Origin of the sequence: Pseudonocardia sediminis (assembly GCF_004217185.1) — a bacterium.
In the GTDB taxonomy this organism is placed as follows: domain Bacteria; phylum Actinomycetota; class Actinomycetes; order Mycobacteriales; family Pseudonocardiaceae; genus Pseudonocardia; species Pseudonocardia sediminis.
Genome location: NZ_SHKL01000001.1, coordinates 2424536 through 2482206, shown reverse-complemented (window position 1 = coordinate 2482206; position 57671 = coordinate 2424536). Strand labels below are relative to the sequence as shown.

51 protein-coding genes and 1 tRNA gene (2 of these 52 running past the window's edge) are annotated in these 57671 nt (G+C 73.4%); 24 read left to right on the top strand and 28 right to left on the bottom strand.

The genetic code is table 11. From position 1 onward, the window contains the following. Nucleotides 1-182: the 3' end of an FKBP-type peptidyl-prolyl cis-trans isomerase gene (locus EV383_RS11560; RefSeq protein ID WP_130289919.1), read on the top strand. Its footprint begins 193 nt before the window's first position; 182 of the gene's 375 nt are visible here — the last part of the coding sequence; its start codon lies beyond the left edge, outside the window; its stop codon occupies nt 180-182. 8 nt (nt 183-190) lie between these two features. After that, entirely contained in the window at nt 191-703 is a 513-nt protein-coding gene (locus EV383_RS11555; RefSeq protein ID WP_130289918.1) for a metallophosphoesterase family protein, read from the top strand. Between the two features lie 95 nt (nt 704-798). Here the strand turns inward: EV383_RS11555 and EV383_RS11550 are convergent, their stop codons facing one another. After that, on the bottom strand, nt 799-1923 hold the full coding sequence (locus EV383_RS11550) for a TerC family protein (RefSeq protein WP_130289917.1): 1125 nt from the start codon (nt 1921-1923) through the stop codon (nt 799-801). Nucleotides 1924-2176: 253 nt separating this feature from the next. Beyond that, on the bottom strand, nt 2177-3967 hold the full coding sequence (locus EV383_RS11545; protein ID WP_130289916.1) for a metallophosphoesterase: 1791 nt from the start codon (nt 3965-3967) through the stop codon (nt 2177-2179). 249 nt (nt 3968-4216) lie between these two features. Between EV383_RS11545 and EV383_RS11540 the strand changes: the two genes are divergently transcribed. From EV383_RS11540 to EV383_RS11530, 3 genes are all read left to right on the top strand, one after another. Further along, nucleotides 4217-4606 (top strand): hypothetical protein, encoded by a 390-nt coding sequence (locus tag EV383_RS11540; RefSeq protein WP_130289915.1) that lies wholly within the window; start codon nt 4217-4219, stop codon nt 4604-4606. 153 nt (nt 4607-4759) lie between these two features. Further along, complete coding sequence (locus tag EV383_RS11535) at nt 4760-7534, top strand: ATP-binding cassette domain-containing protein (protein WP_130289914.1); 2775 nt, start codon at nt 4760-4762, stop codon at nt 7532-7534. After that, complete coding sequence (locus tag EV383_RS11530; RefSeq protein WP_130289913.1) at nt 7531-8715, top strand: ABC transporter permease; 1185 nt, start codon at nt 7531-7533, stop codon at nt 8713-8715. Before EV383_RS11535 ends, EV383_RS11530 begins: the two co-directional genes overlap by 4 nt. Nucleotides 8716-8929: 214 nt before the next feature. Here the strand turns inward: EV383_RS11530 and EV383_RS11525 are convergent, their stop codons facing one another. The 3 genes from EV383_RS11525 to uvrB all read right to left on the bottom strand — a co-directional run bounded on the left by EV383_RS11525 (nt 8930) and on the right by uvrB (nt 13848). Continuing rightward, nucleotides 8930-10126, bottom strand: coding sequence for a GAF domain-containing protein (locus EV383_RS11525; RefSeq protein ID WP_130294267.1), 1197 nt, complete (start codon nt 10124-10126; stop codon nt 8930-8932). Between the two features lie 163 nt (nt 10127-10289). Further along, nucleotides 10290-11543, bottom strand: a complete 1254-nt coding sequence (locus EV383_RS11520) for a glycosyltransferase 87 family protein (RefSeq protein WP_130289912.1) — start codon at nt 11541-11543, stop codon at nt 10290-10292. Nucleotides 11544-11715: 172 nt separating this feature from the next. Continuing rightward, the gene (gene uvrB / locus EV383_RS11515) at nt 11716-13848 is read right to left on the bottom strand and encodes an excinuclease ABC subunit UvrB (RefSeq protein WP_130294264.1); all 2133 of its coding nucleotides are present in this window, start codon (nt 13846-13848) and stop codon (nt 11716-11718) included. A gap of 185 nt (nt 13849-14033) precedes the next feature. Between uvrB and EV383_RS11510 the strand changes: the two genes are divergently transcribed. Next, nucleotides 14034-14564, top strand: coding sequence for a ribonuclease FAU-1 family protein (locus EV383_RS11510; RefSeq protein WP_242623033.1), 531 nt, complete (start codon nt 14034-14036; stop codon nt 14562-14564). Nucleotides 14565-14577: 13 nt separating this feature from the next. On the opposite strand, the gene EV383_RS11505 is transcribed toward EV383_RS11510, so the two are convergent. From EV383_RS11505 to rpsA, 5 genes are all read right to left on the bottom strand, one after another. Next, entirely contained in the window at nt 14578-15348 is a 771-nt protein-coding gene (locus tag EV383_RS11505) for a hypothetical protein (protein ID WP_130289911.1), read from the bottom strand. Next, nucleotides 15345-16127, bottom strand: coding sequence for an RNA polymerase sigma factor (locus EV383_RS11500; protein ID WP_242623447.1), 783 nt, complete (start codon nt 16125-16127; stop codon nt 15345-15347). The genes EV383_RS11505 and EV383_RS11500 overlap by 4 nt, the downstream gene beginning before the upstream one ends. A 143-nt stretch (nt 16128-16270) precedes the next feature. Further along, nucleotides 16271-17467 carry a dephospho-CoA kinase gene (gene coaE, locus EV383_RS11495; RefSeq protein ID WP_130289909.1) on the bottom strand — a complete coding sequence of 399 codons (1197 nt, stop codon included), beginning with the start codon at nt 17465-17467 and terminating at the stop codon, nt 16271-16273. Between the two features lie 63 nt (nt 17468-17530). Beyond that, nucleotides 17531-18253 (bottom strand): hypothetical protein, encoded by a 723-nt coding sequence (locus EV383_RS11490; protein ID WP_130289908.1) that lies wholly within the window; start codon nt 18251-18253, stop codon nt 17531-17533. Nucleotides 18254-18516: 263 nt separating this feature from the next. Then, entirely contained in the window at nt 18517-20019 is a 1503-nt protein-coding gene (gene rpsA / locus EV383_RS11485; RefSeq protein ID WP_130289907.1) for a 30S ribosomal protein S1, read from the bottom strand. Between the two features lie 290 nt (nt 20020-20309). On the opposite strand from rpsA, the gene EV383_RS11480 reads away from it, so the two are divergent. After that, nucleotides 20310-21128, top strand: coding sequence for a class I SAM-dependent methyltransferase (locus EV383_RS11480; RefSeq protein ID WP_242623032.1), 819 nt, complete (start codon nt 20310-20312; stop codon nt 21126-21128). A gap of 13 nt (nt 21129-21141) precedes the next feature. On the opposite strand, the gene EV383_RS32620 is transcribed toward EV383_RS11480, so the two are convergent. Beyond that, nucleotides 21142-21900, bottom strand: a complete 759-nt coding sequence (locus tag EV383_RS32620) for a carbonic anhydrase (protein WP_130289905.1) — start codon at nt 21898-21900, stop codon at nt 21142-21144. 130 nt (nt 21901-22030) lie between these two features. Between EV383_RS32620 and EV383_RS11470 the strand changes: the two genes are divergently transcribed. From EV383_RS11470 to EV383_RS11440, 7 genes are all read left to right on the top strand, one after another. Further along, complete coding sequence (locus EV383_RS11470; protein WP_165438309.1) at nt 22031-23128, top strand: DNA glycosylase AlkZ-like family protein; 1098 nt, start codon at nt 22031-22033, stop codon at nt 23126-23128. Between the two features lie 69 nt (nt 23129-23197). After that, nucleotides 23198-23596, top strand: a complete 399-nt coding sequence (locus EV383_RS11465; protein WP_130294260.1) for a hotdog fold thioesterase — start codon at nt 23198-23200, stop codon at nt 23594-23596. Nucleotides 23597-23851: 255 nt separating this feature from the next. Beyond that, nucleotides 23852-25081, top strand: coding sequence for a branched-chain amino acid ABC transporter substrate-binding protein (locus tag EV383_RS11460; RefSeq protein WP_242623031.1), 1230 nt, complete (start codon nt 23852-23854; stop codon nt 25079-25081). 93 nt (nt 25082-25174) lie between these two features. After that, nucleotides 25175-26188 (top strand): branched-chain amino acid ABC transporter permease, encoded by a 1014-nt coding sequence (locus EV383_RS11455; protein WP_207223784.1) that lies wholly within the window; start codon nt 25175-25177, stop codon nt 26186-26188. After that, the gene (locus tag EV383_RS11450; RefSeq protein WP_130289902.1) at nt 26185-27342 is read left to right on the top strand and encodes a branched-chain amino acid ABC transporter permease; all 1158 of its coding nucleotides are present in this window, start codon (nt 26185-26187) and stop codon (nt 27340-27342) included. Before EV383_RS11455 ends, EV383_RS11450 begins: the two co-directional genes overlap by 4 nt. Further along, complete coding sequence (locus EV383_RS11445) at nt 27339-28259, top strand: ABC transporter ATP-binding protein (protein ID WP_130289901.1); 921 nt, start codon at nt 27339-27341, stop codon at nt 28257-28259. Before EV383_RS11450 ends, EV383_RS11445 begins: the two co-directional genes overlap by 4 nt. Next, nucleotides 28240-28962, top strand: coding sequence for an ABC transporter ATP-binding protein (locus EV383_RS11440; protein ID WP_130289900.1), 723 nt, complete (start codon nt 28240-28242; stop codon nt 28960-28962). The genes EV383_RS11445 and EV383_RS11440 overlap by 20 nt, the downstream gene beginning before the upstream one ends. Nucleotides 28963-29082: 120 nt before the next feature. Here the strand turns inward: EV383_RS11440 and EV383_RS11435 are convergent, their stop codons facing one another. From EV383_RS11435 to EV383_RS11410, 7 genes are all read right to left on the bottom strand, one after another. Further along, entirely contained in the window at nt 29083-29730 is a 648-nt protein-coding gene (locus EV383_RS11435; RefSeq protein ID WP_130289899.1) for an ANTAR domain-containing response regulator, read from the bottom strand. 142 nt (nt 29731-29872) lie between these two features. Beyond that, entirely contained in the window at nt 29873-30583 is a 711-nt protein-coding gene (locus tag EV383_RS11430) for a helix-turn-helix domain-containing protein (protein ID WP_130289898.1), read from the bottom strand. Nucleotides 30584-30663: 80 nt separating this feature from the next. Next, nucleotides 30664-30741, bottom strand: a tRNA-Leu gene (locus EV383_RS11425). A gap of 78 nt (nt 30742-30819) precedes the next feature. Continuing rightward, the gene (locus EV383_RS11420; protein ID WP_130289897.1) at nt 30820-31776 is read right to left on the bottom strand and encodes a hypothetical protein; all 957 of its coding nucleotides are present in this window, start codon (nt 31774-31776) and stop codon (nt 30820-30822) included. A gap of 85 nt (nt 31777-31861) precedes the next feature. After that, entirely contained in the window at nt 31862-32023 is a 162-nt protein-coding gene (locus tag EV383_RS31125; protein ID WP_165438308.1) for a hypothetical protein, read from the bottom strand. 88 nt (nt 32024-32111) lie between these two features. Beyond that, nucleotides 32112-33338 carry a class I SAM-dependent RNA methyltransferase gene (locus tag EV383_RS11415; protein WP_242623030.1) on the bottom strand — a complete coding sequence of 409 codons (1227 nt, stop codon included), beginning with the start codon at nt 33336-33338 and terminating at the stop codon, nt 32112-32114. Next, entirely contained in the window at nt 33335-35494 is a 2160-nt protein-coding gene (locus EV383_RS11410; protein WP_130289896.1) for an APC family permease, read from the bottom strand. The genes EV383_RS11415 and EV383_RS11410 overlap by 4 nt, the downstream gene beginning before the upstream one ends. 120 nt (nt 35495-35614) lie before the next feature. Here EV383_RS11410 and EV383_RS11405 point away from each other — a divergent pair, with 120 nt between their 5' ends. Both EV383_RS11405 and EV383_RS11400 read left to right on the top strand, forming a co-directional pair. Continuing rightward, nucleotides 35615-36277 carry a potassium channel family protein gene (locus EV383_RS11405; protein ID WP_130289895.1) on the top strand — a complete coding sequence of 221 codons (663 nt, stop codon included), beginning with the start codon at nt 35615-35617 and terminating at the stop codon, nt 36275-36277. A 2-nt stretch (nt 36278-36279) separates the two neighbouring features. Next, a complete protein-coding gene (locus tag EV383_RS11400; protein WP_130289894.1) occupies nt 36280-36936 on the top strand; it encodes a potassium channel family protein in 657 nt (218 codons plus the stop codon). Between the two features lie 56 nt (nt 36937-36992). On the opposite strand, the gene EV383_RS11395 is transcribed toward EV383_RS11400, so the two are convergent. The 4 genes from EV383_RS11395 to dut form a co-directional block, all read right to left on the bottom strand. After that, a complete protein-coding gene (locus EV383_RS11395; RefSeq protein ID WP_242623029.1) occupies nt 36993-37799 on the bottom strand; it encodes a DUF3159 domain-containing protein in 807 nt (268 codons plus the stop codon). Then, nucleotides 37796-38173, bottom strand: a complete 378-nt coding sequence (locus tag EV383_RS11390; RefSeq protein ID WP_130289893.1) for an OB-fold nucleic acid binding domain-containing protein — start codon at nt 38171-38173, stop codon at nt 37796-37798. The genes EV383_RS11395 and EV383_RS11390 overlap by 4 nt, the downstream gene beginning before the upstream one ends. A gap of 214 nt (nt 38174-38387) precedes the next feature. Next, a complete protein-coding gene (locus EV383_RS11385; RefSeq protein ID WP_130289892.1) occupies nt 38388-41543 on the bottom strand; it encodes a DUF3710 domain-containing protein in 3156 nt (1051 codons plus the stop codon). A 26-nt stretch (nt 41544-41569) separates the two neighbouring features. After that, nucleotides 41570-42082, bottom strand: coding sequence for a dUTP diphosphatase (gene dut / locus EV383_RS11380; protein WP_207223492.1), 513 nt, complete (start codon nt 42080-42082; stop codon nt 41570-41572). 24 nt (nt 42083-42106) lie between these two features. Between dut and EV383_RS11375 the strand changes: the two genes are divergently transcribed. After that, nucleotides 42107-42604, top strand: a complete 498-nt coding sequence (locus EV383_RS11375) for a DUF3093 domain-containing protein (RefSeq protein ID WP_130289891.1) — start codon at nt 42107-42109, stop codon at nt 42602-42604. 51 nt (nt 42605-42655) lie between these two features. Here the strand turns inward: EV383_RS11375 and EV383_RS11370 are convergent, their stop codons facing one another. Then, on the bottom strand, nt 42656-42958 hold the full coding sequence (locus EV383_RS11370) for a DUF4193 domain-containing protein (RefSeq protein ID WP_130289890.1): 303 nt from the start codon (nt 42956-42958) through the stop codon (nt 42656-42658). 318 nt (nt 42959-43276) lie between these two features. On the opposite strand from EV383_RS11370, the gene EV383_RS11365 reads away from it, so the two are divergent. Together EV383_RS11365 and cei are read left to right on the top strand one after the other, a co-directional pair. Beyond that, nucleotides 43277-44392: a phosphotransferase family protein gene (locus EV383_RS11365; protein WP_130289889.1), complete on the top strand. Its 1116-nt coding sequence runs from the start codon at nt 43277-43279 to the stop codon at nt 44390-44392. Beyond that, nucleotides 44389-45009: an envelope integrity protein Cei gene (cei, locus tag EV383_RS11360; RefSeq protein ID WP_130289888.1), complete on the top strand. Its 621-nt coding sequence runs from the start codon at nt 44389-44391 to the stop codon at nt 45007-45009. Before EV383_RS11365 ends, cei begins: the two co-directional genes overlap by 4 nt. Before the next feature lie 23 nt (nt 45010-45032). Here cei and EV383_RS11355 read toward each other — a convergent pair whose 3' ends face one another. Then, the gene (locus tag EV383_RS11355) at nt 45033-45887 is read right to left on the bottom strand and encodes an inositol monophosphatase family protein (RefSeq protein ID WP_130289887.1); all 855 of its coding nucleotides are present in this window, start codon (nt 45885-45887) and stop codon (nt 45033-45035) included. 281 nt (nt 45888-46168) lie between these two features. On the opposite strand from EV383_RS11355, the gene EV383_RS11350 reads away from it, so the two are divergent. The 3 genes from EV383_RS11350 (at nt 46169) to EV383_RS11340 (ending at nt 49309) form a co-directional block, all read left to right on the top strand. After that, on the top strand, nt 46169-47641 hold the full coding sequence (locus tag EV383_RS11350; protein ID WP_130294250.1) for an RNA polymerase sigma factor: 1473 nt from the start codon (nt 46169-46171) through the stop codon (nt 47639-47641). 273 nt (nt 47642-47914) lie between these two features. Continuing rightward, on the top strand, nt 47915-48157 hold the full coding sequence (locus EV383_RS11345; RefSeq protein ID WP_130289886.1) for a hypothetical protein: 243 nt from the start codon (nt 47915-47917) through the stop codon (nt 48155-48157). A gap of 27 nt (nt 48158-48184) precedes the next feature. Then, entirely contained in the window at nt 48185-49309 is a 1125-nt protein-coding gene (locus tag EV383_RS11340) for an HNH endonuclease signature motif containing protein (protein WP_130289885.1), read from the top strand. A 78-nt stretch (nt 49310-49387) separates the two neighbouring features. On the opposite strand, the gene EV383_RS11335 is transcribed toward EV383_RS11340, so the two are convergent. Next, nucleotides 49388-49960 (bottom strand): CHRD domain-containing protein, encoded by a 573-nt coding sequence (locus EV383_RS11335; protein ID WP_130289884.1) that lies wholly within the window; start codon nt 49958-49960, stop codon nt 49388-49390. A 245-nt stretch (nt 49961-50205) separates the two neighbouring features. Here EV383_RS11335 and EV383_RS32615 point away from each other — a divergent pair, with 245 nt between their 5' ends. Further along, nucleotides 50206-53784, top strand: a complete 3579-nt coding sequence (locus EV383_RS32615; RefSeq protein WP_130289883.1) for an ATP-binding cassette domain-containing protein — start codon at nt 50206-50208, stop codon at nt 53782-53784. A gap of 126 nt (nt 53785-53910) precedes the next feature. On the opposite strand, the gene EV383_RS11325 is transcribed toward EV383_RS32615, so the two are convergent. Beyond that, on the bottom strand, nt 53911-54801 hold the full coding sequence (locus tag EV383_RS11325) for an SCO6745 family protein (protein ID WP_207223490.1): 891 nt from the start codon (nt 54799-54801) through the stop codon (nt 53911-53913). A 36-nt stretch (nt 54802-54837) separates the two neighbouring features. After that, nucleotides 54838-55398, bottom strand: coding sequence for a GNAT family N-acetyltransferase (locus EV383_RS11320; RefSeq protein WP_130289882.1), 561 nt, complete (start codon nt 55396-55398; stop codon nt 54838-54840). Between the two features lie 151 nt (nt 55399-55549). On the opposite strand from EV383_RS11320, the gene EV383_RS11315 reads away from it, so the two are divergent. Continuing rightward, a complete protein-coding gene (locus tag EV383_RS11315) occupies nt 55550-57217 on the top strand; it encodes an acyl-CoA dehydrogenase family protein (RefSeq protein ID WP_242623025.1) in 1668 nt (555 codons plus the stop codon). Between the two features lie 348 nt (nt 57218-57565). Here the strand turns inward: EV383_RS11315 and EV383_RS11310 are convergent, their stop codons facing one another. Then, on the bottom strand, nt 57566-57671 hold the end of the coding sequence (locus tag EV383_RS11310) for an NADH:flavin oxidoreductase/NADH oxidase (protein ID WP_130289880.1). It continues 1052 nt past the right edge of the window; only the last 106 of its 1158 coding nucleotides appear in the window; its start codon lies off the right edge, out of view; its stop codon occupies nt 57566-57568.

Below are 57671 nucleotides of genomic sequence, written 5' to 3'. Positions count from 1 at the left end.
TCGCCCTCGGCGCCGGTCAGGTCATCTCCGGCTGGGACACCGGCGTCACCGGCATGAAGGTCGGCGGACGCCGCCGCCTCGTCATCCCGCCGCACCTGGGCTACGGCGACCGCGGCGCCGGTGGCGTCATCGCCCCCGGCGAGACGCTGATCTTCGTGGTGGACCTGGTCGGGGTGAACTGACCTCCCCCGTGCACGTCCTGCTGATCTCCGACACGCACGTACCGGTCCGGGCGAAGGACCTGCCCGAGCAGGTCTGGGCGGCGGTCGACGCCGCCGACGTCGTCGTGCACGCCGGGGACTGGATGGACGTCACCCTGCTCGGCCGGCTCGAGGCCCGCTCGGCCCGGCTCGTCGCCTGCTGGGGCAACAACGACGGCCCCGAGCTGCGCGGGCGGCTGCCGGAGACGGCGCACGCCGAGCTCGGCGGGGTCCGGGTCGCCGTTACCCACGAGACGGGCGCGGCGCAGGGGCGGGAACGCCGTTGTGCCCGCGCCCACCCGGACGTCGACCTGCTGGTGTTCGGCCACAGCCACATCCCGTGGGACTCCGTCGCGGAGCTCCCCGGCGGCGGTGAGCTGCGGCTGCTCAACCCCGGGTCGCCGACCGACCGCCGGCGGCAGCCCACGCACACGTGGATGACGCTGGAGCTGGGCGACGGCCGGATCGGGCCGGTCACCCTGCACCACCGAGAGCCGACATAGCACCGCGGGCAGACGCAGCACCGCGAGCAGACGCCCGGGGCCCGACCGGCGGAGACCGGACGGGCCCCGGGCGTCTGCTCGGGTGGGGGAGGGCGTCAGATCTGCCCGCGTCCCTCGGCCTTCTCCTTCTCGAGGAGTCGCTCGTGCTGGGCGGCGTGCTCCTGGTCGTCCTGCTCGACGATCCGGGCCGCCTCCTCCTTGTTCCGGGCCAGCGGCGGCGCGGTGATCCCGCTGCCCTGCTCGGCCAGCGCCGGGTTCCGGCGGACGGCGACGAGGCTGACGACCGTCGTCACCGCGAGCACGCCGATGATGACCGCGAGGGATAGGCCGATGCCGACCTCGGGGACCGGCAGCGGCTGACCGCCGTTGATGAACGGCAGCTCGTTCTCGTGCAGTGCGTGCAGGGCGAGCTTGACGCCGATGAACGCGAGCAGCACGGCCAGGCCGTAGGAGAGGTAGATCAGCTTCTTGAGCAGGCCACCGAGCAGGAAGTACAGCTGGCGCAGGCCCATCAGCGCGAACGCGTTCGCGGTGAAGACCAGGTAGGACTCCTGGGTGAGGCCGAAGATGGCCGGGATCGAGTCGAGCGCGAACATCACGTCGGTCAGCCCGATCGCGATCATCACGACGAGCATCGGGGTCAGCCAGCGCTTGCCGTCGATCCGAACGGTGGTCTTGGCGCCGTGGTAGTCCTCGGTCACCGGGAAGACCTTGCGGACCAGCTTGATGGCCCGCCCCTCCTCCCACTCCTCGTCGTCGCCGCCCATGCCCTGGCGCACCAGGCTCACGGCGGTGTAGATCAGGAACGCGGCGAAGAGGTAGAAGACCCAGCTGAACTGCTCGATCGCGGCCGCGCCGACGGCGATGAACAGGCCGCGCATGATCAGCGCGATCACGATGCCGACGAGCAGCACCCGGTGCTGGTGGATCACCGGCACCTTGAACGAGCTCATGATGATCAGGAAGATGAAGAGGTTGTCGACCGAGAGCGAGTACTCGGTGATGTAGCCGGCGAAGAACTCACCGGCGAAGGTGCCGCCGGCGAAGAACCAGACGCCGAGGCCGAACACCACCGCCAGCGCGATGTAGAACAGCACCCACCGCGTCACCTCGCCGAGGGTGACGGCGTGCGGCTTGTGGTCGACGACGAAGAGGTCGACGGCCACGATGGCGACGAACACGCCGATCGTGACCAGCCAGACCCACAGGGGGACGTTCAACGGAACACCTCTCGGAACTCGGGCAGCAGAAGCACGCCCGAGGTCTCTCCCGCCACTCGCGACGGGCCGACTGGCGGCGGGTCCTGCGACGTGGCCGATGGTGCCGGGTTCCGGGGCGGACCGCCCCGTCGCCGTGCTGACGACACCACCGCGAACGGGGTACTCCCCTGCGGTACGGAGTCAGTCTGCTCCGTCCGGTTCCCGCACGCGAGGCGGGGTGAGCGAACGCACCCCGCCCCGTCCCCCGTCCGTGCTACGCGGGAACGGTCCCCGGCACCGACAGCCCGGTCGGCGGGTGGGTGGTCCAGCCGCTCGAGGTGGCGGCGGCTCCGTGCCGCGGGACGTCCCGGGCCAGCTCGACCCGGTCGATCTCGTGGCCGGCGTCGGTGATCGCGCGGACCCGCAGGTAGGACACTCCCCCGGGCCGGCCCGGCACGACCTCGCAGCGCAGGTAGGCATAGCCGAGGTAGCGGCTCTGCGACCAGTCGACCTTCTCCAGGGTCTTCGCGTCGTCGCGCCCGGCGAGGAAGCTGGTCACCTCCGTACCGCTGTCCGGGCCGGTGTGCCCGCGGAAGCGGTCGGTCTCGCCCTTCTGCCAGGTGTAGCTCGGCCGTCCGCCGGAACCGACGCAGATGTAGGTCGTCCCGTCGTGCGCGGGCCGGACGGTGGAGCGGTCCGCGGCCTGGACCGTCGAGCGCCCGCCGCGGATCGGATTCGTCCGCTCGTACTGGTGGTTGTGCCCCTGTACGGCCAGGTCCACCCGGTACTTGTCGAACAGCGGGGCCAGCGCCTTGCGGACGCCCGCGTCGGAGGCGTGCGAGCCGCTGGTGGCGAACGCGCAGTGGTGGAAGAACGCGACCACGAAGTCGACGCCCGGGTCCTTGCGGAACCCGGCGAGCGTCGTCTCCAGCCACCGCAGCTGGGCGCCACCGCTGTAGCCCGCGTTGGTGGGGATCTCCTCGGACAGGTCGTTGGCGTCCACGCTGACCACCCCGACGGTGCCGTGGGTGAACGAGTACACCGACGGGCAGCTGCTCGGCCCGTTCCCCGGGAGGTCCAGACGGGCCAGGTGCCCGCCGTAGCCGTGGTTCGCCCCGCCCGGCGCGGTGTTGCCGTCGTAGAGGGCCTCCATGTCGTGGTTGCCGGTGGCGAACATCCACGGGGTGGACGCGGCGGAGCGTTCGATCGCGCCGAAGTAGGCCGTCCAGACCGTCGGGTCGAAGTTGTTGAACTCCTCCGGCGCCTCCTCGGGCGCGAAGTTCTTGATCTGCTTGCCGTTCCCGGTCGGGTCGGCGTAGCAGATGTCGCCGGCCAGCAGGTGGAACGCGGGCTCGTCGGACGCGATCCGCGCGACCATCGCGTCCGACGGCGCGGGCGTGCGCCGCGTGTCGGTGGGCTTGTACTTGTCCTTGAACCCCTTCTGCCCGTCCGGCGGGTCGATGCTGACGCCCTGGTCGGCGAACGCGGTGAACGTGAACGGCTCCCGGTCGCCGCGCACGGGCGCGGTGCGGAAGGACGCGTCCGGGGTGACCGAGCCGTCGGGCATCCGGAACCGGTAGTGGTAGCGGTGGCCGGGGCGCAGACCGGTCGCGTCCGCGTGCACGAACCACTGCTCGGCACCGCGGATCGAGCCGTCGCCCTGCGGGACCAGGCTCTGCAGCGGCCGGATCTCCACCGGCAGCGACCGCCCGTAGCCGGTGTCGGTGCCGAGGTCGACGCCGATCGGGCGCGCGCCCGGCTTCGCGGTCAGCTCCCCGGCGATCGCCATCGCCGTCGTCGGGTCGGCGCCGAACGACAGGTGCCGCCCGATCACCGCCACCGGCGCCTCGGCCGCCAGCGCCCGGCTCTGCTGCGCCCACGGCGCCCCGGCCATGCCCAGCGCGGCCAGTGCCCCCGCACCGCCGCGCAGCGCCGTCCGGCGGCTGACCCGGTGCCGGCGCAGGAAGCCGGTGATCCACTCGTGCTGCTCGGCGACGGTCATGTCCCGGGCCAGTGCGGCCGGCACACCGACGTCCGGTGTCTCCCCCCGTGGGTTCACGCTCATGGTGGGCGACGCTGCCCCGTCCGCCCGGCGGGACGTCGGTCGCCGGGGAAACGCCGTCTGAACGGTGGCCGTCACCTGCGTGTACGGCGCCCGATATGCCGACGTTCGCGCCGTTCTCCCGTTTCCGCTCCCGATCACGAAAGCGTCACGCGGAAACGTCTCGCTCGTTGACCCCGCGTCGGGGAAGCACGAGAACGGCGCCCCGTCCGGATGATCGCGACCCGGACGTGGCGGTACGGAGGAGACACGATGAGACGGACCGTGACGCTGACGCTGGCGGGACTCACCCTGGGTCTGGCGGTAGCGGGGACCGCGGCCGCGGCGCCGGAGGGCGCGCACGGCACCTACACCGCGCGCGACGGGGTGACCGCGGACGGCACCCGGGCCGAGCGGTCGGCGCCGCTGACCGACCCCGAGCTGGGGACCTGCTTCGACCTCCTCACCCCGGACGGGCGGGCCGCGACCTGGGCACGCACCGAGAACGAGACCGACCGGCTCGCCACCGTCTCCGAGCGCTCCTGCGACGGCACCGGGGGCGCGACGACGGACGCGTCGCCGCTGACGTCGCTGCTGGCTCCCGGCCAGGACGCGCCCGCGGACCACGCGTGGCGGTCGGTGCGGTTCAGCAGCATGCCCTGATGCCCCGGTCGCGCGCAGTGATACCTGAGACGTTCTCAGGATCGGCGCGGCGCGCTGTCGGTGCGCTGACATAGGTTCGACGGCGTGCAGCGACTCCCTTCCGGCCGCCCTGCCCGCGCTGTACGACGGCGCGGGCGGCCGCGCACCGGAACGGTGGGCGTTCTCGGGTCCCTGCTGCTGACGGCGGTGCTGGTCGTGGGCCTGCCGGGGGTCGCCTCGGCGGCCGCTGCTGCTCCGGAACAGGCCGTGTCCGCGGACGAGATCGCGGTGGAACCGTCCACGGTCGACGTCCCGGGCGGGCCGGGGGTCGGCGGCACGGTCGCCCTGGACACCAGCCTCTACGTGCCCTCGTCGGCAACGGCGGCCACCCCGGCGCCCGCGGTGCTCGTCGCGCACGGCTTCGGCGCCACCAAGGACAGCGTCGACTCCGACGCCCGGGAGATCGCCGCCCGCGGCTACGTCGTGCAGACCTGGACCGCGCGCGGCTTCGGCGCCAGTGGCGGCCAGGTCGCCCTGGACTCCCCCGACTTCGAGGTCGCGGACGCGAGCCGCCTCATCGACCGCCTCGCCGCCCGCGCCGACGTGCAGAAGGACGGTCCGAACGACCCGCGGGTCGGTGTCACCGGTGCCTCCTACGGCGGCGCGCTGTCGTTGCTGCTGTCGGGCTACGACCGCCGGATCGACGCGACCGCGCCGATCATCACCTGGAACAATCTGGACCAGGCCCTGTTCCCGAACAACGCGGCCACCGCCGCGCTGCCCTCCGACACCCCGGCCCGCGGCGCGTTCGCGGGCGACGGCGTGTTCAAGCGGGGCTGGGCCGGCGTGTTCTTCGGCAGCGTCGGGGACCCGCGGCGCAGCGACCCGGCCCGGCCGCTGACCTGCGGCCGGTTCACCCTGGCCGTCTGCAACGCCTACACCGAGTCGGCGACCACCGGCCGTCCCTCCCCCGCGACCACCGCGCTGCTGGAGCGCTCCTCGCCGTCCACGGTCACCGACCGGATCACCGCACCGACCCTGCTGGTGCAGGGCGAGCAGGACACCCTGTTCGGCCTCGACCACGCCGACGCCAACGCCCGCCAGATCGCCGCGAACGGCACCCCGGTCTCGGTCATCTGGTTCTCCGGCGGGCACGACGGCGGCGCGCCCGACACGAGCGTCCGCGGCCGGATCGGCGACTGGTTCGACCAGCACCTCCGTGGGACCGCCCCCGCCGCTGCGGACGTCCCGTTCGCCTACCAGGTGCAGAGCGGCGTCCGGACCCGCGGCGACACCCCGACCGGTCGCACCGTGCTCGCCGACGCCTACCCGGGCCTGCCCGGGCCCGAGGCGTCTCCGCCGGTCGGGACGCAGCCGGTGGCCGTGACCGGGCCGCCCCAGGTCGTCGTGCACCCGGCCGGCGGCAACCCCGCCTCGATCACCTCGCTGCCCGGTGCCGGTTCCGCGCTGAGCTCGCTCGGCGGCCTGTCCGGTCTCGGTGCGCAGCCGGGCCAGTCCGCCCGGTTCGTCTCCGAGGCGCTGCCGGAGGCGACGCAGATCGCCGGCGCACCGCGCGTCGACGTCGAGGTCTCGCGGATCCCCGGCCAGCCCGGTGGCGCCGAGGCCGTCCTGTTCGGCTCGGTCTCCACCCGCGGCGCCGACGGGCGCACCACCCTGCTCGGCAACGCCGTCGCCCCGGTCCGGGTCGCCGTCCCCGCCGACGGCAGCCCGGCGCGGGTCACCGTCACCCTGCCCGGGGTCGCCGCGCCGGTGACGGCGGGCAGCTCGCTGGTCGTCTCGCTGTCGACCACGGACCAGGGCTTCGACTCCGGCACCGACCCGTCCGCGTGGCGGGTGGGCCTGGCCGGCGGCACCGGGCTGACCGTCCCAGTGGTGCCCGGTCGCGCCGAGGCGGCGGACACCGTCCCGATCTGGGCGCTGGTCGGCATCGCCATCGCGCTCGCGGCCGCGGCGCTCATCTGGCTGGTGGCCCGCCTGCGCCGCCGCCGCGAACCGGAGGCGACCACCGACGACGCCCCGCCGTTGCAGGTCAGCGGCCTGGCCAAGACCTACAAGGGCGGGTTCAAGGCCGTCCGGGACGTCTCCTTCACCGTCGAGCGCGGGATGGTTCTGGGCCTGCTCGGGCCCAACGGTGCCGGCAAGACGACGGTGCTGCGGATGCTGATGGGGCTGATCTCCCCGACCGCGGGTGAGATGCGGGCGTTCGGCACGCCGGTCCGCCCGGGCGGTGCGGTGCTGAGCCGGATCGGCGCGTTCGTCGAGGGTCCCGGCTTCCTGCCGCACCTGTCCGGGGCGGAGAACCTGCGCCTGTACTGGGCCGCGACCGGCCGACCGCCGGAGCAGGCCCGGATGTCCGAGGCGCTGGAGATCGCCGGGCTGGGCGACTCCGTGCAGCGCCGGGTCGGCACCTACTCCCAGGGCATGCGGCAGCGCCTGGCCATCGCCCAGGCCATGCTGGGCCTGCCCGAGCTGCTGATGCTCGACGAGCCCACCAACGGGCTCGACCCGCCCCAGATCCACGCCATGCGGGAGCTGCTGCGCCGCTACGCCGAGGGCGGGCGGACGGTGCTGGTGTCGAGCCACCTGCTGGCCGAGGTGGAGCAGACCTGCACGCACGTCGTCGTCATGCACCGCGGCGCGGTCGTCGCCGACGGCACCGTCGACGAGATCATCGCCGGTGAGGGCGGCGCGTCCTTCGGCGTGGACGCACCGGACGAGGCGGCCCGGGTCCTCGACGGGCTCGACGGCGTCCGGGAGATCACCGTCCGCGGGTCGGTCGTGCAGGCCGACCTGGACGGGCTGACCCGCGCCGACGCCGTCGCGGCACTGGTCGGGGCCGGGGTGGCCGTCGAGACCGCCGGACCACGGGGCCGGCTCGAGGACGCGTTCCTGCAGCTGGTCGGCGAGAACGGCGAGGGGAACTCATGAGCGAGAACAACGGACAGAGCACCGGCCGCCACCGCACCGAGGCCCGGGAGTCCACCGACGTCGGGTCCGGCGGGAACGGGAACGGGTCCACGTCCGCCGACGCCGAGGCCTACGGCACCGGGTCGAGCGGAACCGGGTCGAACGGCACCGAACCGCACGGGGACACCCGTGGGGCCGTCGGTCCGGCCTCCGGTGGCCGGCACGCGGGTGCGGAGCCCGGGTCGTCCACCGACGCGACCGGCGCGTCCCACCCGGCGCCGGGTGCGTCGAAAGCGGCCGGCGACGACACTCCGGTGACCCAGTCGACCCACCGGGGGACGGTGGGCGCCCTCATCGACGCCGGTGCCGCGGCCCCCGCGGTGCCCGGGCGGACCCTCCCGATCCGCATCGAGCTGGCCCGCCAGCTCCGGCGCCGCCGCACGCAGGTCTCGTTCGCCCTCGTCGCCCTGCTCCCGGTGATCCTGTGGGCCGCGTTCCAGATCGGCGGCGACGACGACGGCCCCGGCGGCGGCCCGACCCTGGTCGACCTGGCCAGCAGCAGCGGCACCAACTTCGCCGTGTTCACGCTGTTCGCCTCGGCCAGCTTCCTGCTGGTGGTGCTCGTGGCGCTGTTCTTCGGCGACACCGTCGCCTCGGAGGCGTCCTGGTCGTCGCTGCGCTACCTGCTCGCCGTCCCGGTCCCGCGGGCCCGGCTGCTGCGCCAGAAGGCGGTGGTCGCGGCCCTGCTGTCGGTGGGCGCGCTGGCTCTGCTCCCGCTGATGTCGCTGCTCGTCGGGTCGCTGGCCTACGGCGCGGGTGACCTGGTCTCCCCGGTCGGCGAGTCGCTGCCGTTCTGGACCGCGTCCGGCCGTGTCCTGCTCGGCGCGCTCTACATCGCCGTGCAGCTGAGCTGGGTCGCCGGCCTGGCGCTGCTGCTCTCGGTGAGCACCGACGCCCCGCTCGGCGCCGTCGGCGGCGCGGTGATGGCGTCGATCCTCTCCCAGATCCTGGAGCAGATCACCGCCCTGGGCGACCTGCGCGACTTCCTGCCCACCCACTACGCCGACGCCTGGTCCGCCCTGCTGTCGCAGGACATCGACTGGGGCGACATGACCCGGGGCGCCTTCTCCGCCGTCGTCTACGCCGTCGTGTTCACCACCGCCGCGGCCTGGCGCTTCACCACCAAGGACATCACCAGCTGACGACGCACGGCCCGGTTCGACTCCTCGGGGTCGGCCGGGCGGGTCGGCCGACCGTCACGGCACGCTCCGAGCGTCACGTCATGGCGAGCAAAGACGCCAGAAGGTGACGCTCGATCGCCTCCTACCGCCGGTACACCGTCGAGCGTCACGTGATGGTCGGACCGACGACCGGATCGTGACTCCCGATGACTCGGGGTCACTCCGGGGGCGGACCTCAGGCCGGTAGCAGCCTGCGCACTCCCGGGGCGGTGGACTCCCGCACGACCCGGCTGGTGGCCAGGCCGGGCGCGGACACCTCGACGTCCGGGGCGATCCGGTACGGCCGGGCCAGCACCAGACCGCCCAGGGTGCGCCGCAGACGCGACACCTCGGCGCGGACGGTGACCAGGTGCGCGCGGTCGCCGTAGAGCGCCTCGCTCAGCGACGCCGCGTCCAGGCCTGTCGCGCCCGCGCGGGCCAGGAGCGCGAGGACCTCGGCGTGCCGGGTGGAGAGCGGGTGCACCCAGCGGTTCGTGCCCTGCACGACGGCCCGGGGCGGACGGGCGTCGAGCTCCAGCACCAGCTGCATCCGGAGCTCACCGGTGCCGGCGGGTCGCAGCAGCCAGCCCCCGGGCACGGCCTCGGGCAGGCACACCCCGACCCCGTGCACGGCCAGCGGGCGCTCCGCGGCGGGCACGCCGACGCGCTCGATGCCGGGCATGCCGCTCACGGCGGCGACCCAGCCGTGGTCGTCGACGACGAGGCCCGGCCCGTTCACCGCGGCCAGCATCGGCGCACCGACCGTGCGCAGGGCGTCGAGCTTGCCCTCGTGCCGGCGCCACAGGCCGGCCTCGGCCAGCCGGACGGCGGTGTCGACGAGCGCGACGGTGGTGGGGTGGATCGTCTCGGCCGGCCCGCTGACGTCGACGACACCGAGCATCTCGCCGCTGCGCGGGTCGTGCACCGGCGCGGCGGTGCAGGTCCAGACGTGGTGGCTGCGCACGAAGTGCTCGGCGGAGAAGATCTGCACCGGACCGTCCTCGGCGAGCGCGGTGCCGATCGCGTTCGTCCCGACGCTGGCCTCGGACCAGTTCGCGCCCTCGGTGAAGCCGAGCGAGTCCGCCCGGCGGCGGACCGAGGTCGAACCCTCGCGCCAGAGCAGGACACCGTCGGCGTCGGTCACGACCATCACGTGCCGGGCGTCCTCGGCGACCGAGGTCAGTGCCGCCCGCAGCTCCGGCAGCACCATGGCCAGCGGCGACCGGGTGCGGCGCCGCTCGACCTCGTCGGTCCCGACCGGGCCCGGCGGATCGCCCAGGTCGGGGTTCACGCCCTGGGCGCGGACCCGGGTCCAGGAGCGGGCGACGAGACCCCGGGGGTCGGCCGGGGGACGGTCACCGGCGAGCAGGGCGTCGTGCACCTTGGCGAGCATGCGGGCGTGCCGGCCCAGGTCGGTACCCGGCCGGACCGCACAGACGCCGTTGTCCACCTGCACCTCCCCGCGCCGGTCGGGCTTCAGGTTATGCCGGGGCCTGTGGGCCGCGCCATACGTCGGGCGACCGGATCACGGACGGGCGGTGCGGACCCGGGGCAGGTCAGCCGACGGCCGTCGTGCGCACGTCGTGCCGAACCGCTCCGGCCGCACCGGGCCCGCACTGGTAGTACCACCAGCCCAGGGCCAGCGTGATGACCGCGACGATCACGTAGCTCGCGCCCAGGGTCTGCTCCCAGAGGCTCCAGCGCATCTGCATGCCCCAGACGTTGGGCATCCAGCGGAACGGGGCGACGTAGAACATCGCCGCCGTCACCACCCCGACCGCGGCCCAGGCCACGGACCGGTACCGCACGGCGTGCGCGCCGACCGCGATCAGTGCGGGTACCACCCACACCCAGTGGTGCGACCACGAGGTGGGCGAGGCCATCAGGATGACCGCGGCCGTCGCGGCGAGGGCGGTGGCCGGCTCGGCCCGGCGGATCACCGGGTAGGCCAGGACCAGCAGGATCGCCACGATGACCAGCCACAGCACGGTGAACGGCAGGCCGGTCAGGTCCTGGCGGGCCAGCACCGCCTGGATGGTCTCGTTGGAGAAGAACGTCGAGCCGCTGACGCCGGCGGCCGGGCCGCCGAACCAGTACCGGGCGGACGCGTCCGGGTCCACGGCGAACCCGACGCCGGTCGCGACGATCCCGGTCACCGCGGCGACGACCGCCGAGCGGAAGTCGCGACGGAGCAGGAAGAACAGGACGAACCCGCCCGGGGTCAGCTTGATCGCCGCCGCCAGGCCGATCAGCACGCCGCGCGGCAGACGCGTGCGCGGGGCGAGGCAGTCGACGAGCACCATCACCATGAGGACGAGGTTGATCTGCCCGAACGCCAGCGTCTGGGCGACCGGCTCGATCAGCAGGGCCGCGGCCAGGACCAGCATCGAGAGCGGCACCGCACCGCTGCGGCCACCGGCCGGCCAGACGACCCGCACCGTCACGTAGATCGCGGCTGTCAGGGCCAGCACGGACAACGCGAACATCACGAACACGGCGACGCCGAGCGGGATCACGCTCAGCGGGACCAGCACGATCGCCGCGAACACCGGGTAGATGAACGGCAGCACCGGACCGAAGACGGGCTGCGGCAGCGTCCCGTACATGTCGCCGCCGGCCAGCCAGGTCTGCACCCCGATGCGGTAGACGTCGAGGTCCAGCGAGTAGCCGTGCAACCGGGTCCAGGACCAGATCAACGCCGCGATCAGCAGCGGCACCGCCACGAGGAACACGGCGCGGTTACCGGTCAGGAGCGCGCGCAGCCTCCGGACGAACACGTCCACGTCGGACGTGGTGCGGATGACGGTCACGCTGCTCCTCCGGGCTCATCGACGGCTCTGCCCACCGACAGCAGTGCCGACCCACGGTATCCGGGCGGTCGCGGGTCCGGACCACGGCCCTGGCCCCCGACCCGGCGCACCGCTCCCGTTGCGCCGTACCGGTGCAGGTCCCCGCGGCCGGACCGCCCGGCGGCCGGCGGAGCTACTTGACCCCGGCCGCGTCCATCCCCCGCAGCTCCTTCTTCAGGTCCGCGATCTCGTCGCGCAGCCGGCCCGCGAGCTCGAACTGCAGGTCGCGCGCCGCGGCGAGCATCTGGTCGTTCATCTGCTGGATCAGGTCGGCCAGCTCCGCCCGCGGCATGCCCGTCGTGTCCTTGCCGGCGACGACGCCGGAGCTGGTCCGCCCGGCCTCCCCCGCCGCGCGCTTGCCGCGCGAGGCGTTGCGCCCGGACCCGCCGACCGGGACGGCCTCCTCGGTGTCCTCGGCCTCCCGGTACACCTGGTCGAGGATGTCGGCGATCTTCTTGCGCAGCGGCTGCGGGTCCAGCCCGCGCTCGGTGTTGTAGGCGACCTGCTTGGCACGACGGCGGTCGGTCTCGTCGATCGCGTACCGCATCGAGTCGGTGATCTTGTCCGCGTACATGTGCACCTGGCCGGACACGTTGCGCGCCGCACGCCCGATCGTCTGGATCAGCGACGTGCCCGAACGCAGGAAGCCCTCCTTGTCCGCGTCGAGGATCGCCACGAGCGACACCTCGGGGAGGTCGAGGCCCTCCCGGAGGAGGTTGATGCCGACCAGCACGTCGTACTCGCCGGAACGCAGCTGGCGCAGCAGCTCCACCCGGCGCAGGGTGTCCACCTCCGAGTGCAGGTAGCGGACCCGGATCCCCAGCTCGAGCAGGTAGTCGGTGAGGTCCTCGGCCATCTTCTTGGTCAGCGTGGTGACCAGGACCCGCTCGTCGCGCTCGCTGCGGGCGCGGATCTCGTGCACCAGGTCGTCGATCTGGCCCTTGGTCGGCTTGACCACGACCTCCGGGTCCACCAGACCGGTCGGCCGGATCACCTGCTCGACGAACTCGCCGCCCGTGCGCTGCATCTCGTACGGCCCCGGGGTCGCCGAGAGGTAGACGGTCTGGCCGATCCGGTCGGCGAACTCCTCCCAGGTCAGCGGCCGGTTGTCGGTGGCCGAGGGCAGGCGGAACCCGTACTCGACGAGGTTGCGCTTACGGGACATGTCGCCCTCGTACATGCCGCCGATCTGCGGCACCGTCACGTGCGACTCGTCGATCACCAGCAGGAAGTCGTCCGGGAAGTAGTCGATCAGCGTGGCGGGCGCGGTGCCGGCGCCGCGGCCGTCGATGTGGCGCGAGTAGTTCTCGATGCCCGAGCAGAACCCGACCTGGCGGATCATCTCCAGGTCGTACTGGGTGCGCATGCGCAGCCGCTGGGCCTCGAGCATCTTGCCCTGGTTGTCCAGCTCGGCCAGGCGGGCCTCCAGCTCGGCCTCGATGTCGCGGACCGCACGCTCCATCCGGTCCGGACCGGCCACGTAGTGCGTGGCCGGGAAGATGCGCAGCTCGTCGACCTGCTTGATCGTGTCGCCGGTGAGCGGGTGCAGGTAGTAGAGCGACTCGATCTCGTCCCCGAAGAACTCGATGCGGATCGCCAGCTCCTCGTAGGCCGGGATGATCTCCACGGTGTCCCCGCGGACCCGGAACGTGCCGCGGGCGAACGCGACGTCGTTGCGCGTGTACTGGATGTCGACCAGGGCCCGGAGCAGCTTGTCGCGCTCCACCTCCTCGCCGACGGCGAGCTGCACCGACCGGTCGAGGTAGGACTGCGGCGTGCCCAGGCCGTAGATGCACGACACCGACGCGACCACCACGACGTCGCGCCGCGAGAGCAGGTTCATCGTCGCCGAGTGGCGCAGCCGCTCCACGTCGTCGTTGACCGAGGAGTCCTTCTCGATGTAGGTGTCGGTCTGCGCGATGTAGGCCTCGGGCTGGTAGTAGTCGTAGTACGAGACGAAGTACTCGACGGCGTTGTTCGGCAGCATCTCGCGGAGCTCGTTGGCCAGCTGCGCGGCGAGGGTCTTGTTCGGCGCCATCACCAGCGTCGGGCGCTGCTGCTGCTCGATCAGCCAGGCCGTGGTGGCCGACTTGCCGGTACCGGTGGCGCCCATGAGGACGATGTCCTCCTCGCCCTCGCGCAGCCTGCGGTCGAGGTCGGCGATGGCCGTCGGCTGGTCACCGGCCGGGACGTGCTCGCTGACCACCTCGAACCGCTTGCCCGTGCGCTCGATGTCGCCCACCGGGCGGTGCACCGAGTGCGCCAGCGGGGTGTCCGTCGGCGTCTCGCCCGCGTTCGGGTGCGGCTGAACCTCAGCCTGCTCGTGCACGTCTGCTGCACTACCGGGGACCTCAGTCGCGAATGCCACGGAACCCAGGGTACGAGCAACCCCCGACAGTTTTGGTGCGCGGAGGGCTCACGGGGGCCGGATCCGGTGGAAGGATCACCGCGGTGCACCCTCCGAAGATCCAGAGCTTCGACCCGGTGTCCGGGACCAACGTCGACACCAAGGGCAACCCGCGCGTGATCGACACGTTCCGGGAGCACGACTGGGGCCTCTATCTCAGCCGCCCGATCGTCGGCCGGCCGAACGCGTGGTGGATGGAGACCTGGGTGCTGCCGGAGCTGGGCATCTGTCTCACCGACTGGCGCTGGAATCCCGGACACGAGCGCGACCAGGACTTCTACGTCGACATCGCCGAGATCGTCCGCGACGGGGACGACGGCCGGGTGCTGCGGATGACCGACCTGTACCTGGACCTCGTGGTGCGCACCGGGCGGGAGGTGGAGCTGCTCGACGTCGACGAGTACGTCGCCGCGGTGGCGCAAGGGCTGCTGGAGCCGCGGCTGGCCGAGTACGCGCTGGCGCGCTCGCACGCCGTCCTGGACGCGCTGGCGCGCCACACCTACGACGTGGAGGCCTGGCTGGCGGGGCAGGGCATCCTGCTCGGGCCGCGGGCGGAGCCGGTGCGCGACGCCTGAGCGCCGGGCGGGGTCAGACCGCCCCGGACCCGCCCTTGCCCGATCCGACCGCCGACGTCGAGATCTCGGAGCTCGACGACGTGGCCGAACCGTCCGTCGTCGAGGTCGGCGCGGCCGAGCTCGTCGTCGTGGTCGGCGGCGTCGTCGGGTCGGGGGTGCCCTCCGGGGGCTTCGTCGTCGTCGGCGGGGTCGTCGGGGGCGTGGTCGGCTTCGGCGTGCTGGACGTCGGAGGGGTCGTCGGCGGCGGCTTCGGCGTCGTCGGGTCCGGGTCGCCCTCCGGACCGCCGCCACCGGGGGCCGGGCCGGGTGCGGGCGGCACCACCGGAGCGGGCGCGGGGGCCGGGGCGGGCACGACGGGGGCCGCGCCGGGTGCGGGCGCGGCGACGGGCGCCGGGGCCACGACGCCGCCGCCTGACGCGTTCTGCGGGACGTCGGACGATGCGCCGGCCAGTGCGCTCGCGGTCGACGGGTCGAACGCCGGGGGCAGGGCCGGGTTCGCGGGCACCTGGGGGGCGGCACGGCTCGGGAGCTGGCCGGAGAAGCCGGGGGACGCGATCGCCGACGGGGGCGCGACCGGCGACCCGATCGGGGCCGCGGCGGTCGCGACGGCGGTGATGCCGCCCAGCGCACCCACGGTGAGCACGGCGGCGGCCGCGGCGGAGCTGGCCCGGCGCACGCTCGGGGCACGGGCGATCACGTCGTCGACCTGCGGGAGCGGCACCGCCACCGACAGCGCGTCGTCGAGCCGGCGGAACTCCTGGTCGACGTAGCGGTGCTCACTCATGATCGTCCCCCCGGAAGATCGTCGGTGCCGTGCCGGCCGTCCCACTGCTGCGGTACCCGTTCCTCGCCCGGAGCGGGATCGGGTGGCGCACCGACGACCTCGCCGAGCACGTCGGCCAGTCCCTCGGTGACGACGTTCCGGCCGCGCCGCAGACGCTCGCGCACCGACTTCTCCGACGCCTTCTCCAGCATCGCGATCTCGTCGATCTCCAGGCCGGCCATGTGGCGCAGCACGATCGACCGCCGGTCGGCGACCGAGAGCCGAGCCAGCGCGTCGAGGAGGGCGGCCGTGCGCGGTTCGACGGAGTCGTCGGCGGGCCGGACGCCACGGCGCAGCCCGATGCGGGCCATCCCCTGCCGCCACCCGCGCGTCGACGTCCGGATCGCGACCCGGCGGACCCAGCCGACCGGGTCCTCGGTGTCGCGCAGCTCGGACCAGCGGCGCCAGGCGCGGGAGTAGGCGTCCTGCACGGCCTCGTGGGCGTCGCCGGGGTGCAGCGTGATCGCGTAGAGCTGCGCGACCAGGCGCGGGTAGTGCGTCTCGAGGTGGGCACCGAAGTCGGCCCGCAGCTCACCGTGCGGGAGCGTGCGGTGCTGGGCGACCACGGCACCGCTGATCGGGTCCGGGTCGTCGACGAGGTCCGGGGCGGCGGCACCGGTGTAGGGGTCGACCGCGTACGGGGCCCCGGTGTACGGGTCGACGGCGGGCCCGTCGGGGTAGGCGTGGACGGCGTCGCGATCGGGATCGGCGTCGTCGCCCCGCCCGTAACGCTCTGCCACCGTGCTCAACCCGCGTCCTCTCCTCGTCACGACCCGCGGCGCCGGAACCGCATCGCCGCCGGAAACGGCGGAATGCGGGCATCGGCGCCCTCACTCCGCCTTTCGACCAACGAGCGGGGCCCGTTACAGGTTCGCCCGAATGATCAGGTCGCCGACCACGCTCCGGAGGATGCCCAGGTACGGGCCCGCGTGTCGGCCGCGTCGAACCACGGCTCCTTGTGCGCGGCATAGCGCGCGGCATCCGGATCAGCACCGAACAGGGCCGCCGCCTCGCGCTTGAGCGCCTCGTACTCCGCCCGGGCACCGGGGTCGGCGCGCAGCCAGTCCCGCATCCGCAGTGCATACGTCCAACCGGGTGACCCGTGTACCCGGAGGTGCAGGTGGACGGGCCGTCCGGGGTCGGCCGAGGCGTGGTAGCGCTTGCCCCACCGGGCCGGGTCCGGCTCCGCATCCTTCGGGTTGTCCGCGGTGATCTCCGGCCGGGCCGGGAACCCCGCCGCGGCCAGAGCACCCGCGAGCGCGTCGGCGTCGTCGAGGGAGTCCACGGCCAGCTGCAGGTCGATCACGTCCTTGGCCACGAGACCGGGGACGGCCGTGGACCCGATGTGGGACACGCCACGTCCACGCTCCCCCGCGGCGGCCGCGACGCGCTCGGCGAGCCGGCGTGCCTGGTCCGGCCATGTCGGGTCCGGGTCCACCAGCTCGGCGGGGCCGCTGCGGACGGGCCGCCCGGCCCGCAGGTTCTCCTCGAACGGCACCAACCGCTCGTCCCACAGCGCGTCGACCTGCCGGCGGGTGTCGGCCCCGGAACCGGAGTTGTCGAGCCAGACGTCGGCGGCGGCGCGGCGCTGGGCGTCGTCGGCCTGTGCGCCGATCCGGGCCCGGGCGTCGGCCTCGGCCATGCCGCGGGCGCCGACCAGGCGGCGCACCCGCTCCTCGGCGTCCAGGCCGACGACGACGACCAGCGGGAACGCCGCGGCCATCCCGCCCTCCACGAGCAGCGGGACGTCCTGCACGACGATCGCGTCGCGGTCCGCGGCCGCGATCAGCTCGTCGGAGCGTTCCCGGACCCGCGGGTGCACGATCGCGTCCAGGCGGGCCCGGGCCGCGGGGTCGCCGAACACGATCGACGCGACGGCCGGCCGGTCCATCTCGCCGTCGGCGCCGACCACCTCCGGCCCGAACGCCTCGGCGATCGCCGCCAGGCCGTCCGACCCGGCGGCGACGACCTCCCGGGCGATCACGTCCGAGTCGACGAGCACCGCTCCCCGCTCGACGAGGCGACGGGCCACCGTCGACTTGCCCGCCCCGATCCCACCGGTCAGCCCTACGCGCAGCACCGGATCACCGTACCCACCCGGTCGCGTCCGCCCGGGGCCGTGCCTCCACCCCGGACGGGTGGCTCAGGCCGGCCCGGGTGCCGCGGCCGCGGACGGACGCCCGGCCTCCGCGGCGGGGGTCGGCGTCGCGGGAGCGGGCGCCGGGCGGCTGCCGGCGGGCTGGGTCGGTGCGAGCGCCGGGAGGATCCGCTTGGCCAGGTCCGGCAGCGTCTCGGCCGCGGACCGGTTCTGCCCCGGCGCCGAGACCGGCAGGACGAACGTGAGCGTGTCCACCCCGTAGACCACGGCCAGCGTCGACTCGTCGGCACGCTCGATCAGCACCGCGGGCGCGTCGGCGATCGTCAGGTCCTTCGACGAGACCGCGTCGGCACGCTCGGCGTTGCCGTTGAGCTGCCACTGGCGCTTGGCGCCCGCGGCGTCGCCGTAGCGGCCGATGTTGAGCTGGTAGAGGACCGGGCCCTTGGCGGCGTTCGTCGTCGCCTCCTGGCCGTTGGCCCGGTAGGTGCACGCGACGCGCTCGGTCCGCCCGACGGAGGGCTCCGGCACCCCGCGCACGGTCTGCGCGGCGACCGAGCCCAGGGGCTGGCCGAACAGGGCACCGGCGATGTCGGTGGACATCAGCTTCGTGCAGTCGTCGGGTATGGCGATCTTGATCGGCTCGGAACCGGGGGCGGCCTGCCCCGCGGATGCGACCGGGAAGGTGGGGACCGGGATGTTGGGATCCCCGGACGCGACGGAACAGCCCGTCAGTGCGGTGGCCGTGACGACCGCGAACGACAGACTCAAGGATGACCGGGAGAACCTCCGGCGGGTGTGGCGACCGCCCATGTGTCAATGATGGACGCAGCCGAAGATCGAATCACGTGGCGGCACCGGATCGTCACAGACCGCGTCCCAACTGTGATGTGCGGGCGGCGCGGCGGCCCGGACACGCCGACGACCGTTGGCACGGGGTGCTCGGGAAGTCCTGCGGGAACGGGAGAGGCCCCGGCGACCGTGGTCGCCGGGGCCTCCCCGATTCCGTGCGTCCGGCTCAGGGCCGGGCGCGGTCACGCACCGCCGGAGAGCTTCTCCCGCAGCGCGGCCAGCTGCTCGTCGCTGGCCAGCGAGCCACCGCTCTCGGCCTGCGCCGGGGCGTCGCCGCCACCGGTGCTGCCACCGGCCGGGCTGTCGCCCCCGGAGGAGTAGTTCGCCGTGGCGACCTCGTCGCCGGCCTCCGCCTCGGCCTCGGCGGCCTTGCGGATCTGCGCCATGTGCTGCTCGTAGCGCTCGTGGGCCTCGGCGTACTGCTTCTCCCAGGCGGCCCGAGCCTCCTCGTAGCCTTCCTTCCAGTCGCCGGAGTCGACGTCGAAGCCCTCGGGGTAGATGTAGTTCCCCTGGTCGTCGTACTCGGCGGCCATGCCGTACCGGGTCGGGTCGAACTCGGTCTCGGTCGTCATGCCCTCGTTGGCCTGCTTGAGGGACAGCGAGATCCGGCGGCGGTCCAGGTCGATGTCGATGACCTTGACCATCGCGTCGTCGCCCACCTGCACGACCTGCTCCGGCACCTCGACGTGGCGCTCGGCCAGCTCGGAGATGTGCACTAGGCCCTCGATGCCCTCCTCGACGCGCACGAACGCACCGAACGGGACGAGCTTGGTGACCTTGCCCGGCACGATCTGGCCGATCGCGTGGGTCCGGGCGTAGAGGCGCCACGGGTCCTCCTGCGTCGCCTTCAGCGACAGGGAGACGCGCTCGCGGTCCAGGTCCACGTCGAGCACCTCGACGGTGACCTCCTGGCCGACCTCGACGACCTCGGAGGGGTGGTCGATGTGCTTCCAGGACAGCTCGGAGACGTGCACCAGGCCGTCGACACCGCCCAGGTCGACGAACGCACCGAAGTTGACCACCGAGGAGACGACGCCCTTGCGGACCTGTCCGCGCTGCAGCTGGTTGAGGAACTCGCTGCGCACCTCGGACTGGGTCTGCTCGAGCCAGGCCCGGCGGGACAGGACCACGTTGTTGCGGTTCTTGTCCAGCTCGATGATCTTGGCCTCGATCTTGCGACCGACGTAGGGCTGCAGGTCGCGCACGCGGCGCATCTCGACCAGCGAGGCCGGGAGGAAGCCGCGGAGGCCGATGTCCAGGATGAGACCACCCTTGACGACCTCGATGACGGTGCCCTCGACCGGCTCGTCGGACTCCTTGAGCGCCTCGATCGTGCCCCAGGCGCGCTCGTACTGCGCGCGCTTCTTGGACAGGATCAGACGGCCTTCCTTGTCCTCCTTCTGGAGAACGAGGGCCTCGACGAACTCGCCGACCTCGACGACCTCGGCGGGGTCGACGTCGTGCTTGATCGACAGCTCCCGCGAGGGGATGACGCCTTCGGTCTTGTAGCCGATGTCGAGCAGGACCTCGTCCCGGTCGACCTTGACGATCGTGCCTTCGACGATGTCGCCATCGTTGAAGTACTTGATCGTCAGGTCGATGGCGGCGAGGAAGTCCTCCTCCGACCCGATGTCGTTGACGGCGACCTGAGGCGTGGTCGGGGCGGCGGTGGTGTCGGTGGACATGTAGTGGGGTGCTCCGGTGGTTTTCTGGACATAGGCGGACCGGTCGGCTCGACCGGATGGGTCACTGCGCTCGGCAGTTGTGTGTAGCTGTGACGTTGTAACAGTCACCCTCTGGCGTCGATTCCCGTGATCGGTGAAACGGGTCGGTGGACGTCCGTCTGCGGGGCCCGAAGAGACGGTCCGCGGACATCCGGCCGCGTTGACCACGATGCGGATTTCATGCTACGCGGGGCCGGATGCGCGGGGCAATGCGGGTCCCCCCGTTGCGAGCTGCGACGATTCAGACCCATATGAGTGCGGAGAAGATCGTCGGGACGACCGGGCTGGCGCGCCGGTCCGTCGGGTCCGCGGAGTCCGAGCACGCCAGCCGCCGCTGGTGGGACGCCGACGCCCGGGACTACCTGGCCGAACACGGCGCCGACATCGGCGACGCCGAGTTCGTGTGGTGCCCGGAGGGCCTGCACGAGGGCGACGCCGGACTGCTCGGCGACGTCACCGGCGCCCGCGTGCTCGAGGTCGGGGCCGGGTCCGCGCCGTGCAGCCGGTGGCTGGCCGCGCAGGGTGCCCGGCCGGTCGCCCTCGACCTCTCCGCGGGGATGCTGGCCCACGCCGCGGAGCTCGGTGGGCGCACCGGCATCCGGGTGCCGCTCGTACAGGCCGGCGCCGAGCGCCTGCCGTTCGGCGACGCCGTGTTCGACATCGCCTGCTCGGCGTTCGGCGCGGTGCCGTTCGTGGCCGACCCCGGGCGGGTCATGCGCGAGGTGGCCCGGGTCCTGCGCCCCGGCGGCCGCTGGGTGTTCGCGGTGAACCACCCGATCCGCTGGGCCTTCCCGGACGACCCGGGCCCGGACGGCCTGACCGTCACCCAGTCCTACTTCGACCGCACCCCGTACCTGGAGGTCGACGCCGACGGCGCCGCGACCTACGTCGAGCACCACCGCACGCTCGGCGACCGGATCCGCGACGTCGTCGCGGCCGGGCTGGTGCTCGAGGACCTGGTCGAGCCGGAGTGGCCGGAGGGCCGGGAGCGCGTCTGGGGCCAGTGGTCGCCGTTGCGCGGCGCGCTGTTCCCCGGCACCGCGATCTTCGTGACCCGCCGGCCCGCCTGAGACCGCCCCCGGCTCAGAGCAGCACGACCTCGGCGGTGTGCAGGTCGTAGCGCGCCCCGACGACGGTGAGCTCCCCGCGCGCGACCGCCCCGGCCAGGTCGGCGTCGGCCTTCAGGCCGGCGACGACGCGGCGCACGTTCGCGTCCACCCCGCCCGCGATCCGTGCCGTCCGGTCGCCCTGCGCCGGGATCGACGGCGCGATCGCCTCGACCAGCGTCGACAGGTGCCCCGGCGCCGCCTCCCCCTTCGCCGTCGCGTCGAGCGCCGCGGACACCGCGCCGCAGGACTCGTGGCCGAGGACCACCACGAGCGGGATCTTCAGCTCCAGCAGCCCGAACGCCACGCTGCCCAGCACCGCGTCGTCGAGCACCTGGCCCGCGGTGCGGACCGTGAGCAGGTCGCCGAGACCCTGGTCGAACACGAGCTCCGGCGGCACCCGGGAGTCCACACAGGACAGCACCGTGGCGATCGGGTGCTGCGCCGACACCAGCCGGGTGCGGACCTCGACACCCTCGTGCGGGTGGTCGGGGTGGACCTCGCGCCACCGGCGGTTGCCCTCCTGCAGCAGGGCGAGGGCCTGCTCCGCGGACGGCGGGGCCGCCGGCGCGGCCGCGGGAGCCGCCGCCGGGAGCGTCGCCGGGGCCGCGGACGCCCCCGCCCCCGCAGATCCGGACGCCGGCGTGGAGCACCCCGCCGTCGCCATCGCCGCGACTCCCCCGAGCCCGATCCCGGCCATCCCGCGCAGCACCGCGCGGCGTTCGATCCCACCCACGACGACCCCTTCGACGTCCCGAAATGACGGTTTCGTGTCGCAACGCTATACCCGTCCGGTTCCGTGAGCAATGCGAAGGATTCGCCCGGTCGAGCGAGCGGCCGCGACCGGCGGCGACCGCGGTGGTGGGATGGTCCGCGTGCGGGTGACGTGGCGTCAGGTGACGCGGTGGCGGGCCGGACGCCAGCTGCTGACCGCCCGTGAGCCTGACCCGGTCGCGGTGGCACGACGGCTGTGCGGCATCCACGCCCAGGTCACCTCCTGCGGCGCCGGGATCGCGCAGGTGCGCGGGGCCGCGGACCCGGACACCGCGACGTGGACCGACCGCACCCTCGTCCGGACCTGGGCGATGCGCGGCACCCTGCACCTGCTGCCCGCCGACGAGCTGGAGCTCTGGACCGGCGCCCTGACCGACCGCGAGTCCCGGCGCCGGTTCCCGCCGTCCTGGGAGCGCGAGCACGGTGTCACCGGGCAGGACCTGCACGCGATCACCGACGCCGTCGGCGAGGTCCTCGGGGCGACGCCGATGTCGCGCACCGAGCTCGCCGCGGCGGTCCAGGCCCGGCTCGGCCGCACCGACCTCGCCGGGCCGCTGGCCACCGGCTGGGGTGCGCTCCTCAAACCCGCCGCCGCACGGGGGCTGCTCTGCTCCGGGCCCGCCGACGGCCAGACGAGCACGTTCGTCTCCCCCGCGGCCTGGCTCGGGCGCACGGTCACCGGGCTCGACGCCGGGACGGCGAACCGGGAGGTCCTGCTGCGGTTCCTGTCCGTCAACGGCCCCGCGACCACCGCCGACGTCGCCCGCTGGTGGGGCGAGCAGCCCGCCCCGGCCCGCCGATGGGCCCGCTCCTGCGCCGACGACCTGACCGAGGTGGAGATCGACGGCGAGTCCGGCTACCTCGTCGCCCGCTCCGACGCCGAGGAGCTGGCCGCCGTCCCGGACGGTGGCACCCACCCCGGAGACGGGCCGTTCCTGCTGCCCGGCTTCGACCCGTGGGTGATCGCCCCGCTGAGCCACCGGCGGCGCGCGGTCCCGGACGGGCACGAGAAGGACGTCTCCCGCACGGCCGGCTGGATCTCCCCGGTGCTCGTCGTCGACGGTCGGGTCGCCGGCGTCTGGGACCGCGACGGCGACCTCATCCGGGTGCGGCTGCTCGACAGGCTGCCGGCCGCCACCCGCCGCGCGGTCGAGGCCCTGGCCCGGCCCACCGGCGTGGACTGGACGTGATCCGGCACGGGCGGGCGTGAACGCGGCTAGGGTTCGCCGGTGCCGATCGATCCCTCGCAGCTGCCCGAGATGGCCCCCGACACGAGCTCCGAGCAGCTCGCCGCCCGGATGGGGGTCGAGCTCGTGACGCTCACCCTCGACGAGGTGGTCGGACGGATGCCGGTCGCCGGCAACCGCCAGCCCTACGGCCTGCTGCACGGCGGGGCCAGTGCCGTGCTGGCCGAGACCCTGGGCTCCACCCTCTCCGCGCTGCACGCGATGCCCGAGCGGTTCCCGGTCGGGCTGGAGCTCGCCTGTACCCACCACCGTTCGGCGACGCAGGGGTGGGTCACCGGCACCGCCCGGCCGATCCACGTCGGGAGATCCACCAGCACGAGCGAGATCGTGATCGTCGACGACGAGGGCCGCCGGGTCTGTACCGCGAAGCTGACCTGCCTGCACCGGGACAATCGACCGCAGGTCGGCTGACGCGATTTTTCCGTCCACCGAGGAATCGTTCCCCGATCTGTAACGAACCGCTGCGGGACAGCGAGATAGCACCGTCAGCGACCCGTCTGACACACATCCGTCACTGCGTCACGATCCGGAAACAAGAACATTCGGGGAACTGTCGTCGGCCGTCGGGCCGGGCTAGTTTCCGCCAGAACTCCGTGGCCCGTTCCGGGCGCGGACCGGGTTGACCAGGCTCCTCGGGGGGACCGGTCACGCTCTATGGAGGTCTCGTTGCTCAGAAGCAGGCGTGCGGCCGTACTGGCGGGAGGGGTCGCGCTGACCCTCGCCCTCGCCGGGTGTGCGGCCAACCAGGAGTCCGCGCCCCAGGGCGGCGGCGGGGGTAACCGGCCCGACATCCCGGCGGTCACGACGCTGCCGGTCCCGGCCAACGCGGCCAACCCGGCCGGTAACGGCCAGGCCACCTGTGCCCCCACCACGACGCTGACCTACGCCGGTGCGCTGACCGGCAGCAACGCCCAGCTGGGCGTCAACATCGTCAACGGCGTGCAGCTCGCGATCAACCAGCACAACCAGGCCAACGCGAACTGCCAGGTGCAGCTCAAGAAGCTCGACACCGAGGGCACGCCGGACCGGGCCCCGGGTGTCGTCACCCAGGTCGCCAGCGACCAGAACACCCTCGGCGTGATCGGCCTGCCGTTCTCCGGTGAGTCCAAGGCGACCGGCGCGATCTTCCAGCAGGCGGGTCTCGCGCACCTGACGCCCTCGGCCACCAACCCGGCGCTGACCAAGAACGGCTGGACCACGTTCTTCCGTGCCCTGGCCAACGACAACGTGCAGGGCCCGGCCGCGGCCAAGTTCATGACCGGCAAGCTCGGCGCCACCAAGGTCTGCGTCATCCAGGACGACTCCGACTACGGCACCGGTCTGGCCAAGGCCACCAACGACGCCCTCGGCCCGGTGGCCGCGGGCTGCCAGGACAAGGTGACCACCGGCCAGAAGGACTTCGCCGCGGTCGTGTCGAAGGTCGTCGCGGCGGCGCCGCAGGTCGTGTTCTACGCCGGCTACTACGCCGAGGGCGCGCCGCTGGACCAGCAGCTGTCCAACCGTGGCTTCACCGGCGTCTTCCTCGGCCCGGACGGCGTCAAGGACGCGGAGTTCATCAAGCTCGCCGGTGACGCGTCGAGCAACGCGTTCTTCACCTGCCCCTGCACGCCCGGTGAGCTGGTCCCCCAGTTCGCCGACGCGTACAAGGGCGTGAGCGGCGGGTCCGCCCCGGGCACGTACTCGCTGGAGGGCTACGACTCCACGACGATCCTGCTCAAGGCGATCGACTCCGGTGCCAAGGACCGTGCCGCGGTCCTGAACTACGTCAAGAACTACAGCGGCGCCGGGTACAGCAAGGAGTTCAAGTGGGACGCCACGGGCGAGCTCGCCGCCACCAAGGTCTTCGGATACAAGGTGGACAACGGCCAGATCGTCCCGATCGGCGAGATCGGCTGATCTTAATCCGGTAGTCGACCACGGGCATGTCCGCCCGGGACCAGGACGGTCCCGGGCGGGCATGCCCGTCTCGCGTGAGGAACCCTCGTGCTCGTGACCCACCTGCTGGCCCAGGGCCAGGTGCTCGCCCAGGGTCCGGACTGGATCAGCTTCGACGTCGCGTCGTTCGTCGACCAGTTCTGGTCCAACACCTTCGACGGCCTGACCTACGGGGCCATCTACGCGCTGATCGCCATGGGCTACACCATGGTCTACGGCGTCCTCCAACTGATCAACTTCGCGCACTCCGAGGTGTTCATCGTCGGGGCCTACGCCCTGTTCTTCACCCTCGCCGCGCTGGGCTTCGGCCCGTCCGCCCCGAACCTCAACGTGTTCGCCCTGATCGGCGACCTGGTGCTCGCCATGCTGGTGGCGATGCTGGCCGCCGGGGCGATAGCGGTCCTGCTCGAACGGGTCGCCTACCGGCCGCTGCGACGGCGCAAGGCGCCACGCCTTGCCTTTTTGATCACCGCGATCGGCGCCTCGTTCGCCATCCAGTACGCGATCTTCGCCTGGCGCGGGCCGAACCCGGAACCGGCACTGATCATGTTCCGGCCGCAGCCGATGTTCGACATCTTCGGCACGATCATCTACGACCAGCAGGTCGTGATCTTCGTGGCCGCTCTGGTGCTGATGGTGATCGTCGACCAGTTCGTGAACCGGACCCGGCTCGGACGCGGCCTGCGGGCCGTCGCCCAGGACCCCGACACCGCGACCCTGATGGGCGTGAACCGGGAGCGCGTCATCGTGCTGACGTTCCTCATCGGCGGCTTCCTCGCCGGCGCTGCGGCCCTGTTCTACGTGATGAAGGTGCCGTCGGGGGTCCAGTACAACGGCGGGTTCATCCTCGGTATCAAGGCGTTCGCCGCGGCCGTCCTCGGCGGCATCGGCAACATCCGGGGAGCGCTGCTCGGCGGCCTGCTGCTCGGCGTGCTCGGCAACTACGGGCAGACGCTGTTCGGCAACGCCCAGTGGACCGACGTCGTGGCGTTCGTGGTGCTCGTGGGCATCCTGATGGTGCGCCCGACCGGCCTGCTCGGCGAGTCCCTCGGGAAGGCGCGGGTATGACGACGACATCCGAGACATCGGCCGGGACTCCGTCGAAGGGCGGCGACCGGCGCCTGCTCGGCGGTCTGCGGGACCGCTGGAACGGTCTCCCCCGGGCCCAGCAGTGGCTCTGGCTGATCCCGCTGGTGGTGCTGATCTACGCGCTGCCGGTGCTCAACCCGCCGCTGCTGACGACCGAGCCGGGCACGAACTTCCCGATCGCGCTGTTCGACGCCGCGCGGTTCGCGCTGCTGGCGATCGGGCTGAACGTGGTCGTCGGCCAGGCCGGGCTGCTGGACCTGGGCTACGTCGGCTTCTTCGCCGTCGGCGCCTACGTCGCGGCGTTGCTGACCAGCCCGGACTCGATGCTCACCAAGATCCCGTACCTGTGGACGCTGCCGATCGCGATGATCGTGACGATGCTGGCCGGGCTGCTGCTCGGCGGGCCGACGCTACGACTACGCGGGGACTACCTGGCGATCGTCACGCTCGGGTTCGGTGAGATCATCCGGCTGCTGGCCACGATCGTCGGCCCCCTCAAGGGTCAGGTCGGCTTCCAGGGCGTCGGTCGTCCGCCGGGCACCTCCGCCGACGGCCAGCCGCTGTTCACCACGTCCAACGGCACCACCTGGTACTGGCTGGTCGTGACGATCACGATCGTGATCCTGCTGCTGGTCGGCAACCTCGAGCGCAGCCGCGTCGGCCGGGCCTGGATCGCCATCCGTGAGGACGAGGACGCCGCGCAGATCATGGGCGTGCCGACGGTCCGGTTCAAGCTGTGGGCGTTCGTGATCGGTGCCGCGATCGGCGGTCTGTCCGGGGCGCTGTTCGCCGGGCAGGTCGGCTTCGTCAACAACCAGAAGTTCGACGTGCCGACGTCGGTGCTGTTCCTGGCCGCGGTCGTGCTCGGCGGGTCCGGCAACAAGGTCGGCGTGATCGTCGGGGCGTTCCTCGTCTCCTACATCCCGAACCGGTTCGTCGAGCTCGCCGGGTACAAGTACCTGATCTTCGGTGTGGCGCTGATCGTGCTGATGGCGTTCCGCCCGCAGGGTCTCCTGGGGGCGCGGCAGCGTCTGCTGGCCTACGGTCGGCAGGCCTACAAGAGACTGGTCGGCAAACCCGAGCAGCTGGCGTCGGACAACCCGATGACGAACGAACGAGGGGGCCAGGCATGAGCACCCCGCAGGAGCCGCACGCCCCCGAGGGCAGCATCGTCGCCGAGCTGGAGGCGATGACCCCGGAACAGCGCGCCGAGCGCGAGGCCGAGGTCGCCGAGGTCGTCGCCCCGGACCGCGAGATCGCGGTCGAGGTCGGCGACACGCTGCTGCAGATGGAGAACGTGACCATGCGCTTCGGCGGCCTGGTCGCGCTCGACGACGTCTCGTTCGACATCCGCCGCGGCGAGATCCTCGGCCTGATCGGGCCGAACGGCGCCGGCAAGACGACGTGCTTCAACGCGCTCACCGGCGTCTACCGGCCCACCTCGGGCCGGGTGCTGCTGGAGGGCGCGCCGCTGGGCCGTCGTCAGCGTTTCCAGATCACCCAGCTCGGCATCGCCCGGACGTTCCAGAACATCCGGCTCTTCTCCGAGATGACCGCGCTGGAGAACGTCGTGGTCGGCACGGACGCCCGGCACAAGACGTCCGTGATGGGCGCCCTGTTCCGGGTGCCGCGGCACACCCGGGAGGAGAAGCAGGCGATCGAACGGGCGATGGCCCTGCTCGAGTTCGTCGGCATCGCCGACCGGGCCGCGGACAAGGCGCGCAACCTCCCCTACGGCTACCAGCGCCGTCTGGAGATCGCCCGCGCGCTGGCCACCGAGCCGAAGCTGCTGTGCCTGGACGAGCCCGCCGCGGGCTTCAACCCGGCCGAGAAGGACAACCTCATGGGGTTGATCCGCAAGATCCGCGACGACGGCTACACCGTCCTGCTGATCGAGCACGACATGCGGCTGGTGATGGGCGTGACCGACCGGATCGTGGTGCTGGAGTTCGGCAAGAAGATCGCCGAGGGACTGCCCGCGGAGATCCGCGACAACCCGGCCGTGGTTGCCGCCTACCTGGGGGTCCCCGATGACGACGACGCTTCTTGAGCTGGACGGGGTCGGCGCCCACTACGGGCGCATCCAGGCCCTGGACGGCATCTCCCTGACCGTCAACGAGGGTGAGGTGGTGACCCTGATCGGCGCGAACGGCGCCGGGAAGACCACCACCATGCGCGCCATCTCCGGCGTCCGGCCCATCTCCTCGGGGTCGATCACGTTCGACGGCACCGACATCTCCACGCTGCGCGCCGACCTGCGGGTCGTCCGCGGGATCTCCCAGGCACCGGAGGGCCGCGGGATCTTCCCCGGCATGACGGTGCTGGAGAACCTGGACATGGGCGCCTACAGCCGCAAGGACCGCAAGGAGCTCCCGGCCGAGATGGACCGGATCTTCGAGCTGTTCCCGCGGCTGGCCGAGCGCCGCTCGCAGGTCGGGGGCACGCTGTCCGGCGGCGAGCAGCAGATGCTGGCGATCGGGCGGGCGCTGATGTCCAAGCCGCGGCTGCTCCTGCTCGACGAACCGTCGATGGGTCTCGCCCCGCAGTTCATCGCGCAGATCTTCCGGATCATCACCGAGATCAACAAGACGCAGGGCGTCACCGTGCTGCTGGTCGAGCAGAACGCCCAGCAGGCACTCTCGCGGGCCGACCGGGCCTACGTCATCGAGACCGGCCGAATCACCCGGAGCGGCACCGGCAAGGAGCTGCTGGCCGACCCGAGCATCAAGGAGGCCTACCTGGGCGTCGCCTAGGTACTCCCCGTTCCTCAGCACGACTTCCCGCAGCACGACAGGAGCCCCGGTCCGCAGTCGGATCGGGGCTCCTGCCGTGCGCGGGTCGTGCGCGCGGGTTCGGGTGACGCGCGGGCCGGGTCAGGCCTTCGCGGCGGCCGTGGTGGTCGCCAGCCCGTCGATGACGGCGTCGGCGACGGCCTTCATCGTCGTGCGACGGTCCATCGCGGTGCGCTGGATCCAGCGGAACGCCTCGGGCTCGCTCATCTTCTGGTGGGTCATCAGCAGGCCCTTGGCCCGGTCGACGACCTTGCGGGTCTCGAAGCGCTCGTTGAGCGACGCGACCTCGTCCTCGAGCGCGCGCTTCTCGGCGAACCGGGAGACGGCCAGCTCGATCGCGGGCACCAACTCGTGCCGGGCGAACGGCTTGACCAGGTAGGCCATGGCGCCGGCGTCGCGGGCGCGCTCGATCAGGTCGCGCTGGCTGAACGCGGTCAGCATGACGACCGGGGAGATGCGCTCCCCCACGATCTCCGCCGCGGCCTCGATGCCGTCCTTCTTGGGCATCTTGACGTCCATGATGATCAGGTCCGGCTTGAGCTCACGGGCCTGGGCGACGGCGGCCTCCCCGTCGCCGGCCTCGCCCGCGACCTGGTAGCCCTCCTCGGAGAGCATCTCGGCGAGATCCATCCGGATCAGCGCCTCGTCCTCGACCACCAGGACGCGCCAACCCGGGCGCGGACCGTCGCCGTCGTCCTGCGGTGTGTCTGCGGGAACGTCCTCGGCCACCGGGGTCTCCTTCGTCGAACGGGTGTGCGGGGCGAACGTCCAGGTTACCGGGCGCCCACCCGTCGATGCCCTTCACTTCCGCACTTCGTGTGCCGAAACACGTCCTGAACCGCCGTTCAAGTCGGGCGGCCCCACCGATCGGTCAGGTCTTCGGCCCGACCTCCCGATCCATGATCTCCACCGCCTCGCGCCGGGCGACCGAGATCAGGTCCCATCGTGGCCTGCGGTGGGCCACGCCGAGACGGTCGAGCGAGGCCGAGCAGAGGTCGAGGATGTCGAGCGACTTGTTCGAGAAGAACCAGCGCGGATACTCGTAGCGTTTCTCGACCCCGTCCACCGTGCGCCGGGTCCAGTTCGTCATCCGGCACCCGTCGGAATGGAACAGCCCGCGCAGGAACCGGGCCGGGTTCGCATCGACGACGGTCGACTGCCATTCCTCCAGCACGATCGGCCGTTCGTGCTTGCGGCCCGGACCGTGCTGCGGGAACAGGCACACCCAGTGCTTCGAGTAGCTCTTGACCTCCGTGCAGCCCGTCCGGGCCACCCGGCACACCCCGTTCCCCAGGACGGCACCGAGCGCGGCCTCGACATCAGCCTTGATGCCGGGCCAGTCGTCGCCACAGGCGATCGACAAGGAGGCCACCCCACGCCGCCCGATCGTGATGTGACCGTCCCCCAGATAGGCGCCGAGGAGATAGGGATAGTCGGCGGACAGCGGCGCCCCACTGCATCGGGGACAGGTCGGAGCCGCGTCCGCGAAGCGCCGGTTCCCCTGCCGCCAATGCCTGATGGTGCCCGCGGGAACGCCGAGAACTTCGGAGACCTCTCGCGTGGTCAGCCCGGATGCCACCATCGCCAGCGCCTCGTCGACCGACTGTCGTGGGTGCATGGCGCGAATACTGCATCCACACCCCGACAGAATTGCCGGACGAATGGTGCCCCCGGTGGGATTCGAACCCACACTGGATGGTGTTTGAGACCATTGCCTGCTGCCAATTGGGCTACGGGGGCTGATCCGTTCGGACCTCTATCGGCGCCTCACCACGATAGCGCGCGACTCGTCCGACCCGTCCCCCGGTCCCGTCCCTCTCACGCCGCCCACACCCCCGCGAGTGTCTCGGCGATCCCGCGCATCACATGGCGGTCGTTCCAGTAGAGCGTGTGGGCCAGGGGGCTGAGGTTGAACGGGAAGGGCCGTGTGCCGACGCGCTCGTCGGCCACCGCGTCCCGGTAGTGCGGCGACAGGCCGGCCAGGGGCGTGGCGATGACGTCGTCGGGGTCGTAGAGGTTCGTCCATCCGCCGCGGCCGTCGAGGTCGGGCTCGACGTCGGGGTGCGGGACGCGCAGCGGGGTGTCGAGCTGGTGCTCGTCGAGGCCCAGGGTGAACAGCGCCAGAGGGCTGCCGAGGGTGTGCAGGCGCGACAGCGTGCGTCCCCGCTCCAGCGGGGTGTCCCCCACGATCTCCGCGACCTGCTCCGGCAGCCCGGCGCCGGCGTGCACGTCGTGGAAGTAGTTGCTCACGACCACCGTGCCGAGGCTGTGCGCGACGACGCAGAGCCGCGCGTCCGGCCCGGCCTCCCGGGCCAGCTCGCGCAGGCTCTGCGCCAGCACGGCGTGCACGCCGCCGTAGACGGCCGCATTGGACCGCTGGTAGGCGATCGCGTCCCCGATGTAGCCGACGGCGAGCCAGCGCAGGGTGGGCCAGCGGAAGTCGCCCGCGCCGGGCAACCAGCGGACGGCGCCGCTGGCCACCAGGGCGCTGAGCGCGGCCAGCGACCCCCGGGACGCGACGCCGCCGGCCCAGCGCAGACCGTCGAGGAACCAGCCGAGGGTCTCGCCCTCACCGGTCAGGCGGCGCTCCAGGTCGTCCTGGCGCTGCTGCAGGACCGGCACCCAGTGCGCCGAACGCACCACCAGCGCGTCGTCGGCGTCGACGCCGGTGTGCGCCGTGAACTCCTCGCACAGCAGCCGCATCGCGGTGGTCGCGACGTCGCCGTCGGACGCCTCCACGCCGTGCACGAACAGCACGGCGAGCCTGTCGGACATGATGATCCCCCGCGATCTCCCCGGAGATCATCACGCTACCGCCCGCGCAGGGCCGGGGCCCGGCGCCGGGGCCCGGTTCAGGGCCTCAGTGCCGGGGCGCGCCGCCACCGCCGCCGCGCTTGCGCAGCATGCCCTGGATCTTCTCCCGGTTCTTGGGGTCCGAGGCGTAGCGCTTGGCCTGGTCGGTGACCTTGCGGCCCTGCGGGCTCTTGAGGAACTGGGAGATCTTGCTGAACAGGCCGGGCATGGGTCCTCCTGGGTGACGCGGCGGGATCTCCCGCCGCCGGTACACGGTACAGCCGGACAACCCGGACACGCCGGACGTGGACGGCGGGTCAGACACGCTCGAGGAGCGCGACCGCCTCCATGTGGTGGGTCATCGGGAACGCGTCGAACGCGCGCAGCGCCGTGACCCGGTAGTTCTGCATCGCGAACAGGGCCAGGTCGCGGCCCAGCGACGCCGGGTCACAGGCCACGTGCACGATCCGCGCGGGTCCGCGGGCGGCCAGCGCGGCGACCATCGCCCGTCCCAGCCCGGCCCGCGGCGGGTCGGTGACGACGACGTCCGGGGTGTCCTCGAGCCGCGCGACCTCGCGTTCGGCCCGCCCGATCCGGAAGTCCACCTGCGGCAGGCCCGCCAGCGCACGACGGCCGTCGGCGACGGCGTCGCGGGAGGACTCCACGACCGTCACCCGCCCTCCCGGCCCGACCTGCTCGGCCAGCACCGCGGCGAGCACGCCGACGCCGCCGTAGAGGTCCCAGGCGACACCGCCCGACGGGGCGGCGGCCCAGTCACCGACGATCCCGGCCAGCGTCGGAGCCAGTGACGGGTGCACCTGCCAGAACACGCCCGGCGTCAGGTCCCAGCGGTGGCCGGCGGCGTGCGCGGCGACCGGCCCGTCGATCGGCAGGTGCGCCTGGGCGGTGGCGTCGACGGTCACCTCGAGGTCCTCGCCCGGGGGGAACGCGCCGGCCAGCACCGGCGGCAGCGAGCCGGTCGGGGCGAGGGGGCAGTCGGCGACCGCCAGCACGTCGTGGCTGCGGTGTGCGCGCAGGCCGGGCGTGCCGTCGGCGTCGACGGCCAGACGGACGCGCGTGCGCCAGCCCAGCGGCCCGCCGGGCAGCTCCTCGACCCGGACCTCGGGCAGGTGCGCCGTGGCCGGTCCGGCCAGGCGTTCGAGCTGCTCGCGCAGCACGTCGGTCTTCAGGGCGCGCTGGGCCGCCGGGGTGGCGTGCTGGAAGTCGCATCCCCCGCACGCGCCCGGACGCGCCCACTCGCACGGAGCGGGCACCCGGTCGGCCGACCCGCGCAGCACCGAGACCGCGTCGGCCCGGCAGAACGCGCCGCCCGGGTCCTCGGTGACGACGGCACGGACCCGCTCGCCGGGCAGCGCGTGCCGGACGAACACGACCCGCCCGTCGTCGGACGGCTCGCCGTCCTCACCGGCACGGGCGACGCAGTGCCCGCCGTGCGCGACGGCACCGACCTCCAGCTCGAGCACCCGGTCCGTCCAGTCCAGGACGGCGCGCCCGGTCGGTGGTTCGGTCGCGAGCTCGCTCAACTGTCCTTCTTCCCGGTGGGGGTCGTCCCCGTGGTGGTGGTCCCGCCCGCGCCCGGCCTGCCGCCGGCGGACTTCGTCGTGGATGTCCTCGCGGGGGTGCTCGGCGCATCCGGCCGCAGCCCCCCGCCGATCAACGCTCCGCCACCGCGGCTCTCCCCCGGCAGCTGGGCCCCCGACGGGTACCCGCGGCGCGACGCCCCCGGCGCTTCCAGCGGGCTGAGCCCGCGGGCTCCCTCGGACGAGCGCAGCTGCCAGGGCACGCTGGTGACCATCACCCCGGGCTGGAACAGCAGCCGGCTCTTGAGCCGCAGCGCGCTCTGGTTGTGCAGGACCTGCTCCCACCAGTGCCCGACCACGTACTCCGGGATGTAGACGGTCACGACGTTGCGCGGGGAGTCGCTGCGAATCCGCTTCACGTAGTCCAGGACCGGCTTGGTGATCTCCCGGTACGGCGACTCGACGACCTTGAGCGGCACCGGGATCCCACGCTTGTCCCAGTCCCGGACCAGCTTCTTGGTGTCGGCGTCGTCGACGTTGACCGTGACCGCCTCCAGGATGTCCGGCCGGGTCGCGCGCGCGTAGGCCAGGGCCCGCAGGGTCGGCTTGTGCAGCGTGGAGACGAGCACGACGGCGTGGTTGCGCGAGGGCAGGACGTCGTCGGACTCGTCGGCGACGAGCTCGGCCGAGATCCGGTCGTAGTGCTTCTGGATGGCCAGCATGAGCACGAAGAACCCGGCCATGGCCACGATCGCGATCCACGCGCCGAGGGTGAACTTCGTGATCAGGACGGTGACCAGGACGGCACCGGTCATCGCCGCGCCGAACCCGTTGATCGCCTGGCTGCGCCGGATCCTCGCCCGTTCGGCCGCCTCGGGCCCCTCCTCCAGCGCCCGGTTCCAGTGCCGCACCATCCCGATCTGGGACAGCGTGAACGACACGAACACCCCGACGGTGTAGAGCGGGATCAGCTTCGTGACCTCGGCCTGGAACCCCACGACGAGCAGGATGGCCAGGAACGCGAGCACGACGATGCCGTTGGAGAACGCCAGCCGGTCGCCGCGGGTGTGCAGCTGCCGCGGCAGGTAGCGGTCCTGGGACAGGATCGAGCCGAGCACCGGGAACCCGTTGAACGCGGTGTTCGCGGCCAGCACCAGGATCAGCGCCGTCGTCACGATCACGAAGAAGAACCCGGGCCGGAAGTCCGCGAACACCGCGTCCGCGAGCTGGGCGATCATCGTGTCCTGCCGGTATCCGGGTGGCGCGTCCGGGAACTGGCGCGCGGGGTCCTCGGCGATCTTCGCCCCGGTCGCCTGGGCCAGCGCGATCAGGCCCATGAACATCGTGATCGACAGCGTGCCCAGCATCAGCAGCGTGGTGGCCGCGTTGCGCGACTTCGGCTTGCGGAACGCCGGGACGCCGTTGCTGATCGCCTCGACACCGGTCAGCGCCGCCGCACCCTGGGTGAACGAGCGCAGGATCAGCAGGACCAGGGCGAGACCGGTGAACTGGTCGCCCTCGGCCACCAGCTCCAGGTTCGCGCTCGCCGCACGGACCTCGTCGCCGAAGATGACGATCCGGGTCAGGCCCCAGATCAGCAGGGCCGCGATGCCGAGGACGAACGCGTAGACCGGGATCGCGAACGCGGTCCCGGACTCCCGGATGCCCCGGAGGTTGACCGCGGTGAGCAACGCGATCGCCACCACGGCGAACAGCACCTTGTGGGTACCGACGAACGGGACCAGCGCCCCGATGTTCGCCGCGGCCGAGGAGATCGACACCGCGACGGTGAGCGTGTAGTCGACCAGCAGCGCGCTGGCCACGGTCAGTCCGGCCTTCTTGCCCAGGTTGACCGTCGCGACCTCGTAGTCGCCGCCCCCGGAGGGGTAGGCGTGCACGTTCTGCCGGTAGCTGGCGATCACGGTCAGCATCACCACGACCACGGCCAGGCCGATCCACGGCGACATCGCGTAGGACGTGACGCCCGCCACCGACAGCGTCAGGAAGATCTCTTCGGGGGCGTAGGCGACGGACGACATCGCGTCCGAGGCGAACACGGGCAGGGCGATGCGCTTACGGAGCAACGTGCTGTTCAGGCGGTCGCTGCGCTGCGGCCGTCCGACCACGAGCCGCTTCAGGGCGACGGCGAGCTTGGACACGGTGCGCAGCCTATGCTCCCCCCGCCCAGGTGCTCGCGATAGCGTGCGCGCGGCACGTGCGGGTCCGCTCCCGCGGGTGAGGAACCAGCCCCGACGACCCGTGGAAGGACCATCCACGCCATGCACGTCGTGATCATGGGATGCGGCCGGGTCGGCTCGTCCCTGGCCGCCGGTCTCGAGCGCCTCGGACACGAGGTCGCCGTAATCGACCGCGATCCCCAGGCCTTCCGCCGGCTGGGCCCGGACTTCCGCGGACGCCAGGTCGTCGGCTTCGGGTTCCACCGCTCCGTCCTCGACGAGGCCGGGCTGGAGGGCGCGGACGCGTTCGCCGCCGTCTCCAACGGGGACAACTCCAACATCATCGCCGCCCGGGTGGCCCGGGAGAGCTACGGCGTCGGCCGGGTCGTCGCCCGGATCTACGACGCCAAGCGGGCCGCGGTCTACGAGCGCCTGGGCATCCCGACCGTGGCCACCGTGCCGTGGACGACCGACCGGCTGCTGCGCATGCTGCTGCCCGACGGCGTCGCGACGGCGTGGCGCGAGCCCACCGGGACCGTCGCCGTGCTGCCGTTGCCGTTGAACGAGGAGTGGGCCGGCCAGCCGGTCCGCAAGCTGGAGCAGGCCACCGGGTCGCGGGTGGCGTTCATCGTGCGCTTCGGCACCGGCGTGCTGCCGGGCCCGGACACCACCGTGCAGGCCGAGGACACCGTCTACGTGGCCGCCCGCTCGGGCACCGTGTCGGACGTGACGGCGGCCGCCGCGGCGGCCCCCGAGGAGGAGTAGGCATGCGGGTCGCGATCGCCGGAGCCGGCGCGGTGGGGCGTTCCATCGCTCTCGAGCTGGTCGAGTCCGAGCACCAGGTGATGCTGATCGAGCGTGAGCTCACCCAGATCGACCCGGGTGCCGTCGAGGACGCCGAGTGGGTGCACGCCGACGCCTGCGAGCTGAGCTCGCTGGAGGAGGCCGGCATCGAGGGCTGTGACGTCGTCATCGCCGCGACCGGCGACGACAAGGTCAACCTCGTGGTGTCGCTGCTGGCCAAGACCGAGTTCGGGGTGCGCCGGGTGGTGGCCCGGGTCAACGACCCCCGCAACGAGTGGCTCTTCTCCGAGAACTGGGGCGTCGACGTCGCGGTGTCCACGCCGCGCCTGCTGGCCGCGCTCGTCGAGGAAGCGGTGGCGGTCGGTGACCTGGTCCGGCTGCTGACGCTGCGTCAGGGTCAGGCGAACCTGATGGAGGTCACGCTCCCCGACCCCACGCCGCTGTCCGGGCGTCCGGTGCGCTCGCTGGCCCTGCCGCCGGACTCGGCGCTCGTGGTCATCCTGCGCGGCGGACGCGTGATCGTCCCGCAGCCCGACGACGCGATCGAGGCCGGCGACGAGCTGCTGTTCGTGGCCACCGCCGCCGTCGAGGAGGAGATCCGCTCCGCCCTCGACGTCTGATGCGGTTCCCCGACGCCGGGGTGTAGGCGTTGGGTCGCGGCCCAGGGCGCCGGGCGTCAGGTCGCGGTGGGGGTACCGGCCCGCTCGGCGCGGCGGACGATCAGGATCGTGGCCAGGATGGCGACGCCGAACAGCGGGTAGCCCATCGCCAGCCGGGCGATGCCGAGCGCGTTCTCGGCGTTGGCGTCGTAGAGCAGGCCCTGTACGACGACCCGCAGGCCGAACACCAGGGCCCAGATGCCGGTCGCCCAGGTGTAGGCCTTGAGCAGCCGCCTGTCCGAGCGCCACTCCTGGCCGTGGCCGTTGATGCCGTGCCAGATCACCCCGGCCAGCGGCCAGCGGACGATCACCGACACGAGCGCGACCAGCGCCAGGAACCCGCTGTAGAGCAGGCCGGGCAGGTAGAAGCCGCGGGCCTCACCGGTCTGGTTCGCCACCAGCGCGCAGATCCCGACGCCGATCAGGCCGGAGATCGCCGGCTGGATCGGGTCGCGGCGCACCAGGCGCCAGATCAGCACCACGACACCGGCCGCGATCGCCGCGTACAGCGCCGGGCGCAGCGAGGTGATCACGTTGACGACCACGAACACCGCCACCGGGACGGTCGAGGCGACGATCCCGGAGATCCCGCCCATCTGGTCCATCAGCGTCGGGCCGGTGGCCGTGCGCCCCGGGGTCTCGCCGGTGGTCCCGGCACCGGGCTGCGCCGCGATCGACTCCGTCGGTCCGGTCACCTCGGCGGGCGCCGACACCGGCTCGCCGGGGCGGGCACCGGCCCGGGGCCGTCCGTCCGGCGGCGGGGTGTCGGCGTCGATCCGGGGCAACCGGGTGGTCGGGGTGCTGTCGGGGTGAGGTTCGCTCACTGCGCCTGACAGATCTCGTAGTACGGGTTGTAGAGCACCTTCTGCCCGTCACGGACCGACAGCCGCCCGCGGACGCGCATGGTCCGGCCGGCCTCGATCCCGGGGATCCGGCGGCGGCCCATCCAGACCAGGGTCACGCCGTCGGTGCCGTCGAACAGCTCCGCCCGGAGCGTCGCCTCGGCGCTCTGCGGGCACAGCTCCACACTGCGGATCCGGCCCAGCATCATGACCTCCTCGCCGCACGCGCAGTCCTTCGCGGCGCGGGCTCCCGAGTCCTCGGCGTCCTCCGCCAGGTCACGGGCGTCGAGCTCCTCGACGTCGCTGGTGAGCTTGCGGAGCATCCGGCGGAACGTCCCGCCATCCGTGCTGCCCATGTCTCTCCTCGGCCAGGCGCGGACCCCGACCCGGTCGGAGTCCCCTCGCTCGTGTCGCGATCCGACTCGTGTCGTGCTCTCGCGCTACCAGGGTAACGCCCGCGAACCGGTTCTTGTGCCCGCTCCCCGGGCTCCGTGGGTCACCCGTTCCGCCACGGTGAACGGTGGCCCGCCGACGTCCGCCGGTCCGTCGGCGGCGGACCGGCGGGCACCCTCAGCGGCGATGGCGTCCGGGGTCGACGGCCGACGCGGGGCCCGTGGGGTCGTCGCCCGGTGCGGGCCCGCCGCCGTCGGCGTCCGGGTGGTGACCGTTGCCGTTGCGGCGGTAGCGCTCCCCCGCCTCGGCCGGGGAGCTGAACAGGTCGCCGCCGTCGGCGTCGTGGCCGGACCCGCGGTACGCCGACGTGTCCCGCCAGTCGGTCAGCGGGACGCGGGACCCGTTGCGCGGCGGCTCCGGGTCGAGCGGCGAGCGGGTCGTGGCGTCCGGGTCGCGGTGTCCCCCGGGACGCGCGTGCCGTCCGCCCGGCCGGGCGGCGATCTCCGCCGACATCCAGGGCGACGCGTCCGCGGGCCGGTCGACGGCCTCGGCGTCCCCGCGACGACGCCGTCCGCCGGCAGCGGTGTCGGGACCGGCACCCGGGGCCGGGCGCGACGCGCCGTTCGTCCCGGCCCGCGGACGGCGACGCGGCAGGGCCGCCGCGACGGGGTCGGCGAACGCCTCGGTGTGGGGCGGCTCGGTGCGGGACGGTTCGGTGAGAGACGGCTCGACCAGGGGCGGTTCCGGGAGGGGCTCCGCGTCCAGCTCGGCGTCCAGCAGAGGGACGTCGACCAGCGGGATGTCCTCGATCGCCATCCGGCCCGGCACGGTGAGCTCGGGCGAGGTCGGCTCGAGGGGGGTCGGTTCGAGCGGGGTGCCGGGTTCGAGCGGGGTGGCGTCGTCCGCCGGCGACCACCGGTCCGGGCCGGGCGCCGGCTCACCGGCGTCGCGGAGCAGGTCCGCGGCGGGCGTGAGGTCGCGGCCGCCCCGGGGGCGGTCGGCGCGGCGACGGCGCGGGGGCTCGCCGGAGCGGTCGGTACCGGATCGGGAGGTGCCCGAGCGGGAGGTGCCCGAGCGGGAGGTACTCGAGCGGGAGGTGCTCGAGCGCAGCGACGCCGGGTCCGGCACCAGGTCGGCCGGGGAGAGCGCCGTCACCGCGGGGTCGCGGCGGACCGGGGGCTCGACCGGTTCGGGGACCGCGTCGAACCCGCCGGAGCGGACCGGCTCGTCCGGGACCTCGACCGCGCGGTTCCACCCGGACGTGGCCGGGTCGCGGCGGACCGGGTCGGACAGCAGGGCGGGATCACGACGCTCGGCGCGGTACGAGCCCGACGACGCCGGTTCACGCCGGTCGGGTGCGGAACCCGGCCGGTCGGCGGGACCCCGGGACCGGTACCCCCCTGTCCGTGCGGCGTCGCCACGCGCGCCGGGGCGGCCGGTGGCGGAACGGCCTGCGACCGGGTCGTCGGCACGGCGGTCGTCGGCGAACCGGTCGTCCGGGTACCGGTCGTCGGCGAACCGGCCCCCGTCGTCGCCGTCGGCGTAGCGGTCGTCCGGGTACCCGTCGTCGTAGCGGTCGGCGGAGGCTCCCCGGCGGTCGTCGGCGGGGCCGGACCGGTACCCGTCGTCACGGACGTCGGCAGGCCGCCCGGCACCGTCGCGGGAGGGGACGGCCCCGTCGCGCGACGGGACGGCACCCTCGCGCGGCGGGACGGCACCCTCGCGCGGCGGGACGGCACCCTCGCGCGGCGGGACGGACAGCCGTCCGGTCGCCGCGGCCGGTCCGGCGGCGGGCTCGTAGGCGTCGCGGCCGGGCGGGCGGGTACCGGCCACCGGGGCGGCGGACTCGCGCCGGACCCGTGGTGCGGCGCCGGTCCGGGTGGTGGGCGCGTCGGGGCCATCGGCAGGGCGCCGTTCGACGGGGCGGCGGACCGGGGCGTCCGGGTCGCGACGGACGGGTCGCGCGACCTGCGGGATCGAGCGTGTCGACGCGACCGGGTCCCCCTCGGCGCGTGCCGCGGCGGGCTCGCGGACCGGCGCGCCGTTCGGGCGTGCGACCGCGGCCGGCGCGACGGGAGCACCGGACGGGGCCGGGGCGGGGGTCGAGCCGGTCGCACCCGGGCGCGGGGTCGCGCCGGTCGTCGTCGACCCGGCCGGGACCGAGACGGTGATGCTCGCGCCCTTCGGCTTCGCGGCCTCGGGCTGCTTCTCGGCCAGGTGCTCCGGCAGCGTCAGGGGCAGCACGGTCCGCGGCGGGTAGGGCAGCTTGCCGCGCACGACGATGACGCCGCGCATGACCCGTCGCAGCTCCACGTCGAGGGCGTCGACGGTGTCCAGTGACGCCGTCGCCACGCCGTAGACCATCCAGCGCGGGCCGTCGGCGCCGATGAACACCGACGCGGCGTTCTCGGTGCGGGCGTGCAGCTCACGGCCCCAGTCGCCCTGGGCGTTGCGGACCCGGGCACCACCGTTGCGCAGTGAGGTCTCGATCTCCGCGGAGAGCTCGTGCCAGAGCCCGGAGGACCGCGGGGCGGCCAGCGCGCTGACCGCGATCCGGCCCTCGGGCAGCATCAGGTGCACCGCCTGCGGGCGGCCGCCGTCGGTCGGCTCCAGCTTCAGCTCGGCGCCGTAGGGCACCGGCACCTGCATCGACCCGAGGTCGACGCGGGCCAGCGCGTCGGTCATCGACGGGTCGAGCTCCTCGACGTCGGCCGGCCCGAGCGGACGCCCGTCGCGACCGGGCGGCGGGACCGAGAGGGGGGCGTCGCCGACGCCGTATTCGTCGTCGTCGTAGTCCTCCTCGTCGTACCCCTCGTCGTCGTAGTCCTCGTCCTCGTAGTCGTCGTCGTACTCGTCGTCGGGGACCGGAGCGGGGGGCTCCGGCCGGACCGGGGCCCGCCCGTTCGGCGGGCGGTCGCGCGGGTCGTCGTCGGGGTCGCCGAAGTCGTGGCCCTGCGGGGCGTAGTCGCGGGCGTAGAGGGGCTCGTCGTCGTAGCGGTCGTCGCGGGCGGCCGCGGGCCGGCCCCCGTAGAGGGGCGGCTCGGACTCGTCCCACCGCCCGTCCGGTCCGGGACCACCGCGGGGGGCGCCGCCGCGGGGGTCCGCCGGTGCGGCGCCGGTGCGGCCGTTCACGTCGGTTCGCCCGCGGGCCGGTGCGACCGCCCGGGCCCGTCCGGTGCCCGACGGTCCGGCACCCCGCACCCGGGCCGACTCGCGCTCGCGGGAGTCGTGGTCGTCGTAGACGTCACCGGGCTCGGCGGGCTCGCCGTAGCCGGGATAGCCCGGGTAGAGCTCCTCGTCGCCGGTGCCGGTCTCCGGCCGGACGTCGAACATGGGCCGACCGCGTGAACGTCCGGGCATCAGCGTCCTCCTACGGCGCCCAGACCGGCGTGGCCGCCGGTCGAGCCGTGGCCGCCGGTCCCGCGCGCGGACGGCGGGAGCTCGGCGACCTCGACGAAGCGGGCGTGCTCCACCCGCTGCACGACCAGCTGCGCGATCCGGTCACCGCGTCGCAGCACCAGCGTCTGCGCCGGGTCGTGGTTGATCAGACAGACCTTGATCTCCCCGCGGTAGCCCGCGTCCACCGTGCCCGGGGCGTTCACCACGGACAGGCCGCTGCGCGCGGCCAGGCCCGAGCGGGGGTGGACGAAACCGGCGAAGCCGGGCGGGAGCGCGACCGCGACACCCGTTCCGACCAGTGCCCGCTCACCGGGGGCGAGCGTGACGTCCTGCGCGGTCACCAGGTCGGCCCCTGCATCTCCCGCCCGGGCGTACGCGGGCGGCGGCAGGTCGGGGTCGAGCCGGGTCAGCAGCACGTCGACGGACGGTGCGACCAGTGGCTCGTCCTGGGGAGCGGGGAGAGGACCGGGCACGGCGGGCGACGCTACCCTGGGTTCGTGAACAAGCAGCCGTCTCCGGTGGGTTCTGCGACGTCCGGCCCTGCTGCGTTCGACGAGCGGTTATCCGTGCCATCGTGGTGGTACCTACCGGCCGTCGGCCTGGGACTGCTGCTCGGCGCGGAGATCCATATGGGGTATCCGGGCGTCCGGTCGTGGATCGGTTACCTGATCCTGGTGCCGCTGTGCGTCCTGGCGCTGTGGCGGCTCGGCCGCAGCCGGGTCCTGGTCCGTGGCGGCACGCTCACCGTCGGTGACGCCGCGGTCGACCTGGCTCACATCGGGCGCACCGACGTCGTCGCGGAGAAGTTCGCGAAGCAGGACGCGCTGGGCCCGCAGCTGGACCCGACCGCGATGGTCCTGCACCGCGCCTGGATCCCGACCGTCGTCCGGATCGAGATCACAGACCCCTCCTCCGAGGCCCCGTACTGGGTCGTCAGCACCCGCCGCCCGGACGATCTCGTCGCCGCGCTGGAACGCGGCACCGTGACCTCCTGAACGACGTCCGGCCCCGGTCCGAGGAGGACCGGGGCCGGACGAGGGAAGCGGTCAGGCCGCGCAGTCGCGGCAGATGTACTGGCCACCCTTGGAGCTCGCCAGGCGGCTCCGGTGGTGCACCAGGAAGCAGCTCGCACAGGTGAACTCGTCCGCCTGCTTCGGCAGGACGTTCACCGTGAGCTCCTCGCCGGACAGGTCCGCACCCGGCAGCTCGAAGCTCTCCGCGGTGTCGGTCTCGTCGACGTCGACGACCGCGGACTGGGCCTCGTTACGCCGCGCCTTGAGCTCGTCGAGCGAGTCCTCGGCCAGTTCGTCGGCCTCGTTCCGTCGTGGGGCGTCGTAGTCGGTCGCCATGGGTCCACCCTTGCCATTCACAGTTTGCGCAGCTCACCGGCCCAGTTCGCTGCTGGTCGATCACACTCGTAAGTTTCTGCGTGCCGCTGAGGAACGTCGCGGACGCAAGGTTTGTGCCCGATGGTCGGAGTGACGCCGGTCTCACCATCCACGGAGAGACCGCCGAACGGCCCTACTCGGGCGGGCACCGGATCGCACTGACCACGACGGAGCCGCCCGGAGCGGTGCGTCCACCACCGGCGGCCGGGAGGGTAACCCAGGCGCGCGACCGGCGTCGCTGCGGGCCCGGCGGCCCCTGCACCACTAGGGTCGGGCCCCGTGGCAACGAGCTCGGCGACACCGCCCGAATCCGACCCGACCCCCGGCGCCGACCCGGAGTCGGTGGGGGCGTTCCTGGCCACCGAGCTGGACGACGAGCGGTGGCGCGGGTGCACCCTCGCCCCGGTCGGCGCGGGCCGGTCGAACCTGACCTACCGGGTGGACAGCGAAGCCGGTGCGGTGGTGCTGCGCCGCCCGCCGGTGGGCTCGGTCGCCGAGACCGCGCACGACATGGAACGCGAGAGCCGCGTGATCTCCGCGCTCGCCGGCACCGGCGTCCCGGTCCCCGCCGTGCTGGCCCACCGCGAGGACGGGCCCCCGGTCGACGCACCGTGCTTCGTGATGGAGCTCGTCGACGGCGTCGTCCCGCTCGACGACCTCCCCGCCGGCTGGGCGGACACCGAGGCGGACCGGGCACGGGCCGGGAAGGCCCTCATCGACGTCCTGGCGGCGCTGCACGAGGTCGACCCGGCCGCGGTGGGCCTGGGCGACTTCGGACGCCCGGACGGCTACCTGGAGCGCCAGATCCGCCGCTGGGGCAAGCAGTGGGCCGCCGCCCGCGACGACACCGACGCCCCGTCGGCCACCGATGAGCGCACCGAGACCGAGCTCACGCGGCTCTCCGAGCGTCTCGCCGCCGACGTGCCCGCCACCCAGCGCCACACCGTCGTGCACGGCGACTACCGGATCGACAACTGCGTCTACGACTCCGGCGACCCGGGGACGATCCTGGCCGTCCTGGACTGGGAGATGTCCACTCTCGGCGACCCGATGGCCGACCTGGGCCTGCTGCTCGTCTACTGGCCCCAGGACGGCGACGGCCCGGTCTGGCGCGAGGCGCAGCAGATCCCGAGCCCGACCCGTCTGCCCGGCTTCCCCACCCGCGACGAGCTGGTCGCGGCCTACGCCGAGCGCACCGGCCTCGACGTCGGGCCCCTGCCCTGGTACGTCGCGTTCGGGGCGTTCAAGCTGGCCGTGGTGCTGGCCGGGATCCTGTCCCGGGTCCGCGCCGGGGCCGTGCCGGCCGACATGGCCGAAGGCCTGGAGGACGCGGTCGGACCGCTCGTCGCCCTCGGGCACCACATCCTCGACCACGGGATCGGAGACGCGCGATGACCTCCCCGCGCCCGTACCAGCGGCGGCGTTCCCGCCCGATCATCGCGACCGCCACGGTGCTGTTCCTGCTGGCCGCCGCGACCTGGGTCGTCGTCCTGGTGACCACCTCCGGCGGTCCCGCCGACACCACCTGCACCCCGCCGGCCACGGGGCCCGTCCCGGGCACCGTGATCGACCGGGCCGAGCTCGACACCGCTGCCCCGGTGGCTCCCACCGACGTCCGCTTCCAGGTGCTCAACGCCGGTGGCCAGCGCGGCCAGGCCAACCTGGTCTCGGCCCAGCTCGGCGACCTGGAGTTCAAGGAGTCCTCGAGCCCCACGAACGACCCGCAGTACCCCGACGGCGACATGGACTGCCTCGGCCAGCTCCGGTTCGGCCCGTCCGGTCAGGGAGCGGCGGAGACACTCGCGCTGGTCATGCCGTGCGTGGAGATGGTCCGCGACGACCGGACCGGCGCCGGTGTGGACGTCGTGATCGGGGCGGCGTTCTCCGACGTCGCCCCCGGCCGCGCCGCGCGCGACGTCCTCGACGAGCTGGCCGCGCCGGCCGGGGAGAGCGGCCGTCCCGCCGTCGACCCGGCGGCCCTGCAGCAGGCCCGGGACAACGGCTGCACCTGAGCCCGGCCGCCCGCCGGCGGGGCTCAGACCTCGCCGGCCCCGTGGGCGAGGGCCAGCTCCGCGAGCGCCCGCGCGACACCGGGTGCCGCGGCCAGCGACACGTCGTCACCCAGGCCCGCGGCGTCGGCGCCGAGATCGTCCGGGCCGCCCGCGATGTGCAGCAGCGCCCCGGCCTCGCGGGCGATCAGCGACGCCGCCGCCCAGTCCCACCAGTGGCTTCCGTGTTCCACGTATCCGTCCAGCCATCCCGCGGCGACCGCGCACAGGTCCAGCGCCGCCGAACCGGCGCGGCGGATGTCGCGCACCCGCGGCAGCATCCCGGCGACCATCCGGGCCTGCCGGGCCCGCCGGTCGGCCTGGTAGGCGAAGCCGGTCCCGATCAGGGCCAGCGACAGGTCGTCGGTGCCGGTGACGGCCAGCGGCACGCCGTCGCACGTGGCGCCGCCGCCGAGGGCCGCCGTCCAGACCCGCCCGGACGCGGGCTCGACGACGGCGCCGGCCACCGTCTCGCCGTCGCGGACGGCCGCGACCGAGATCGCGTACCAGGGCAGGCCGTACAGGTAGTTGACCGTCCCGTCGATGGGGTCGACGACCCAGCGCGCCGACGCGACGTCGCCCGCCCCCTCCTCGCCGTACACCGTCTCCCCCGGCCGCAGCACGGCCAGCCGCTCGGTGAGGAAGCGCTCGACCGAGGCGTCGGAGGCGGTCACGACGTCGGTCGGCGAGCTCTTCGTGCTGACGTCGGCGCCCCCCGTCCCGGAGCTCGGCGCGGGAAGTTCCCGCAGGTGGGCGGCCGCCTCGACGGCCACCTGCTCGGCCACCGCGCGCAGCGTGTCGGGGGAATCGGGCCGTGCGTCGGAGGAGGTCACACCGACCATCCGATCACGGCCCGGCACCGGCCGCGCAACCGCTCGCCGGGTGCCTCGCGATGACCCCCGGAGACGTCCGGTGACGGTCTCGTGACGCGCGGGTGGCGTGAGGTGCGCCCCCTGTCCATCAGCACAGTTACAATGGAACGGCACCCCACCTCCGGGACGCGCGGCGACCTCCACTAACGCCGGCGACCGAGGCGGCGATGACACAACGACATTCCGACGCACACGCGACCAGCACGTGCCCCGCCGTCCGCGGTGAGGACACGGTGATCGGGTCTCCTGCGATCGGATCGAACCACGTCAGCGCACGTAGCGAGAGGGCCCAGGTGGCAGCCGCAGACTCCGCAGCACGCAGCGACTCGACCGTCGAGGAGACGTCGAGTCCCGCACCCCGTACCCGTCGAGCGGCCGGGGCGACCAAGACGGCCGCCAAGCCCGGGACACGCACCGCCGCCAAGCCGGCCGCGAAGACCGGCCCGGCGACCCGTGGGGGCGCGAAGAAGCCCGCCGCGAAGAAGGGCGCGACCAAGACCGCCGAGGGCACCGAGGAGGTCGAGCTCGAGGAGGGTGAGCTCGCGGCCCCCGAGGACGGCGAGCTCGTCGAGGAGGTCGCCGTCGACATCGAGGCCGACCTGGCCGAGGTCGCCGCGGACCCCGCCGTCGAGGTGGTGGCCGACGATGACGACGATGATGACGACGGCGAGGCCGAGACCAACACCGGCGCCAACCGTCAGGCCCCGACGACCCGCTCGTCGCAGCAGAAGTCGGCCGACTTCGTCTGGGACGAGGAGGAGTCCGAGGCCCTGCGGCAGGCCCGCAAGGACGCCGAGCTCACCGCCTCGGCCGACTCGGTCCGCGCCTACCTCAAGCAGATCGGCAAGGTGGCACTGCTCAACGCCGAGGAGGAGGTCGAGCTCGCCAAGCGGATCGAGGCCGGCCTCTACGGCGCCGAGCGTCTGCGCCGCGCGTTCGACGCCGGCGAGAAGGTCTCCCCGCAGCTGCGGCGTGACCTGCGTTGGATCGTCCGCGACGGCGAGCGCGCCAAGAACCACCTGCTCGAGGCGAACCTCCGTCTCGTCGTCTCCCTGGCCAAGCGCTACACCGGCCGCGGCATGGCGTTCCTGGACCTGATCCAGGAAGGCAACCTGGGCCTGATCCGTGCGGTCGAGAAGTTCGACTACACCAAGGGCTACAAGTTCTCCACGTACGCGACGTGGTGGATCCGTCAGGCGATCACCCGCGCGATGGCCGACCAGGCCCGCACCATCCGCATCCCGGTGCACATGGTGGAGGTCATCAACAAGCTCGGCCGTATACAGCGTGAGTTGCTCCAGGATCTCGGGCGCGAGCCCACTCCCGAGGAGCTCGCCAAGGAGATGGACATCACCCCGGAGAAGGTGCTGGAGATCCAGCAGTACGCCCGGGAGCCCATCTCGCTGGACCAGACGATCGGCGACGAGGGCGACTCGCAGCTCGGTGACTTCATCGAGGACAGCGAGGCCGTGGTGGCCGTCGACGCGGTCAGCTTCACGCTGCTGCAGGACCAGCTCCAGTCGGTGCTGGCGACGCTGTCCGAGCGCGAGGCCGGCGTGGTGCGCCTGCGCTTCGGGCTCACCGACGGCCAGCCGCGCACGCTGGACGAGATCGGCCAGGTCTACGGGGTCACCCGTGAGCGCATCCGGCAGATCGAGTCCAAGACGATGTCGAAGCTGCGTCACCCGTCGCGGTCGCAGGTTCTGCGCGACTATCTCGACTGATCGTTCGTATCGGTAGCACCGAGAACGCCCCCGAGCTTCTGCCCGGGGGCGTTCTCGTGTTCCGGGGCCTGTATCGGATCGGGCAGAACGGGCCGCCGGAGCGCCGCAACCCGGTAGTCGACGAGGTGCGGGTGGCCCTGACTCTTCCGAGCAGATGATCCGCGGGAAGCCACCACCCAGCGCGGTCTCAGCGCTTCATGGTTCTGCGCCGAGTGGCCTCTGAGCTGCGACGACAGGCCTTGATGCGAACACACGTTCGAGTATGATGGAGGCATGTCCACCGGCCGGGTCGCCGCAGCGCACGACCGCCTCATCGAGGCCGTCGAAGAACTCCGCGCCGCCACCGCCGGAGCGAGCGACACCGAACAGATCACCGTCCTGATCGCCTGCGAGGCCGCCCGCCGACGCCTCGACCACCTCTCCGTCGACGTCCTCGCGAGTGCCGAGCGGCGCGACGTGTTCACCTCCCGCGGCTACAAGACCAGCTCCGCCGCCCTCGCCGACCTCCTCGGCTGAGAACGCTTCGAGGCCCGCCGGCACGCGATGGCCGCGGAGAACGTGGTCGGCAGGACCGCCCTCGACGGCACCGTCCTGCCGCCGCGCCTGCCCGCCACGACTGAGGTGTTCGACGCCGGACGCACGAGCCTGCGTCACGTCGAGGTCGTGGCGAAGGTCCTCGGGACCCGCGCGGCCGAACGGTTGTCCCCTGAGGTGTGGGCGGCCGCGGAAGCACAGATCGGCGCAAAGACCTCCGAGTACACCCCGAACGAGCTGCAGGTGTGGGGCACGGCGCTGGTCGACAAGCTCGACCAGGACGGTCCCGAGCCCGACGACGACCGCCCCGAACCCGAGGTCAACGAGCTGCGGATCGTGCGGCATCGGAACCGGCCGGGAGGGAAGATCACTGGGCGCTTCGATGACGCGGCCATGTTCGACACGATCGCCACGGTGATCGATGCGAAGTCCAAGCCCACCTCCTCGGACGAGACTCGCGAGCCGGCGCAGCGCCAGGCCGAGGCCTTGGCCGAGGTGTGCGCCTTCGCGTTGTCGCACGGTCCGACGGGGCTGGTGCCGGAGACCGGAGGGCGTCGCCCGCAGATCTCGGTGATCATCTCGCTGGAGGACCTGGAGAAGCGCGCGAAGACCGGGATGCTGGACTTCGGTGGGCGCACCTCACCGGAGACGCTGCGGATGATGGCGTGTGACTCCGCGGTCATCCCCATCGTGTTCGACGGGAAGGGTCAGCCCCTCGACGTGGGCCGGGCGACCCGGACGATCCCCGACGGTCTCCGCCGGGCGGTGATCGCCCGCGACCGCGGATGCGCCCATCCCGGATGTGACCGGCCACCGTCATGGTGCGAGGTCCACCACGTCATCCCGTGGGAAGAACACGGCAAAACCAAGATCGACAACCTGGTGATGCTGTGTCGACAGCATCATCGGCTGATCCACCATCCCGGATGGGACGTCCGGATCCGCGACGGACCACCGGAGTTCCTGCCACCGGCCTGGATCGACCCGACCCGCACACCACGTCGTCAGCCCACGACTGTCGGCATCCCCGCGCCCCGACGCACGGAGCCGTCCGCCCCGGCAGCCGGGACGGACGGCCCTCCGAGAGTGCGCGTCGCCGACCTCGACGACCTCTTCGGCGTGTCCGCTCGATGATCGGATGTGTGGGCCTCCGGGCCCTCGACGTGCCGGGCGGGACCTGGCTGTCCCCCGACCACTCCCTTACCGGCGCGGTCAGCCGGTCTTGGACAGCTGCCCGCGCAGCGCACCGTTGCGGAACTGCTGGGTGTGGGTGTCGACGAACCATGCCGCCGGGTTCGCCTCGAGCTTCTTGACGTCGAAACCGGTGCCGGTGTCGACGCCGTTCACGATCACGCCGGTGGTGAACGGGCCCTGCAGGCAGCCCTTGCTGGTCATCGGTCCGCCGGGCGGGCCCTGCGGGTCCGGGAACACCATCCGCGGGTTGCCGCTCTCGTTGGGCTGGCCCTCCTGTAGGTGCGTCGCGGTCCGCGCCGGGCTGGCGAACGGCGGCGTCACCCCCATCACCATGATCTCGTAACAGACGATGTTCATCTGGCTGTTCAGCTTCAGGGTGAACGTGCCCTTCGCCCCGGTCTGCCCCGGCGACGGCTTCCCGGCGTCGTCGACGACGGTCTGCGGCGTCGCCGACGCGGTCAGCGTGCTGGTGAACGTGGCCGGCGGCGGCACCGGCGCGTCCTCGGCCAGCGCCGGTGACGCGGTGAGCGTCAGCCCCGCCGCGGCGACCACCGCGCACACCGTCCACTTCCTGATCGACTTGTGCCCCATCGGATCCCCTCTCGCCCTCACCCACCGTGCCGGGCCAGCATGCGGAGCGGACCCGTCCTTCCGCCGCGCCACGGGACGTCTTCGACCACATCAGGTGTCATCCCTTCCCAAAACCGTCCGAGAGCGGGGTCGCGTGCGCTGGAGCCGCGTAAATCGGCGGCTTTCTGTCGGTGCCCCGGGCTAGCGTCGGAGCAGGACCTTCCGGGCGGACCGGGCGATCGGGTCCGTCGACCCCGGAGGATCCCGTGCGTGCGCAGCCGCTGACGTGGCGACGGCTGAGTGGGCCGGCCGCGACGTTCGCGACGGTCGTCGCCGTCGTGGCGGCCGCGGCGGAGACGGCCGCGGCGACGGTGACCGGCCGGATCGCCGCCGGCCCCACCGCGGCGCTGATCGCGACGCTCGGCGCGCTGCTGCTCGGGGCGGCGTTGCTGGACACGGTCGGGCGGGTGGTGTTCTCCACCGTCGTCGGACGCGCGGAGGGACGGCTGCGGGCCGACCTGCTCGACGCCGCGCTGGCCCAGCCGCTGACCGCGCTGGAGGACCAGGCTGTCGGCGAGCTGCTCGACCGGGTCGACGACGACTCCCGTCAGCTGGGCACGCTGCTGCGCCGGGTCGGGTGGGAGACCGGGCGCGCCGTGCTGCGGTCGGTGCTGGCCTGGATCGTCGCGGGTCTGGTCTGGTGGCCGGCGTGGATCGCGTTCCCGCTGGCCGCGGCCCTGGTGGTGGCCGTGGCGCGGCCCCTGACCCCGCTCATCGCGCGCTGCAAGGTCGCCGAGGAGGTCGCCTGGTCCGACCACTCCGCGCAGCTGGAGGAGGCCGTCGCGGGACAGGACGACGTGCGCACCGCGCTCGGTCAGCCACACGTCGTCCGCGGCTACGTCGTCCGGGCCGCCGTGGTGCTGGACCGGGTGCGGGCCACCTGCCGTGCCTCCACGGTGGTCGGGCTGCGCACCGGGTTCGTCATGCACGCGCTGCTCGGGGCCGTGGTCCTGGGCGGGGTGGTCCTGGTGGCCGGCGACCCGGGCGGGATCGCGGCCCTGGTGTCGCTGTGGCTGCTGGTCTCGGCGTTCGTCGGGCAGATCGACCAGATCGTCGACCGGATGCCGGAGATCCAGGCCGGGCTGGGCGCGCTGACCCGGGTGTCGTCGCTGCTCTCGGCGGCCCGTGAGCCCGACGGCGGCGCCCCGTTCCCCTCCGGTGACGCCGGTCTGGAGCTGCGCGGTCTGACCGCCGGGTACGAGGGCGGGTTCCGGTTGCGCGGCATCGACCTGACCGTCCCCGCGGGCACCACGTGCGCGCTGGTCGGGCGCACCGGGTCGGGCAAGTCCACGGTCACCCGGGTGCTGTCCCGAGCCATCGCGCCGCCACCCGGGCAGGTGCTGCTCGGGGGCCGCGACGTCACCACGGTCGCGCTGGACGAGCTGCGCGGCGCCGTCGGCGTCGTCACCCAGCGCACCGAGATCCTGGCCGCGACGCTGGCCGAGAACGTGACGCTGTTCGCCGACGTCGGGCGCGAACGCGTCGCGTCCGCGATGGCCTCGCTCGGGCTCACCGACTGGGTGGCCACCCTGCCGCACGGCCTCGACACGCGGCTCGGCAGCGGCGGGCTGACGCTGTCCGGCGGGGAGGAGCAGCTCGTCGCGTTCGCACGACTGCTGGTCCGTGACGTCGCCGTCGTCGTCCTGGACGAGGCCACCGCGCGGATGGACCCGCGCACCGAGGAGCGGGTCACCCGGGCCGCACAGGCGCTGCTGGAGGGCCGGACCGGGATCGTCGTGGCGCACCGGCTGTCGACCGTGCGCCGCGCCGACTCGGTCGCGGTGCTCGAGGACGGACATGTGGTCCAGCAGGGCGAGCGGGCCCGCCTGGCCGTCACCCCCGGCCGGTTCGCCGACCTGCTGGCCGACGCCGGCGACGAGACCGGCGGCCGGTCCGGAGACGATGGCGCCGACCGGGCCGACCGGGCCGACCGGGCCGACCGGGCCGACCGGGCCGACCGCGCGGCGACGGGCGGCCGCGGGACGGACGGGGACCGACCGGACGGGAGTGATCGGGACGAGACGGGTGACGGTCCGGGAACGATGCGACGTGCCGTACGGCGCCCGCCCGCGGTGCCACCGTCGGTCACCCCTCCCCCGCTGTGGCGCACGGTGGCGCGGCTCCTCGTCGCGCACCCGCGCTGGGGCCTGCTCGGCGGGCTGGCGTTCATGCTGGCCACCGTCGGTGGCGCGACCGGTGCGATCACCGGCTGGTTGTGGGGCCTGGTCGTCGAGGGGCTGCAGGAGGGCGCCGCCACGGACGGGGCCCTCCCGTGGGTTCCCGCGCTGGCGCTGACCGGCGTGCTGCTGCTGTTCCCGGTGTGGATCGCGATCGCGTTCCGTACCTACCCGCGGTGGTGGGCGGCGGCGACGCTGCGGATGCGCCTCGCGGTGCTGCGCGGGCAGACCATGCAGCACCGGCCGGTCCGGACACCGCCCGGTGAGGTGGTGGCCCGCGCCCTGGACTCCGACCGGATGGTGCTCTACGTCGACCGCTGGGTGGACGTGATCAACTCCGCCGTGGTCGTGCTGGTGACCGGCCTGGTCTCCGGGGACCCGCGGGCCGCCGCGGTGATCGGCGGGTTCCTGCTGCTCTGCTCGGGGGTCGCCGCGATCGGGGCGCCGTTCGCCGGTCGGGCGGGCCGGATCGCCGCCGACGCGCGGGCCCGGTTCGGGACCGCGCTCGGGTCGGCGCTGGAGGGCGTCCGCACGGTCAAGCTCGCCGCCGCCACCGGAGCCGTCCGCGGGCACCTGGACGCGGTCGACGGTCAGCGGGTGCGGGCCACCATCCGCGAGCAGCGGATCCGGACCCTGCTCGACGGGGTGCCCGGACTCCTGGTGCAGGGCGCGGTCGTCCTCACCTGGTCGCTGCACCTGTCCGGGACCTGGAGCCTGGCGACGGCGCTGCTGGTGACGACGGCGCTGAGCGGGTCCGGGTTCCTGGGGCAGGTGTGCGCGGCGGTGGTCACCGAGGCTCCGATCGCCCGTCGCTGGCTGGGCGCGGTGGCCCCGTTCGCGGGTCCCGCGGACCTCACCCGCCTCCCGCCGGGGGTCGACCTCGTCACCGGGACGGCGCCGTCCCCGGCGTCGGTGGACCGCGAGCCGTTGCAGCGGCTGTCGCTGGAGAAGGTCACCGCGGTGCACGACGACGGCACGGTCGGCGTCGAGGGCGTCGACCTCGACGTGGACGCCGGGTCGCTGGTGCTGCTCACCGGGCAGGTCGGATCGGGCAAGTCCAGCCTGCTGGCGGGGCTCGCCGGGCTGGTCGGGCACGAGGGCGTGATCCGGTGGAACGGCCGCGAGGTCGCCGACCCGCAGGAGTTCCTCCGCCCGGGGCAGGTCGCCTACGTGGCCCAGCTGCCGCGGGTGCTGTCGGGCACGTTCGACGACAACATCACCCTCGGGCACCGGCGCCCGGTCGCCGAGTCGGTCGACGCCGCGCGGCTCGGCCGTGACGTCGACGCCGCCGGGGGCACCGGCGCCATGGTCGGGCACCGCGGAATCCGCCTGTCCGGCGGGCAGGTGCAGCGCCTGGCGATGGCGCGGGCGCTGGCCACCGAGGCCGAGCTGATCGTCGCCGACGACGTGTCGTCGGCCCTGGACGTGCGCACCGAGATCGAGCTGTGGGCGGCGCTGCGCCGCCGCGGCACGACGGTCGTCGGCGCCAGCACCACGCGGGCGGCCCTGGCCCGGGCCGACCGGGTCGTCGTGCTGGAGGACGGCCGGATCGCCGCGGAGGGGCCGTGGGACGAGCTGTCGCACCGGTGGGGGCATCTGGCCGGGTGACCGGAGCCGAGGCCGGGTGGTCGGTGCCGCGGCCCGGTGACCGCTGCCGCGACCGGGCGGAGGCGCCCGGTCGTGCCCCACCCGGTCGGCTCCACCCGGTCAGCCCAGCCCGGTCAGCCCTGCCCGTCAGCCCCGCCGGGCCCGGGCGGGGTTGCGGGGTGAGTCCGGGCCGAAGCGTCCCTCCGGGAACACCCCGCCGGCCAGCATCGCCGCCACCATCCGGCCGCCGACCTCGCCGAGCCGCGCGGTGCCGTCGCTGCCGAGTGCGGCCCACGGCCGGTGCCCCAGGGCGTCGGTGTCGGACTCCACCCGGGCCCGCAGCTCCCACCCCTGCCCGGTCAGCGCACCGGAGGAGTCGAGCAGGCCGCGGTCACGCAACGCGGCCTCGGCGTCGTCCCACTGCTGCCCCGTCCAGCCGCGGCTCTCCCGCGCGAACGGCATCACGTAGCCGGTCCCGGTCGCGGTGAACGTCACCAGCGCCTCGATCCCGCTCAGCCCCCGGGACCCGCACGCCGTGAAGTGCCCGTCCCCGCGGTGCTCGCGCACGATCGACACGCCGTGCCAGAGCGCCATGTGCGGCGCGGCCGGCCAGTCCAGGTCCAGCAGTGCCGCCGCCATCGGCCGGCCCTCCACCGGGCACGCGAGCGCCGCGGTGCGGGCGAGACCGGCCGCCTCGGCGATCTCCGGCGCCGCGAGCGCCTCGGCCCCGAACACCCGGTGCAACGCCGCGTCGGCGGCGTCGTAGCGGGCCGCGACCAGATCAGCCGGCGAGGCCCGCGACCAGGCGGCGGGCAGGAACTGCGCGACGACGTCCGGGGCGAAGTTGTAGAACAACGCCGCCACGAGCCCGGCACCGACCGGGCCCAGCGGAGCCGCCCGGGGCGCGAAGTACCCCATCCGGCCGGACTCCAGCCCGGCGGCGACGTAGCGCTCGTCGGCCTCGGGTACGAAGTAGATCATCGAGTGCAGCGGTTCGAGGATGCCCGCGACGGCACCCGACTCCTCGGCGGTGATCACGCCGGCCGACGCTACCGGCGCCGCCGCCGCGGTGGATCAGCCCGGCCGGACGGCGGCGGGACGGTCCATCATCAGCCCGTCGAGCTGCACGCCGTCGGGATGCACGATCGGAACGGGCCGCCGGGCGACGAACCCGCAGGACTCGTAGAGCGCCACCCCCGGCAGCGTCGCGACCAGCACCACCGTGGTGAACCCGGCCGCGGCGGCGGCCCGGGCGCTCGTCTCGACGATGTCGCGGCCGAGACCGCGGCGGGTCCACCCGTCGTCGACGAACATCGCGCGGATCCGGGCGGACTCGGTCGCCGGGTCGATCCGGCGCAGGGGGTCGTCGTCGGGGTCGTCGCTCGGCCCGGCGAACAGCTTGGCGCGCACGCTCCATCCACCGCAGGCGACGATCCGGCCGCCGGCGTCGTGCACGTAGTAGGTGCCGTCGTCGACCAGGACGGGGTCGGGGCGGGCGATGTGGACGGCGGCGCTGGCGGTCTGGCGCGCGTCGTAGTGCGACGGGAAGTGCGCGCGGACCGAGGCCGCCATCAGCGCCCCGATCGCGGGGAGGTCGGCCGGGCGGGCCGGACGCAGGACGGGAACCGCGGACATGGCGATCATCGTGGCGCCGACGACGGGCGGGCGCACCCCGGTTCCGGGAGGACCCGCCGCGGCACCGGGCTCTCCGGGACGGCGACGGGCCCTTGCCCCGCGCGGGTGGGGCACCGTTGACTGGAGATCACCGGCTCGAGGAGGAGACGACGTGGCGGATCCGGCACCGAGGACCGACCTGCGCACGCACGTGGTGACGAACCAGGTCCCGCCCGCGGGCGACCGGAACCTGTTCGACACCGACCCCGCCCTGCGCGAGGCCCTCGACCGCGAGGGCGGCGGTTGGGCCTCCGACCGGCTCCGCGCAGCCGGGGCGGTGGCCGGGTCCGAGCACGTCGCGGAGCTGGCCCGGCTGGCCAACGTGCACTCCCCCACGCTGCGCACCCACGACCGCTACGGGCAGCGCGTCGACGAGGTCGAGTTCCATCCGGCGTGGCACGAGCTGATGTCGCTGGCCACCGAGCACGAGGTCGGGACCGTCGCGTGGAGGCACCGCGGGTCCTACGGCACGGTCGTGCGGGCCGCGCTGTCGATCGTGTTCTACCAGGCCGAGGCCGGGATCATGTGCCCGATGTCGCTGAGCAACGCCGCCCCGGCGGTGCTGCGGCTGGTGCCCGGGATCGCGCGGGTGTGGGAGCCGCCGGTGCTCTCCACCGAGCACGACCCGCGCTCGATGCCGTTGCCCGGCAAGCGCGGCGCGATGATCGCGATCGCGGCGACGGAGAAGCAGGCCGGGTCCGACCTGCGGCAGACGACGACGGTCGCCGAGCCGGTCGGCGCCGGCGGCCCGGGGAGCGAGTACCTGCTGCGCGGGCACAAGTGGTTCTGCTCGGTCCCGCAGGCCGACGCCTTCGTCACCCTGGCCCGCACCGGGTCGGGCCTGAGCTGCTTCCTGATGCCGCGCTGGCTGCCCGACGGCACCCGCAACGCGGTGAACGTCGTCCGGCTCAAGGACAAGATGGGCAACAGGTCCAACGCGTCCTCGGAGCTGGAGTTCGACGGCGCCCTGGCGTGGATGCTGGGCGACGAGGGCCGCGGCGTCGCCTCGATGATGGGCCACATCCACCGCTCCCGGCTCGACATCGCGACCGCACCGGTCGGGCTGATGCGCCAGGCCGTGTCCGCCGCGGTGCACCACGCGTCGCACCGCAGCGCGTTCGGCTCCGAGCTGTCCAAGCAGCCGTTGATGCGCGGGGTGCTGGCCGACCTGGCGCTGGAGGCCGAGGCCTCGACGGCGCTGCTGATGCGGATCGCCCGCGCCTACGACGAGGAGCGCACCGACGAGGCGGCCCGCGCATTCGGCCGGCTCGGCGTGGCCGCGACGAAGTACTGGCTCAACAAGCGCGCCGTCCCGGTCGTCGCGGAGGCGATGGAGGTGCACGGCGGCAACGGCTACGTCGAGGACGCACCCGTTGCCCGGATCTTCCGGGAGACGCCGCTGAACGGGATCTGGGAGGGCGCCGGCAACGTCGTCTGTCTCGACGTGCTGCGCGCGATGCGCCGCGACCCCGGCTCGGTGGAGGCGTTCCTGGCCGAGGTCGACGACGCGAGCGGCGCCGACCCGCGTCTCGACGCCGCCGTCGCCGGCCTGCGGGACCTGTTCGACTCCGTCGCCTACGACGAGGGCCTGGCCCGGCTGCTCGTCGAGCGGATGGCGCTGACGCTGCAGGGCTCGCTGCTGGTCCGGCACGCGCCGGCGCCGGTGGCCGAGGCGTTCCTGGCCGGGCGCCTGTCCCCCGGCGGCGGACGGGTGTTCGGGACGCTGCCGTCGTCCGTCGACGCCGACGCGCTCGTCGCCCGCGCCGCCGGAACGGCCTGAGCGGGCGCGGGCGTCAGCGGCCCGCGTCCGCCTCCGCCGGGGCGACCGGCGCGGGCGTGTTCGGACAGCGCCAGCCACGCCGAGCACAGGCCCGACCCGAAGATCAGCTCGACGACGAACCCCTCGACCTGCAGGGGCGTCCCGACGAGCTTCGGCAGGAACGCGGCCACGATCACGCCGGTGTAGAGCAGCGGGTCCAGGTAGGACAGCGTGCGGTGCACGCGACCGTGCGGGATGCCCCCGACCGCAGGTACGACAGCCGACCCGCTCCTCCGGCACCCGGGATCCCGACGGGCGGGGCGGCCGGAACGGCTCTCGGCGATGCCCTCGGACCCGGTTCGGCCCGCGTTACCCGCCCTGGACCGGGTTCGCCCCGGCCGGCTCCGGCCACCCGATGCTCCCCTGGTGCCCGCGCATGTTCCGCAGCCACCACGCCCAGTCCTCCGGGACCAGG

What these genes read in the sequence shown, in the direction of transcription:
- EV383_RS11545 (WP_130289916.1), bottom strand. Translation starts at nt 3,967, where the DNA reads ATGAGCGTGAACCCACGGGGGGAGACACCGGACGTCGGTGTGCCGGCC.
- EV383_RS11540 (WP_130289915.1), top strand. Translation starts at nt 4,217, where the DNA reads ATGAGACGGACCGTGACGCTGACGCTGGCGGGACTCACCCTGGGTCTG.
- EV383_RS11530 (WP_130289913.1), top strand. Translation starts at nt 7,531, where the DNA reads ATGAGCGAGAACAACGGACAGAGCACCGGCCGCCACCGCACCGAGGCC.
- EV383_RS11525 (WP_130294267.1), bottom strand. Translation starts at nt 10,126, where the DNA reads ATGCTCGCCAAGGTGCACGACGCCCTGCTCGCCGGTGACCGTCCCCCG.
- EV383_RS11505 (WP_130289911.1), bottom strand. Translation starts at nt 15,348, where the DNA reads ATGAGTGAGCACCGCTACGTCGACCAGGAGTTCCGCCGGCTCGACGAC.
- rpsA (WP_130289907.1), bottom strand. Translation starts at nt 20,019, where the DNA reads ATGTCCACCGACACCACCGCCGCCCCGACCACGCCTCAGGTCGCCGTC.
- EV383_RS11480 (WP_242623032.1), top strand. Translation starts at nt 20,310, where the DNA reads ATGAGTGCGGAGAAGATCGTCGGGACGACCGGGCTGGCGCGCCGGTCC.
- EV383_RS11470 (WP_165438309.1), top strand. Translation starts at nt 22,031, where the DNA reads ATGGTCCGCGTGCGGGTGACGTGGCGTCAGGTGACGCGGTGGCGGGCC.
- EV383_RS11465 (WP_130294260.1), top strand. Translation starts at nt 23,198, where the DNA reads ATGGCCCCCGACACGAGCTCCGAGCAGCTCGCCGCCCGGATGGGGGTC.
- EV383_RS11450 (WP_130289902.1), top strand. Translation starts at nt 26,185, where the DNA reads ATGACGACGACATCCGAGACATCGGCCGGGACTCCGTCGAAGGGCGGC.
- EV383_RS11445 (WP_130289901.1), top strand. Translation starts at nt 27,339, where the DNA reads ATGAGCACCCCGCAGGAGCCGCACGCCCCCGAGGGCAGCATCGTCGCC.
- EV383_RS11440 (WP_130289900.1), top strand. Translation starts at nt 28,240, where the DNA reads ATGACGACGACGCTTCTTGAGCTGGACGGGGTCGGCGCCCACTACGGG.
- EV383_RS11430 (WP_130289898.1), bottom strand. Translation starts at nt 30,583, where the DNA reads ATGGTGGCATCCGGGCTGACCACGCGAGAGGTCTCCGAAGTTCTCGGC.
- EV383_RS11420 (WP_130289897.1), bottom strand. Translation starts at nt 31,776, where the DNA reads ATGTCCGACAGGCTCGCCGTGCTGTTCGTGCACGGCGTGGAGGCGTCC.
- EV383_RS31125 (WP_165438308.1), bottom strand. Translation starts at nt 32,023, where the DNA reads ATGCCCGGCCTGTTCAGCAAGATCTCCCAGTTCCTCAAGAGCCCGCAG.
- EV383_RS11405 (WP_130289895.1), top strand. Translation starts at nt 35,615, where the DNA reads ATGCACGTCGTGATCATGGGATGCGGCCGGGTCGGCTCGTCCCTGGCC.
- EV383_RS11400 (WP_130289894.1), top strand. Translation starts at nt 36,280, where the DNA reads ATGCGGGTCGCGATCGCCGGAGCCGGCGCGGTGGGGCGTTCCATCGCT.
- EV383_RS11390 (WP_130289893.1), bottom strand. Translation starts at nt 38,173, where the DNA reads ATGGGCAGCACGGATGGCGGGACGTTCCGCCGGATGCTCCGCAAGCTC.
- EV383_RS11385 (WP_130289892.1), bottom strand. Translation starts at nt 41,543, where the DNA reads ATGTTCGACGTCCGGCCGGAGACCGGCACCGGCGACGAGGAGCTCTAC.
- EV383_RS11370 (WP_130289890.1), bottom strand. Translation starts at nt 42,958, where the DNA reads ATGGCGACCGACTACGACGCCCCACGACGGAACGAGGCCGACGAACTG.
- cei (WP_130289888.1), top strand. Translation starts at nt 44,389, where the DNA reads ATGACCTCCCCGCGCCCGTACCAGCGGCGGCGTTCCCGCCCGATCATC.
- EV383_RS11355 (WP_130289887.1), bottom strand. Translation starts at nt 45,887, where the DNA reads ATGGTCGGTGTGACCTCCTCCGACGCACGGCCCGATTCCCCCGACACG.
- EV383_RS11345 (WP_130289886.1), top strand. Translation starts at nt 47,915, where the DNA reads ATGTCCACCGGCCGGGTCGCCGCAGCGCACGACCGCCTCATCGAGGCC.
- EV383_RS11340 (WP_130289885.1), top strand. Translation starts at nt 48,185, where the DNA reads ATGGCCGCGGAGAACGTGGTCGGCAGGACCGCCCTCGACGGCACCGTC.
- EV383_RS11335 (WP_130289884.1), bottom strand. Translation starts at nt 49,960, where the DNA reads ATGGGGCACAAGTCGATCAGGAAGTGGACGGTGTGCGCGGTGGTCGCC.
- EV383_RS11320 (WP_130289882.1), bottom strand. Translation starts at nt 55,398, where the DNA reads ATGTCCGCGGTTCCCGTCCTGCGTCCGGCCCGCCCGGCCGACCTCCCC.